Annotated in this window: 51 protein-coding genes, 1 tRNA gene and 2 pseudogenes; 40 read left to right on the top strand and 14 right to left on the bottom strand. The window is 38.4% G+C overall.

Annotation, left to right across the window (positions count from 1 at the left end):
• Positions 1-120: 120 nt before the first annotated feature.
• A complete protein-coding gene (locus HMPREF2988_RS06055) occupies positions 121-1,593 on the top strand; it encodes a nicotinate phosphoribosyltransferase (RefSeq protein WP_002291453.1) in 1,473 nt (490 codons plus the stop codon).
• Positions 1,594-1,604: 11 nt separating this feature from the next.
• The gene (nadE, locus tag HMPREF2988_RS06050) at positions 1,605-2,429 is read left to right on the top strand and encodes an ammonia-dependent NAD(+) synthetase (RefSeq protein WP_002291454.1); all 825 of its coding nucleotides are present in this window, start codon (positions 1,605-1,607) and stop codon (positions 2,427-2,429) included.
• A 74-nt stretch (positions 2,430-2,503) separates the two neighbouring features.
• Here the strand turns inward: nadE and HMPREF2988_RS06045 are convergent, their stop codons facing one another.
• Entirely contained in the window at positions 2,504-3,394 is an 891-nt protein-coding gene (locus HMPREF2988_RS06045; protein WP_002291455.1) for an ArsR/SmtB family transcription factor, read from the bottom strand.
• Positions 3,395-3,595: 201 nt separating this feature from the next.
• Between HMPREF2988_RS06045 and HMPREF2988_RS06040 the strand changes: the two genes are divergently transcribed.
• The 3 genes from HMPREF2988_RS06040 (at position 3,596) to HMPREF2988_RS06030 (ending at position 7,050) form a co-directional block, all read left to right on the top strand.
• Entirely contained in the window at positions 3,596-4,597 is a 1,002-nt protein-coding gene (locus tag HMPREF2988_RS06040; RefSeq protein ID WP_083314606.1) for a glycoside hydrolase family 43 protein, read from the top strand.
• 17 nt (positions 4,598-4,614) lie between these two features.
• Positions 4,615-5,853 (top strand): oligosaccharide MFS transporter, encoded by a 1,239-nt coding sequence (locus tag HMPREF2988_RS06035; protein WP_002328937.1) that lies wholly within the window; start codon positions 4,615-4,617, stop codon positions 5,851-5,853.
• Between the two features lie 117 nt (positions 5,854-5,970).
• A complete protein-coding gene (locus HMPREF2988_RS06030; protein ID WP_002291458.1) occupies positions 5,971-7,050 on the top strand; it encodes a GntR family transcriptional regulator in 1,080 nt (359 codons plus the stop codon).
• A gap of 156 nt (positions 7,051-7,206) precedes the next feature.
• Here the strand turns inward: HMPREF2988_RS06030 and HMPREF2988_RS06025 are convergent, their stop codons facing one another.
• On the bottom strand, positions 7,207-8,607 hold the full coding sequence (locus HMPREF2988_RS06025) for a sugar porter family MFS transporter (RefSeq protein ID WP_070770179.1): 1,401 nt from the start codon (positions 8,605-8,607) through the stop codon (positions 7,207-7,209).
• 218 nt (positions 8,608-8,825) lie between these two features.
• On the opposite strand from HMPREF2988_RS06025, the gene HMPREF2988_RS06020 reads away from it, so the two are divergent.
• The 4 genes from HMPREF2988_RS06020 (at position 8,826) to HMPREF2988_RS06005 (ending at position 14,050) form a co-directional block, all read left to right on the top strand.
• The gene (locus HMPREF2988_RS06020; protein WP_002291460.1) at positions 8,826-10,487 is read left to right on the top strand and encodes a xylulokinase; all 1,662 of its coding nucleotides are present in this window, start codon (positions 8,826-8,828) and stop codon (positions 10,485-10,487) included.
• Entirely contained in the window at positions 10,444-11,142 is a 699-nt protein-coding gene (locus HMPREF2988_RS06015; RefSeq protein WP_070770178.1) for an L-ribulose-5-phosphate 4-epimerase, read from the top strand. Before HMPREF2988_RS06020 ends, HMPREF2988_RS06015 begins: the two co-directional genes overlap by 44 nt.
• A gap of 15 nt (positions 11,143-11,157) precedes the next feature.
• Positions 11,158-12,582, top strand: coding sequence for an L-arabinose isomerase (araA, locus tag HMPREF2988_RS06010; protein ID WP_002291462.1), 1,425 nt, complete (start codon positions 11,158-11,160; stop codon positions 12,580-12,582).
• Positions 12,583-12,889: 307 nt separating this feature from the next.
• Complete coding sequence (locus HMPREF2988_RS06005) at positions 12,890-14,050, top strand: NAD(P)-dependent oxidoreductase (protein WP_024635099.1); 1,161 nt, start codon at positions 12,890-12,892, stop codon at positions 14,048-14,050.
• Here HMPREF2988_RS06005 and HMPREF2988_RS13865 read toward each other — a convergent pair.
• Entirely contained in the window at positions 14,045-14,167 is a 123-nt protein-coding gene (locus HMPREF2988_RS13865; protein ID WP_002291464.1) for a hypothetical protein, read from the bottom strand. The genes HMPREF2988_RS06005 and HMPREF2988_RS13865 overlap by 6 nt on opposite strands.
• On the opposite strand from HMPREF2988_RS13865, the gene HMPREF2988_RS06000 reads away from it, so the two are divergent.
• Complete coding sequence (locus tag HMPREF2988_RS06000; protein WP_070770177.1) at positions 14,168-16,027, top strand: LTA synthase family protein; 1,860 nt, start codon at positions 14,168-14,170, stop codon at positions 16,025-16,027. It begins immediately after the preceding gene.
• A gap of 109 nt (positions 16,028-16,136) precedes the next feature.
• Positions 16,137-16,571, top strand: coding sequence for a hypothetical protein (locus HMPREF2988_RS05995; RefSeq protein ID WP_070770176.1), 435 nt, complete (start codon positions 16,137-16,139; stop codon positions 16,569-16,571).
• Positions 16,572-16,827: 256 nt separating this feature from the next.
• Here HMPREF2988_RS05995 and HMPREF2988_RS13760 read toward each other — a convergent pair whose 3' ends face one another.
• Positions 16,828-16,989 carry a hypothetical protein gene (locus HMPREF2988_RS13760; protein ID WP_070770175.1) on the bottom strand — a complete coding sequence of 54 codons (162 nt, stop codon included), beginning with the start codon at positions 16,987-16,989 and terminating at the stop codon, positions 16,828-16,830.
• An 18-nt stretch (positions 16,990-17,007) separates the two neighbouring features.
• Positions 17,008-18,030, bottom strand: a complete 1,023-nt coding sequence (locus HMPREF2988_RS05985) for a lactonase family protein (protein WP_002335468.1) — start codon at positions 18,028-18,030, stop codon at positions 17,008-17,010.
• A 127-nt stretch (positions 18,031-18,157) separates the two neighbouring features.
• Between HMPREF2988_RS05985 and HMPREF2988_RS05980 the strand changes: the two genes are divergently transcribed.
• Positions 18,158-18,511 (top strand): PTS glucitol/sorbitol transporter subunit IIA, encoded by a 354-nt coding sequence (locus HMPREF2988_RS05980; RefSeq protein ID WP_002315725.1) that lies wholly within the window; start codon positions 18,158-18,160, stop codon positions 18,509-18,511.
• A gap of 11 nt (positions 18,512-18,522) precedes the next feature.
• Entirely contained in the window at positions 18,523-19,689 is a 1,167-nt protein-coding gene (locus tag HMPREF2988_RS05975) for an AI-2E family transporter (RefSeq protein WP_002291475.1), read from the top strand.
• An 88-nt stretch (positions 19,690-19,777) separates the two neighbouring features.
• Here the strand turns inward: HMPREF2988_RS05975 and HMPREF2988_RS05970 are convergent, their stop codons facing one another.
• Together HMPREF2988_RS05970 and HMPREF2988_RS05965 are read right to left on the bottom strand one after the other, a co-directional pair.
• The gene (locus HMPREF2988_RS05970) at positions 19,778-20,398 is read right to left on the bottom strand and encodes an NAD(P)H-dependent oxidoreductase (RefSeq protein ID WP_010732941.1); all 621 of its coding nucleotides are present in this window, start codon (positions 20,396-20,398) and stop codon (positions 19,778-19,780) included.
• A 190-nt stretch (positions 20,399-20,588) separates the two neighbouring features.
• A complete protein-coding gene (locus HMPREF2988_RS05965) occupies positions 20,589-20,885 on the bottom strand; it encodes a rhodanese-like domain-containing protein (protein ID WP_002291478.1) in 297 nt (98 codons plus the stop codon).
• A 203-nt stretch (positions 20,886-21,088) separates the two neighbouring features.
• On the opposite strand from HMPREF2988_RS05965, the gene HMPREF2988_RS05960 reads away from it, so the two are divergent.
• From HMPREF2988_RS05960 to HMPREF2988_RS05920, 9 genes are all read left to right on the top strand, one after another.
• Entirely contained in the window at positions 21,089-21,739 is a 651-nt protein-coding gene (locus HMPREF2988_RS05960; RefSeq protein WP_002287269.1) for a TetR/AcrR family transcriptional regulator, read from the top strand.
• 15 nt (positions 21,740-21,754) lie between these two features.
• Positions 21,755-23,482: an ABC transporter ATP-binding protein gene (locus HMPREF2988_RS05955; protein WP_002315729.1), complete on the top strand. Its 1,728-nt coding sequence runs from the start codon at positions 21,755-21,757 to the stop codon at positions 23,480-23,482.
• Positions 23,479-25,371 (top strand): ABC transporter ATP-binding protein, encoded by a 1,893-nt coding sequence (locus tag HMPREF2988_RS05950; RefSeq protein WP_002291484.1) that lies wholly within the window; start codon positions 23,479-23,481, stop codon positions 25,369-25,371. Before HMPREF2988_RS05955 ends, HMPREF2988_RS05950 begins: the two co-directional genes overlap by 4 nt.
• 204 nt (positions 25,372-25,575) lie before the next feature.
• The gene (locus tag HMPREF2988_RS05945) at positions 25,576-26,445 is read left to right on the top strand and encodes a VOC family protein (protein ID WP_002315730.1); all 870 of its coding nucleotides are present in this window, start codon (positions 25,576-25,578) and stop codon (positions 26,443-26,445) included.
• A gap of 208 nt (positions 26,446-26,653) precedes the next feature.
• Positions 26,654-27,679 (top strand): serine hydrolase domain-containing protein, encoded by a 1,026-nt coding sequence (locus HMPREF2988_RS05940; protein ID WP_002291488.1) that lies wholly within the window; start codon positions 26,654-26,656, stop codon positions 27,677-27,679.
• A gap of 38 nt (positions 27,680-27,717) precedes the next feature.
• A complete protein-coding gene (gene manA, locus HMPREF2988_RS05935; RefSeq protein ID WP_002291489.1) occupies positions 27,718-28,668 on the top strand; it encodes a mannose-6-phosphate isomerase, class I in 951 nt (316 codons plus the stop codon).
• A gap of 92 nt (positions 28,669-28,760) precedes the next feature.
• On the top strand, positions 28,761-30,464 hold the full coding sequence (locus tag HMPREF2988_RS05930) for a PTS transporter subunit EIIC (RefSeq protein WP_070770174.1): 1,704 nt from the start codon (positions 28,761-28,763) through the stop codon (positions 30,462-30,464).
• Position 30,465: 1 nt separating this feature from the next.
• Positions 30,466-32,499, top strand: coding sequence for a BglG family transcription antiterminator (locus HMPREF2988_RS05925; RefSeq protein ID WP_002315732.1), 2,034 nt, complete (start codon positions 30,466-30,468; stop codon positions 32,497-32,499).
• A 10-nt stretch (positions 32,500-32,509) separates the two neighbouring features.
• On the top strand, positions 32,510-32,950 hold the full coding sequence (locus HMPREF2988_RS05920; protein WP_002291492.1) for a PTS mannitol transporter subunit IIA: 441 nt from the start codon (positions 32,510-32,512) through the stop codon (positions 32,948-32,950).
• 109 nt (positions 32,951-33,059) lie between these two features.
• On the opposite strand, the pseudogene HMPREF2988_RS05915 reads toward HMPREF2988_RS05920, so the two are convergent.
• Together HMPREF2988_RS05915 and HMPREF2988_RS05910 are read right to left on the bottom strand one after the other, a co-directional pair.
• Positions 33,060-34,186 (bottom strand): annotated as a pseudogene (locus HMPREF2988_RS05915) (ABC transporter permease).
• A gap of 2 nt (positions 34,187-34,188) precedes the next feature.
• Positions 34,189-34,865, bottom strand: a pseudogene (locus HMPREF2988_RS05910) (ATP-binding cassette domain-containing protein).
• Between the two features lie 263 nt (positions 34,866-35,128).
• Between HMPREF2988_RS05910 and HMPREF2988_RS05905 the strand changes: the two are divergent.
• From HMPREF2988_RS05905 to HMPREF2988_RS05895, 3 genes are read left to right on the top strand one after another with little or no spacing between them, the layout of a single operon-like run.
• The gene (locus HMPREF2988_RS05905) at positions 35,129-36,895 is read left to right on the top strand and encodes a PTS mannitol transporter subunit IIBC (protein WP_002291496.1); all 1,767 of its coding nucleotides are present in this window, start codon (positions 35,129-35,131) and stop codon (positions 36,893-36,895) included.
• A 14-nt stretch (positions 36,896-36,909) separates the two neighbouring features.
• Positions 36,910-37,347 (top strand): PTS mannitol transporter subunit IIA, encoded by a 438-nt coding sequence (locus HMPREF2988_RS05900; protein WP_002291499.1) that lies wholly within the window; start codon positions 36,910-36,912, stop codon positions 37,345-37,347.
• Between the two features lie 12 nt (positions 37,348-37,359).
• A complete protein-coding gene (locus tag HMPREF2988_RS05895) occupies positions 37,360-38,511 on the top strand; it encodes a mannitol-1-phosphate 5-dehydrogenase (protein ID WP_070770172.1) in 1,152 nt (383 codons plus the stop codon).
• 61 nt (positions 38,512-38,572) lie between these two features.
• Here HMPREF2988_RS05895 and HMPREF2988_RS05890 read toward each other — a convergent pair whose 3' ends face one another.
• The 3 genes from HMPREF2988_RS05890 to HMPREF2988_RS05880 all read right to left on the bottom strand — a co-directional run bounded on the left by HMPREF2988_RS05890 (position 38,573) and on the right by HMPREF2988_RS05880 (position 42,237).
• Positions 38,573-39,271 carry a type 1 glutamine amidotransferase gene (locus tag HMPREF2988_RS05890; RefSeq protein WP_070770171.1) on the bottom strand — a complete coding sequence of 233 codons (699 nt, stop codon included), beginning with the start codon at positions 39,269-39,271 and terminating at the stop codon, positions 38,573-38,575.
• Positions 39,264-40,616: a Mur ligase family protein gene (locus tag HMPREF2988_RS05885; RefSeq protein WP_002310102.1), complete on the bottom strand. Its 1,353-nt coding sequence runs from the start codon at positions 40,614-40,616 to the stop codon at positions 39,264-39,266. The genes HMPREF2988_RS05890 and HMPREF2988_RS05885 overlap by 8 nt, the downstream gene beginning before the upstream one ends.
• A 220-nt stretch (positions 40,617-40,836) precedes the next feature.
• Complete coding sequence (locus HMPREF2988_RS05880) at positions 40,837-42,237, bottom strand: TrkH family potassium uptake protein (protein ID WP_070770170.1); 1,401 nt, start codon at positions 42,235-42,237, stop codon at positions 40,837-40,839.
• A 160-nt stretch (positions 42,238-42,397) separates the two neighbouring features.
• Between HMPREF2988_RS05880 and HMPREF2988_RS05875 the strand changes: the two genes are divergently transcribed.
• The 4 genes from HMPREF2988_RS05875 to lepB all read left to right on the top strand — a co-directional run bounded on the left by HMPREF2988_RS05875 (position 42,398) and on the right by lepB (position 45,246).
• Positions 42,398-43,135 (top strand): epoxyqueuosine reductase QueH, encoded by a 738-nt coding sequence (locus HMPREF2988_RS05875; RefSeq protein WP_070770169.1) that lies wholly within the window; start codon positions 42,398-42,400, stop codon positions 43,133-43,135.
• Positions 43,136-43,259: 124 nt separating this feature from the next.
• The gene (locus HMPREF2988_RS05870) at positions 43,260-43,739 is read left to right on the top strand and encodes an A-agglutinin attachment subunit precursor (protein WP_070770168.1); all 480 of its coding nucleotides are present in this window, start codon (positions 43,260-43,262) and stop codon (positions 43,737-43,739) included.
• The gene (locus tag HMPREF2988_RS05865; protein WP_070770167.1) at positions 43,736-44,503 is read left to right on the top strand and encodes a DUF6681 family protein; all 768 of its coding nucleotides are present in this window, start codon (positions 43,736-43,738) and stop codon (positions 44,501-44,503) included. Before HMPREF2988_RS05870 ends, HMPREF2988_RS05865 begins: the two co-directional genes overlap by 4 nt.
• 173 nt (positions 44,504-44,676) lie before the next feature.
• Positions 44,677-45,246, top strand: a complete 570-nt coding sequence (lepB, locus tag HMPREF2988_RS05860; RefSeq protein ID WP_002316795.1) for a signal peptidase I — start codon at positions 44,677-44,679, stop codon at positions 45,244-45,246.
• A 121-nt stretch (positions 45,247-45,367) separates the two neighbouring features.
• Here lepB and HMPREF2988_RS05855 read toward each other — a convergent pair whose 3' ends face one another.
• Entirely contained in the window at positions 45,368-45,970 is a 603-nt protein-coding gene (locus HMPREF2988_RS05855) for a class I SAM-dependent methyltransferase (protein ID WP_002341188.1), read from the bottom strand.
• 105 nt (positions 45,971-46,075) lie between these two features.
• Between HMPREF2988_RS05855 and HMPREF2988_RS05850 the strand changes: the two genes are divergently transcribed.
• From HMPREF2988_RS05850 to upp, 8 genes are all read left to right on the top strand, one after another.
• Complete coding sequence (locus tag HMPREF2988_RS05850; RefSeq protein ID WP_002307216.1) at positions 46,076-46,540, top strand: GNAT family N-acetyltransferase; 465 nt, start codon at positions 46,076-46,078, stop codon at positions 46,538-46,540.
• 106 nt (positions 46,541-46,646) lie between these two features.
• Entirely contained in the window at positions 46,647-47,231 is a 585-nt protein-coding gene (locus tag HMPREF2988_RS05845) for a thymidine kinase (RefSeq protein WP_002291517.1), read from the top strand.
• A 2-nt stretch (positions 47,232-47,233) separates the two neighbouring features.
• Entirely contained in the window at positions 47,234-48,307 is a 1,074-nt protein-coding gene (gene prfA / locus HMPREF2988_RS05840) for a peptide chain release factor 1 (RefSeq protein WP_002291519.1), read from the top strand.
• On the top strand, positions 48,300-49,139 hold the full coding sequence (gene prmC / locus HMPREF2988_RS05835) for a peptide chain release factor N(5)-glutamine methyltransferase (RefSeq protein ID WP_024635832.1): 840 nt from the start codon (positions 48,300-48,302) through the stop codon (positions 49,137-49,139). Before prfA ends, prmC begins: the two co-directional genes overlap by 8 nt.
• Before the next feature lie 193 nt (positions 49,140-49,332).
• Entirely contained in the window at positions 49,333-50,358 is a 1,026-nt protein-coding gene (locus HMPREF2988_RS05830; RefSeq protein WP_070770166.1) for an L-threonylcarbamoyladenylate synthase, read from the top strand.
• Positions 50,359-50,523: 165 nt separating this feature from the next.
• On the top strand, positions 50,524-51,768 hold the full coding sequence (glyA, locus tag HMPREF2988_RS05825) for a serine hydroxymethyltransferase (protein WP_070770165.1): 1,245 nt from the start codon (positions 50,524-50,526) through the stop codon (positions 51,766-51,768).
• A 153-nt stretch (positions 51,769-51,921) separates the two neighbouring features.
• Positions 51,922-52,869, top strand: coding sequence for an alpha/beta hydrolase (locus HMPREF2988_RS05820; protein ID WP_070770164.1), 948 nt, complete (start codon positions 51,922-51,924; stop codon positions 52,867-52,869).
• A gap of 133 nt (positions 52,870-53,002) precedes the next feature.
• Positions 53,003-53,632 carry a uracil phosphoribosyltransferase gene (upp, locus tag HMPREF2988_RS05815; protein ID WP_002291540.1) on the top strand — a complete coding sequence of 210 codons (630 nt, stop codon included), beginning with the start codon at positions 53,003-53,005 and terminating at the stop codon, positions 53,630-53,632.
• Between the two features lie 137 nt (positions 53,633-53,769).
• Here the strand turns inward: upp and HMPREF2988_RS05810 are convergent, their stop codons facing one another.
• Positions 53,770-54,012, bottom strand: a complete 243-nt coding sequence (locus HMPREF2988_RS05810; RefSeq protein WP_002291542.1) for a hypothetical protein — start codon at positions 54,010-54,012, stop codon at positions 53,770-53,772.
• Positions 54,013-54,132: 120 nt separating this feature from the next.
• Here HMPREF2988_RS05810 and HMPREF2988_RS05805 point away from each other — a divergent pair.
• The 3 genes from HMPREF2988_RS05805 (at position 54,133) to acm (ending at position 57,273) form a co-directional block, all read left to right on the top strand.
• Positions 54,133-54,205, top strand: a tRNA-Thr gene (locus HMPREF2988_RS05805).
• Positions 54,206-54,343: 138 nt separating this feature from the next.
• A complete protein-coding gene (locus tag HMPREF2988_RS05800) occupies positions 54,344-54,643 on the top strand; it encodes a bacteriocin immunity family protein (RefSeq protein WP_002291543.1) in 300 nt (99 codons plus the stop codon).
• Positions 54,644-55,107: 464 nt separating this feature from the next.
• Positions 55,108-57,273 carry a collagen-binding MSCRAMM adhesin Acm gene (gene acm, locus HMPREF2988_RS05795; RefSeq protein ID WP_179189337.1) on the top strand — a complete coding sequence of 722 codons (2,166 nt, stop codon included), beginning with the start codon at positions 55,108-55,110 and terminating at the stop codon, positions 57,271-57,273.
• Positions 57,274-57,386 lie beyond the last annotated feature (113 nt).

Below are 57,386 nucleotides of genomic sequence, written 5' to 3'. Positions count from 1 at the left end.
CGAAACTAAGCGGCTTTTTCACAACCTCTTTTTCAGAAAATAATGAAGATTTCTTTTCCTATCAATTTTTTTTGTTATAATGGGTAGGAAATGAAAACTTGCCAAGAGGAGTAATACAAGATGAATAATACTTACCCAGACGACAGTTTGACGCTGCATACGGATCTATATCAAATCAATATGATGCAGACATACTGGGAATTAGGTCGAGCTGATTTACATGCTGTTTTTGAATGTTATTTTCGAGAAATGCCTTTTAACCACGGGTACGCGGTTTTTGCAGGATTGGAACGGTTAGTCAATTATTTAGAGAATCTGACGTTTAGTGATTCCGATATTGCTTACTTACGTGGCTTAGAAGTCTATCCTGAAGGGTTTTTGGAGTATTTACAAAATTTTGAATTTAAAGCAACGGTTCGTTCTGCTCGTGAAGGTGAATTAGTTTTTGCAAATGAACCATTGATCCAAGTGGAAGGTCCTTTGGCACATTGTCAATTAGTAGAAACAGCACTGTTGAATATGGTCAATTTTCAAACGTTGATCGCGACAAAAGCAGCTCGCATCAAATCTGTGATCGGAGAAGATCCGCTCTTGGAATTTGGGACTAGACGAGCGCAAGAATTGGATGCGGCAGTCTGGGGAACTAGAGCGGCATATATCGGCGGAGCAGATGCAACAAGCAATGTACGTGCTGGAAAGATATTTGGGATACCAGCTAGCGGGACTCATGCGCATTCGTTAGTCCAATCTTATGGAAATGATTATGAAGCATTTATGGCGTACGCTAAAACCCATAAAGACTGTGTGTTCTTAGTCGATACTTATGATACGTTGAAATCAGGTGTGCCAAGTGCAATCCGTGTAGCAAAAGAATTAGGTGATAAAATCAACTTCCAAGGCGTACGTATCGACAGTGGAGATATGGCCTATATATCTAAGCGTGTTCGGGAACAATTAGATGCAGCTGGATTTACGGAAGCAAAAATCTATGCTTCAAATGACTTAGATGAAGCAACGATTTTGAATTTAAAGATGCAAAAAGCTAAAATTGATGTATGGGGTGTCGGAACAAAACTGATCACCGCTTATGATCAGCCAGCCCTTGGTGCAGTATTCAAACTAGTATCAATTGAAGATAGCGAAGGAAATATGGTGGATACAATCAAGTTATCAAGCAATGCGGAAAAAGTGACAACTCCAGGAAAAAAACAAGTATGGCGTATTACTCGAAACTCTGATGGGAAATCTGAAGGAGACTATGTCACATTATGGGATGAAGATCCTCGAGAAGAAGAAGCTATCTTTATGTTTCATCCAGTGCATACGTTTATCAATAAAACTGTTCGGGATTTTACCGCTCGTCCCGTTTTACAAGATATCTTTATCGAAGGAAAAAGAGTATACGAACTACCCGTGCTAAACGAAATCAAAGAATATACAAAAGAAAATCTAGATTCACTGTGGGAAGAGTACAAACGAGACTTGAATCCGCAAAAATATCCGGTCGATCTATCTACTGAATGCTGGAACCATAAAATGGCTACGATGGAACGAATGAAAAAAAGCGTAGCAGAACTTCATACAGAAGCATAGGAGGAGAATAAATGAGCCTGCAAACAGAAATCATCCATGAATTAGGTGTCAAACCAACAATTGATCCAACAGAAGAAATTCGTAAAAGTATTGATTTTATGAAAGCTTATTTGAAAAAATATCCGTTTCTTAAAACCTTCGTATTAGGTATTAGCGGTGGTCAAGATTCTACTTTAGCCGGACGTTTGGCGCAACTAACGATGGAAGAAATGCGTGAAGAAACGAAAGATGAAAGCTATCAATTTATCGCTGTTCGTCTTCCTTATGGTGAACAAGCAGATGAAGAAGATGCAAAAGCTGCCCTTGACTTTATCCAGCCTGATGTCAGTCTGCGAGTAAATATCAAACCTGCTGTTGATGCACAAGTACAAGTATTAAGTGAAGCAGGTGTGGTAATCAGCGATTTTAACAAAGGAAATATCAAAGCACGACAACGAATGATTACACAATATGCCGTAGCCGGAGAAAGAGCAGGAGCTGTATTAGGGACAGATCATGCTGCAGAAAACATCACTGGTTTTTTCACGAAATTTGGTGATGGAGGAGCCGATATCTTACCATTGTTCCGTTTGAACAAACGGCAAGGGAAACAATTGCTTCAAGCATTGAATGCACCGGAAAAGCTATACACAAAAATTCCGACTGCAGATCTTGAAGATGGAAAACCAATGATTGCGGATGAAGTCGCACTAGGTGTTACGTATAACGAAATCGATGATTATCTAGAAGGAAAAGAAGTTCCCGCTCAAGCACAAGAAAAAATCGAAGCGTGGTGGAACAAGACGCAGCATAAACGTCATTTGCCAATTTCTGTTTTGGATGATTTTTGGAAATAACAATAAAATAAAAAAACAGCCGTCCCTTCATAGGGATTGGCTGTTTTTTCTTTATAAAATAGAAAAGAAAACTATCAGCTGTAGTAAACTTTTAATTTGATATCCTGGTCGTAATTACCGAATCCTTTACCAAATAAAGTACAGCCACCTACATGTTCGGCATCTTCTTTTACTTCAATTCGCAAATGCCAAGTGTCTTGATCTTTAGGAATGTCGTTGATCGTGATGTTTGACAAAGGTTCCCCATTCATATTTGTCAAATGTTTGGTGATTCGGATCGTCTTCAGCAAGCCGTATTGATTAAGATTATCTGGATACCAATCAGGCGTATATTTCCCGCGGATATCAGCAAAATCTCCAGGGCTCGTCCATGTTCCTAGCTCTACGCCATTTAGGCTGAAAGTGATATCGGAAGGCCAATTGTCATTTGAAAAAGGAAATTCAGAAGAAATTTCCACAGAAACTTCCAACATTTCTAATGTATCCTCTGCATTCAAAAAATTAGGTGACTGATACTCGACAAACCCGCTGGTGAACCAGAGGATACGAGCATCCATCCTTCGAGGATCCACAAAATAGCGTGGTTCATCCACTTTTCCGATAAAGTCATGGATCGTCGCTAAACCACATGTCGGTTCAATTGCATAATTCGTATAGTGACCAATAGGTATCGATGTTTCTTTCGTGTCAAAAGCATTGAATATTTTTTCTGGGAAACTGATATCTATTTTATCGACACGAAGGCTCGAAATTTTTTGTTGTCCTATTTTCTCTGTTTTGATGATGTTCGCTTCTTCTAACTTTTTCACGTGCATCGTCGTGATCGCGCTGCTTACTCCAAGTTCTTTTGCCAAATCTTTGACATTCATCTTCTTTTTGGAAAGCAACTGAATGATCCTGATTCTTGTCTTGCTAGCTAATGCTTCATATACCGGTAAGGATTCCTCGTTTATTTGTAGTTGCATAATTTTCCTCGCTTATTTTTCTGTTAACTATATATTAACACTAGCATTAATATAGTCAATCGTTTTATAAATTACGGCTTTTATTATTAACTTTTATGTTAATTATATCTAATTTTTATTTTTTAATTAACAAAAATATTATTGACAACGCTTTCTTAAAGAGTTAACATTCATTTATAAATTAATTAAGGAGGAGACACAATGACAGTTGAAGTACAAGAAGAAGTAAAAATCAAAGAGATGAATGAGAATTATCAAAAGCCGTTGATTATTCAAAGGGCAGATCCATTTATCTATAAACATGAGGACGGATATTATTATTTCATTGCTTCTGTACCTTCATACGATCGTATTGAATTACGCCGTTCAAGAACGATTGCTGGTCTAGCTTATGCAACACCCCGTACAATCTGGCGAAAACATGAGACGGGCGAGATGAGCAAACTAATCTGGGCTCCAGAGATCCATTATATTGCTGGAAAATGGTATATCTATTTTGCTGCAACGCATACAGAAGAGATTATTGATGGATTGTTCACTCATCGAATGTATTGTTTAGAGTGTGAAGCGCAAGATCCGATGGTAGACGAAAATTGGCACGAAAAGGGTCAAGTGGTGTCGCACTTAGATACTTTTTGTTTAGATGCCACAGTGTTTGAACATAATAATCATTTATATTATGTTTGGGCACAAAAAGACAATGCTATTGAAGGAAATTCTAATTTATATATAGCAGAAATGACTAATCCGTGGACATTGAAAACAGAACCAGTTATGCTGACAAAACCAGAATTTGAGTGGGAATGTAAGGGCTTTAAAGTAAATGAGGGGCCTGCAGTATTGATGCGGAATGGAAAAATTTTCATCACTTATTCTGCAAGCGCTACCGACGAAAATTATTGTATGGGAATGATTTATGCTGATTTGGAATCTGACTTATTGAAAAGAGAAAATTGGACAAAGGTGACAGAACCTGTTTTCCAGAGCGACCTTTCTACACAACAATACGGACCTGGACATAATTCTTTTACTATTGCAGAAGATGGAGAAACAGATATTCTGGTTTATCACTGTCGGGACTATACGGAAATCAAAGGTGATCCGCTATACGACCCGAACAGACACACAAAAGTACAAGCTTTTGGTTGGGGTAACGATGGTTTCCCAATTTTTGGCAAGCCGCTTCCATATTTGAATGACTAAGAGAAAGAGGGAGAATCATGAAAAACGAATCGAATCATTTTTGGAGCTTTGCGGGAACCCATTTTACGTATTTCTTTATCTGGGCAACAGTTTTCGGATTTTTGTCGTTATGGCTGCAGCAAGTAGCAGATCTTGACGGAACGCAAGCAGGTATCATCTTTTCGTTCATGGCATTCGTTTCTTTGTTTTACCAGCCGATATTTGGGATATTGTCGGATAAATTAGCATTCAAAAAGAATCTATTGATAACTATCACGATAGCTGGAATGTTCATTGGCCCATTTTTCCAATGGCTCTTTATTCCTCTTTTATCAATCAATACTTTTTTTGGAGCGATCATCGGCAGTATTTATCTAGCTTTTGTTTTAAATGGTGGCGTAGGAGTAGTTGAGACTTACGTTGAACGGGCAAGTTTAGTGAATAAATTCGAATACGGACATTCGCGTTTAGGCGGTTCGATTGCTGGCGCTGTTGCGGCATTCGTAGGCGGAATTATCTTTACGCAAAATCCTAATTCTATTTTTTGGCTTTGCTCATTTATGGCGACAATCTTAACTGGATTAGTGATTTTTGGAGATAAAGTAAATCTTAAAAGCAGTGAAGTACCAGTAGAGGAAAAAAATGAAGTGACCAGAAAAGAGATTTTCACTTTGTTTAAAAATAAAAACTTTTGGCTCTTGTGTCTATTCTTTGTTGGGACAGCCGCTATCTATGATGTAGTAGATCAGCAATTTGCTATCTACTATCGGACTTTTTTCCATGAGGTATCTCAGGGAACAATCATCTACAGTCGATTGCTTTCAATCCAAGTAGCATTGGAGGCGATGATTATGATCCCAATGCCGAGTCTTATCAATAAAATCGGTGCGAAAAAAGGGATGATCCTGTTTGGCTGTTTGATTTTTATAAGAGTGATGCTTAGTGCATTGGCTCCCAACTGGATCGTATTGTCAGGTGCTCGATTGATTGCAGCCGTAGAAATGCCACTGCTTCTTGTTTCCGTTATGAAATATATTTCTGGCGCATTCGATTGGCGATTGTCAGCAACTGTTTATCTTCTAGGGTTTAATTTCTCCAAGCAAATCTCAGTTTTTGCATTCTCTACTATTGCTGGAAAAATGTATGACAGCATAGGATTTAAAGAAACATATATTTTTCTAGCAGTATTGGTGCTCGTAGTGACGGTTGTTGGTGCGATTGGACTAAAGAATCCAGATAAAAGAATAACACCAGTTGGTTTAGAAAAAGGAATATAGTTTCCTAAAAACAGGAGAAAGAAATAATTAGAAAGAGACAACTGGATATTTCCAAGTTGTCTCTTTCTTGTGTATAATGGATACATATGTACGTACAAATAAAAAGGGGCAAGGTAAATGGCAAAATATCAAGATATTGCAGAAGAGATAAAACAAAAGATCCTTCATGAGGAATACGAAGTAAATACAACCATTCCCTCAGAATTCAAGCTGCAAGAAATATATGACGTCAGCAGACATACGATTCGGCAAGCAATCGCTGTGTTGGTAAATGAGGGCTATCTGCGTAAAGAAAAAGGATCGGGCACATATGTAGATGACAGCTATAAGACAGAAAAAGCACCATTGAACAGAACAAAAACGATCGGTGTCATCACCACATATCTCTCTGATTATATTTTTCCGTCGATTATCCGAGGAATCGAAAATGAATTACGAAAATCTGGGTATTCATTGCTTTTAGCCAGTACGAATAACGATCACGAATTGGAGAAAGAGTGTTTGAAGAAAATGATTGCTTATGGGGTAGATGGTTTGATCGTTGAGCCTACGAAAAGTAATCAGTATAATCCAAACTTAGCACTTTATGTTGCTTTAAGAGAACAAGGTATTCCGATGGTGATGATCAATGCTGCTTATGAAGAGTTAAATGCCTCTTATATTTGTTTAGATGATGTGAAAGTCGGTTTTATGGCAGCAGAATATTTGATAAAAAAAGGACATCAACGTCTGTTGTTCATTACAAAAATCGACGATCTTCAAGGAAAATACAGGATGAAAGGTTTTATCAGCGCGTGTGAACAGTATAATGTGCGATTTTTGACAGAAGATATCATTACTTTCACCACGGAAACACGAGAAACGATTGCTGAAAAAACAGTACAACGGTTGAAAGAAGAACAAGCTTTAGATGGCATCATTTGCTATAACGATCAAATAGCTAGTTTATTGCTAGATAAGCTGACAGAAAATGGCTATCAAATTCCAGATGACCTATCGATCGTAGGAACAGACGATTCTTCTTTAAGCCATTTAGGAAATAAAAAATTGACAACATTGACGCATCCAAAAGAAAAGTTGGGACAAGATGCCGCACGGTGGATCGTCACAACGATTGAAAAAGGACAGGCACAGCCGAATATTCTTTATGAGCCTGTACTAGTTGAACGGGAAACAGTAAAAGAAAACGAAAAATAAGAGACGGGTTTTTACCGCCTCTTATTTTTATATCAATTTGAGACTGTGGCAAAAATCATCAAACATGAGAAACTGTGTTTTGAACTTGTCCCTTGTGACTCGGAACTAAGCGGCTCCTCTTGTTTCTTGAAGTTGCCTACTTCTGTCACAACCTCTTTAAGAATGATGGATAGAAATACGTTTAGGATAAGTTTTTTTAGATGCACTTTGTTCGATTTCCTCTAAAGATTTCCCACGAGTCTCTGGTACGATCTCTTGAATAAATAAAACCCCTAAAAAGCAGATGATCCCAAAAATACCGAAAACGATTTCTTGAGACATAGAAGCAGTCATCACAGGAAAAAGCAAGCCGACTAGGAAAGAACCAATCCAATTGAAAGAAGAGGCCAGGCCAGATGCTCGCCCGCGGACAGCTAGTGGGAATATTTCGCCTACGATTACCCATGTCAGTGGAGCCCATGTGCAAGAATAAAATGCGACATAAATACATAAAAACAAGAGAATCAACAACGAATTTGTATGAGCATCCAGTACAGTTCCTAAAACAGCTGGTAGGATGAAAGAAAGTCCCATCACGCTACCGCCTATTTTCAATAAAGTTCGCCGATTGAACTTGTCTGCAATAACCAAAAAGAGCAAAGAACCAGCAACTAAAATGATTCCTTGGATGATCGGCCACATCAATGCATCGCTCGCTGCATGCCCAGTCGCTTTTTCTACGATCAGTGGAATATAGTAAAAAATAGCATTAGCTCCTTGAAATTGCTGGAATACTGCTACACCAATACCGGCAATAACTAACGAACGATACTTTTCTAAAAATAAAGTATGCCAAGAAGTTACGGTTGTCTTTTCTTGTTTGACATTCAGTTGAATTTGTTCGAATTCCTGTTCAGCTTCGTTTGGTGTCCGAATATAGTTCAATACTCTTTTTGCCTCTTCCAAGCGACCAGATTGCACAAGAAAACGCGGTGACTCTGGTAGAGCTAAAACGCCGAAAAATAAAATCAGTGCAGGAACAGCAGCGAGTCCTAACATCACGCGCCAAGCCATCGTTTCAGGTAACCCTTTTAGCAAATAATCTGCAACATAGGAAAGGAGCATGCCAGAAGCAATCATCACTTGATTGATCCCTGACAATCTTCCCCTTAGTCTAGCAGGAGCCATTTCAGACATATAAGCAGGAACTAGGGCAGATGCAGCGCCAACAGCTAAACCTAGAAGAATCCTTGCTGCAATCAGAAAATAAGAACCATTGTGAGGGGCAGATGCAGAAAGGATAGAACCAGCCACAAAAATAAGTGCAGAAAGAAGAATCATTTTTCGTCGTCCAAGCTTATCAGAAAGAAGACCAGATAAAGAGCCACCAAGGATCGCACCTAACATGACCGAAGACGTGATCCATCCTATCAAAGAAGCCTTACCTGCCAAACCCCAATCATGTTGTAAAAAAGGTAAAGCGCCGGTCATAACACCAATATCATATCCAAATAGAATGCCGCCAAATGCGCCAAAAAAATAAATAAACGATGAGGAAACTTTTTTTTCTTTTTTCATAAGTATTCTCTCCTTCTAGAATTTCGAGAAGGCGGTTGATCAGATTTTGTAAGCAATTTCATTCTATAACTTATGTACGTACAAAACAAGCGTTTTTTATTATATTCTTGAAAATAACCACTTGACATGTACGTACAAAAGTATACAATAATCATTGTAAGCGCTACTAAAAAAGACGGTTTGATCAGGTTTGACGAGAAGGAGGGAGTTAGATCATTATGAAGGAAGTAAATGCGCAAAGTATGTTAGATGTCATAGATGGTCGTACATCTTTAGGAATTGAGTTTGGATCAACTAGGATCAAAGCTGTATTGATTGATTCATCTTTTACTCCTATTGCCGCTGGTAGTTATGAGTGGGAAAACAAACTAGAAAATGGTATCTGGACCTATTCATTAGAAGATATTTGGAAAGGACTGCGCGTCAGTTACCGAAAAATGGCAGCAGAAGTATTCGAAATCTATGGCGAGAATCTTACAACGATCGGGTCGATTGGGTTCAGTGCAATGATGCACGGTTATCTAGCATTTGATAGCAAGGAACAGTTACTAGTACCATTTCGTACTTGGCGAAATACAATCACTGAAGAAGCAGAACGAATATTAACGGAAAAATTTCAATACAATATTCCGCAGAGATGGAGTATCGCTCATTTGTATCAAGCTATCTTGAATAAAGAAGAACATGTGAGAGAAATTGATTTTTTGACAACGCTTGCAGGGTATGTTCATTGGCAGCTTACTGGTGAGAAAGTACTAGGCGTAGGAGATGCATCAGGCATGTTTCCTATCGATCCTTCAACGAAAACCTACCATCAAGAAATGAAAAATATTTTTGGTCAATTAATCGAAAAAGAGCGTATAGCGATTGATTTGGATCACATTTTGCCTAAAGTTCTAGTAGCAGGAGAAGAAGCTGGCAAGTTGAGCGAATCAGGGGCTTATCTGATCGACCCTACGGGAAACCTGAAGCCAGGAATCCCGATTTGTCCGCCAGAAGGAGATGCAGGAACCGGTATGGTCGCTACGAACAGTGTAGCCAAACGGACAGGGAACATTTCGGCTGGTACTTCCGCCTTCGCTATGATCGTATTAGAAAAAGAACTAGAAAATGTCCATCCGGAAATCGACATGGTCACTACACCTTCAGGAGAACTAGTAGGTATGGTTCATACGAATAACTGCTCTTCGGATATCAATGCTTGGGTCAATATTTTTGAAGAATTTACCAATTCTTTGGGTATGGAGATAAGCAGAGATAAATTATTTACGGTATTATTCAACAAAGCGCTAGAAGGCGATACGGATTGCGGGGGATTACTTTCTTATGGTTATTTTTCCGGTGAAAACATTACAGGAGTAAATGAAGGAAGGCCATTATTTGTACGTACACCAGGTAGCCGTTTTGATTTAGCGAATTTCATGCGGATCCATTTAGCCAGTGCTTTTGGCGCAATGAGAATCGGAATGGATATATTGAAATCTGAGGATGTCCAAATTGATCGTTTAGTGGGGCATGGGGGGATTTTTAAAACACCAGAAGTTGGACAGCGGATTCTAGCATCTGCTATGGAGGCGCCAGTTACAGTGATGGACACAGCCGGAGAAGGTGGAGCGTGGGGGATCGCGTTATTAGCAGCCTATATGATGGATCGACACGGGAAATCTTTAGAAAACTTCTTGGCAGAAGACGTGTTTGGACAAGACCAAGGAATCACCATCACACCTTCAGCAGAAGAAATAGCAGGCTATCAGATATTTATGAGTCGTTACCGTGAGGGGATCGACATTGAAAAAACAGCGATTCATCAATTGCAAGAAAAAGGAGTGATAGAAAATGCTGGAACAACTGAAAGAAGAAGTGTATCAAGCAAATCTTGACTTACCTAAACACGGACTTGTCAAATATACATGGGGAAATGTGAGCGCTTTTAATCCTGAAACACGATATTTCGTTATCAAACCTAGCGGGGTCAGCTATGAAGAGATGACAGCAGACGACATGGTCGTTGTGGACTTGGACAATCATATCATTGAAGGTAAACTCAATCCCTCTTCGGATACGCCTACTCATGCTGTTTTATATCGTTCATTTCCTCAAATCGGAGGAATCGTCCATACTCACTCGACATGGGCGACGATCTGGGCACAAGCAGGATTGGATGTTCCTGCGATGGGGACGACGCATGCAGATACTTTTTATGGATCGGTACCTTGTGCTCGATTTTTGACACAACAGGAAATCGACAGCGGATACGAATATGAAACAGGAAAAGTTATCATAGAAACATTCAAAGAACGCAAAATTGATCCCTTAGCAATTCCAGGGGTACTTTTACACGGACACGGTCCATTTACTTGGGGGAAAGATGCGCAAAGTGCGGTAATGAACGCAGTCGTACTAGATGAAGTATGCAAGATGAATTTATTTACCAGACAGCTCAATTCATTTTCAGAAGAGCTGCCTCAACGGATTTTAGATAAACATTATTTACGAAAACACGGAAAAAATGCGTATTACGGACAAAACAAATAAAAGGAGTGGCTAATTATGTTGAATATTGGAGAAAAAGAATTTTGGTTTGTTGTAGGATCACAGCATTTATATGGGGAAGAAGCACTGCGAGAAGTAAAGAAACATGCACAAGAAATGGTCGATGAACTGAATGAAAATGGCCAATTGCCTTATCCTATCCGCCTTCAAGAATTAGCAGTTACTGCTGATACGATCACAAAAATCATGAAAGAGGTCAATTATCGAGAAGAAGTAGCAGGTGTGATCACTTGGATGCATACTTTCTCACCAGCAAAAATGTGGATCCGTGGGACAAAGCTTCTACAAAAACCATTGCTTCATTTAGCTACGCAATATAACGAAAGCATTCCTTGGAAAACGATCGATATGGATTTCATGAATTTAAATCAATCCGCTCATGGCGACCGCGAATATGGGTTCATCAATGCTCGATTAAATAAACAAAATAAAATCGTCGTTGGCTACTGGAAACGACCTGAGATCCAAAAAGAGATTGCTGATTGGATGGATGTTGCAGTAGCCTATAATGAAAGTTTTGGAATAAAAGTGGCTCGTTTTGGTGACAACATGAGAAACGTGGGTGTCACAGAAGGAGACAAAGTGGAAGCACAGATTCAATTTGGATGGACTGTTGATTATTTTGGTATCGGAGATCTTGTACAAGTAATCGATCGCGTGTCAGACGAAGAAGTCGAACAATTATTTGAAGAGTATAAGGAATTGTATACCTTCGACTATGGTGATTATGAAGAAAAGACATGGGAAGAACATGTAAAAGTACAAGCTCAGCAGGAAATCGGTATTCGCCGTTTCTTAGAAGAAGGAGGCTATAACGCTTTTACGACTAATTTTGAAGACCTTTATGGAATGAAACAACTGCCCGGACTAGCTGTACAACGTTTGATGGCAGAAGGATACGGTTTTGCTGGGGAAGGCGACTGGAAAACTGCAGCGATTGATCGTTTGCTGAAAATCATGGCTCGAGGAAAAGATACAGGATTCATGGAAGATTATACTTACGAGCTAGCTAGTGGCCAAGAAGCAATCTTAGAATCCCATATGATGGAAGTAGATCCGACGCTTGCTGCGACGAAACCAAGAATCGTTGTTTCTCCTTTATCAATGGGAGATAGAGAAGATCCGGCGCGTCTTGTATTTGATGGGAAAGCAGGAGAAGGGGTAGTCGTATCGATGGCAGATTTCGGTACGCATTATAAACTGCTGATCAATGAAGTAGAAGCCTTTGAACCAACGACTGAAGCACCTAACTTACCTGTTGCACGTGTGTTATGGAAAACTAAACCGAATTTCCATGAAGGTGTCCATTCATGGATTCAGGCAGGTGGCGGTCATCATACCGTTGTCTCGCTAAATCTAACAACAGATCAAATTGAAACATGGGCAAAATTAGTTGAGTTGGAAACAGTTGTTATTAGATAAAAAGAGGTTGTGAAAAAGCCACTTAGTTTTAAGAAATAAGAAGAGATTGACGAAATTTGCTTTTCAACTATTTTTGAAATTTTGGCTTATTATCAATGTCAGCTAACTGAACACCATTTATCAAGAAATCTCACCCACAATATTTTGCTCTCAAAAATAAGGCTTATGGCAGTAACTTGTCATGGCCTTATTTTTATCACTAAGCCTACTCTGCTCTAACTGCTATTTTTGCTTCTAGGAAGTCAAATGGTAAACAGTTGTCTAATTGCAAAAATTTCGAGATACTTATTAGTAAGGAGGGGGTTTTATGTATCACGTTCATTTGATTGATGCTATTCCAGAACAAGAGATAGAAAAGTTACAAGGGGAATATTTCAAAATAATAGATGATTTGCCAGCCGAAGGAATAGTCATTCGTAGTACGAAAGTGAAAGACGAATGGCTTACACCAGATTTGCTAGCAATTTCAAGAGCTGGTGTTGGGGTGAACACGATCAACGTTGAAAAAGCTTCTGAAAACGGGACGATCGTTATGAATACACCAGGTGTAAATGCTAATGCAGTAAAAGAGCTTGTTTTGTGCTGTTTGCTCTTATCTTCCCGTCCGATAATCGAAGCAAGTCGTATGGTACAAACACTAACAGGTCCTAATATTTTAGAACAGGCAGAAAACAAAAGAAGTGCTTATGTGGGACGAGAGTTGCAAGGCAAAACCATTGGCCTTCTTGGCCTTGGCGCGATAGGTACAAAAGTAGCGCTAAGTTGCTATGGCTTAGGGATGGATGTCTTGGGTTATTCTATCCGCGATGCCCAGTTGGATTATGTTCGGCAAGCAGATTTAGAAACAGTTCTTTCTGCCTCGGATTACATCGTAGTCATGCTGCCATTGACAGAAGATACAAAAGGATTGATCGATCAGGTGAATATAGAAAAAATGAAAAAAGATGCTGTACTTATCAATGTAGGAAGAAGTGAAATCGTTGATAAATATGCTGTTATGCAAGCATTGGAAAAACAACATCTGGCCAAATACGTGACTGATTTCCCAGAAGAAGAGTTCTTAGAAAATGACCGTATACTTATGTTGCCTCATCTAGGGGGATCGACTCAGGAAGCTTTGGCAGACAGCGGACGTTTGGCAGTTGAAGCCTTAAAAGATTATCTTTTGTTCGGTACGGTTAGAGAAGCGGTCAATTATCCATCCGCACGAATGTTTTTCCAAGCGCCGTTTCGATTCACTATATTTTATCAAAAGAAAACCAATATATTAGCAGAGATATTTTCTCTGCTGAATGAGAACGAGCTAGCGATCGCAGATATATCGCGTAACCATAAGAATGAGCATGTCTACATATTGATTGACATAGACAGTACTGATTTTGAACAGCTCAATCAAGTGAAACAACAGCTAGAAAAAATTTCTGGAGTACGAAAAGTCCGCTTATTAAAGAAACCAGAAAGGTCATAAAGCAAGAGAATATTTGGATTTCATTAATTCTTCTTTCCGTTCTTTACTTTCGAATTTCGTACAACTAAAATAAGAGAAACAACATTCTTTTGTTGATAGAAATGAAGGAGCAAGCATTTGAAAAGATATATAAGCAGACTTTCAACCAAACAGAAAAAGATTTTAAAAGGAACAGCAACGATCATCAGTATCTTTTTTCTTGTTGTTTTTAGTAATTTGTTTTTGCAATGGTGTCAAAATGATCTATCCGTAGACCTTGCGTTGAAATTTGCTTTTTCTTGGCATACGGAAAAATTCTTCTTAGCCTGTCTCGTCTTGCTGATCATTCTTATTTTTCTGATTGCACTAGCAGGATCTGTCCCTTTAGGTTCCCTTACGTATGTCGTAACCATTGGTGTGTTAGGTTTTGCAAATTATATGAAAATGAGTTATCGGCAAGAACCGATTTATCCAGACGATTTGAAGATGATCACTGAAATCGGATTGCTGAAAGATATGACCGGCACTATGCTGTTTACAATGATCTTAGCTGCCGCAGGAACCGTGCTAGGATTGTTTTGCTGGTACATGTTTCGAAGCCTGAAAAAAGGAAGGCGATTCCAATTGATCCGATTAACGACACTGCTTGTGGCAATTGGACTGCTAGGGTATATCAGTAATTTCAACAATCCCGATAATTTGTTGCGAAAAGCATATAATAAAACGGCACTATGGATACCTTACAGTCAGAAAATGAACTACTATAACACTGGTTTTATCGGTGGTTTTTTGTACAATCTGAAGGTAGAACCAATGAATGAACCTGAAGGATATTCGAAAGAAAAGATCAAAGAAATCACTGAAAAATACCAGAAGCTAGCCGATGAAAAAAATAAAGCTGTAGAGGAAGAGTCGCCGAACATCGTGTTCGTGATGAGTGAAAGTTTCTCAGATCCTAGTCGATTAAACGGCGTAGAAGTATCTGGTGAGCCATTGGCAGATTATTATGAAGTAGCTGATCAAACATATAGTGGCAATATGCTTTCTCAAAACTATGGCGGTGGAACAGCAAATATCGAATTCGAAGCATTGACTGGTTTTTCTATGGCGTTATTTAATGCGCAACTCACCACCCCTTACACGATGCTTGTACCAAAAATGGATCAGCTTCCTTCTATCGTTTCAGCGTTAAACGCACAATCATACCAGACGACAGCGATCCATCCATACAATACTTCGATGTATAAAAGAGAGGATGTTTATCAGACATTAGGATTTGACCAGTTCATCAGCGAGCGTACGATGACCTATACGGATACGATAGAGAATAATCCATATATTTCTGATGAGTCAGCTTACAAAGAAGTAATGACACTTCTCAAGGAAGAAAAAGCACCTCAGTTCATTCATTTAGTCACGATGCAGACACATATGCCTTACAATGGAAAGTATGATAGACTGGGCTATTCTGCAGAAATTTCAGATGGAAGTGGGACGCTTGACTTAGAGAATTATCTGCAAGATATTTCCTATAGCAGCACGGCACTGAAGCAGTTCACGGAAGAATTGAAGAATCTTTCTAGAAGGACTCTAGTTGTTTTTTGGGGGGATCATCTGCCAGGAATCTATTCAGATACCATCCAAGCCAAAAATGATAAACAAACATTACATGAAACACAATTCTTGATGTTCGACAGTAAAGGGAAATTAGAAAAGCAAACGACTCAAGATGCAATCACCAGTCCTTTTTATTTTGCAGCGAATCTAATGGAACAGACGAATCAGACAACGAATGGTTTTTATCAGCTGCTTTTATCATTAGAACAAGAACTTCCGGCGTTTGAACGAGAACTGTACTATCAAAACGGACAGTGGTATAAAGAAGCGCAATTCAATCGCTCGCAACAAGAGATTTACGACGAATATCAATTGATCCAATATGACATTGTCGCAGGGAAACAATATAGTTTAGCAGATGGTTTCTTTGAGCACGAATAAGAATGGCGAGCTGTATAGAAACCATTAAATTTTTTCAAGTACTTGTCATTTGAGGATAAAAACAAGTAGAATAAATAATAACAATAATGGAGAAAGTAGGAAAACAAACATGTTACCGAATATTGGCTATTATGTGCAGTCCATCGATCAAATCGTCAAGGAAACCGAAGCAATCGGAGAAGGAATGCATCCGAAATATGAAGTGATCAGAAACGCAATCGATGAAGGAAAAACAAGTGAACTGGACAGATCGACCCTTGAAGAGACCGTCCAGTTATTTGAAGAAGGAACAAAAAAATATCGGGCAATGCTTAAGAAAGTCAGTACATTGCGCCCACCAGCAAAAGCAATGGGCATTCATAAAAATTTTGAAAAAGCTTATCTTTCATATGTAGCAGGCTGTGAAGAAATGATTCAAAGTATTGATCTTGAGTCAGGAGTAGATAAAGATTTATTCAATACATCTGAAGCAAAACAAGACCAAGCGACTGGCCAATTGACAGCTGCCATCCAAAAAATGACTAATTTGTTATTGAAAAAATAAAAGAAAACTTTGATGACAATGAAAACTAGAGTTATCTAATATAAATGTAATATTGTCTTTATGATAGAGTGAACAAAATCCTTTATGATAAGAACATACCTATAACCAACAACCTTGTACTTACTCAAAATTGAGTAAATACTCCTTTTCCGCAGAGTCTAACCAACTCGGCGGTTTTTTTATTTATAGAAAAGGACGTCAGAACAGACGAAAAAGTCTTGCGCTGATGTCCTTTTCAGATAGTATGGAAGGTTGATTAGTTTTCTACATTCCGTACATATTGTTCAAAGTAGTTCTGTAAATCGGCTTTGAGTTTCTGATATTCCTCTTCGTTATACTCTTTATCTTCGATTTTTCCATCAAAGAAAGGAATATTCAGTTCTTCCCGCAGCCTGTCTAATACGTCTTGCTGATTCATTTTATTCTCCTTTTCTTGCTAACGATCAAAATAAACACAGACACATTCTGGTGCATAGACATCTTTTTGCAATAATTCCAGTAATCCTGTTTCAGGATGACGGCGGTATAATGTCAGATTATCGGTATTCTGATTAGCACATACGACAAAATCATTGCTTGGATCTAGTGCGAAATCGCGAGGAAAATCGCCTTCTGTTGAGATGATTTGTTTATTTTGGATGTGAGAACCATCTTCGGAAACTGCGAATACGGCAATCGAGTTGTGTCCCCGATTAGAAGCGTAAAGGAACTTGCCATCATTGGAAATGCGAATAGCAGCCCCTCCATTTTCACCGTCGAATTCTTCTGGCAAGGTCGATATTTTCTGTAATTCTTCAAAATCACCTGTTTCTTTATCATAAGAAAGCACTCGGACTGTGCTGTCTAATTCACCAAATAAATAGGCGAATTGTCCATTCGGATGAAAGACGAGATGGCGAGGGCCTGTTCCTGGCTCTGCAGTGAAGGTAGTTACAAGATTCAATTTGCCGTTTTCGGACACATCATAAGTATACACACGATCTGTACCAAGATCACATACGACTAATCGTTGGTCAGGAGTCAGATCCGTATAATGGACATGCGCATGATCTTGGTTTTTATGAGGGCCTGTCGCTTCTTGATGGAATACTGAATCCGCTGCTTTCAGCTCGCCATCTCCTAATATGTGATAGACATTTACTTCGCCTTTATGGTAGTTGGCCCCATAGAGCAATTGCCGTGTTTCATCAACCGCTACATAACATAAAGGAGCCCCAGACTCTGTTACCGCATTCAAAAAATGAAAATCCTTATCGTACGCACCGGCACCACCTAATCCGTCTACACTGGTAACCGTGTAAAGATTGCCAGCTTTGCTTTTTGCTAGGTAGGTAGGGCTGTTCTCTTCAACAGCCAATGAAAGACTGGATAATTCTTCTTTTTCTGTATCAAGATCGATCGTATAGATTCCTTTGCTTTCGCGACGCGTATAGGTTCCTAAAATTATCTTTTCGATCATATGAGCTGATTCCTCCTAATGGTAATGAAATAGTTTTCGTTTTTATTCTATCACATAATTATTCCCCACGGCTAAAGAATGAGAATGTGTTATACTGTTTTTGAAAGCAAGTAAAGGAGAGAGTGCGATGATTCAGGCAACGATTACAGAAATTGGAACAGAAGCAATAAACAAGGAAGAACCGATGCTGATTTTGTTCGATAAAACAGCAACAGCTGCCTTGCGAAAATATTCGGTGATTCAAGAGGTGTCGAAAGATGAACCTTTTTCTTTGAAAGCAGGCGGAACGATTACTTTTGATGGTCAGTCGTATACGATCGATTATGTCGGTCCGATGGCCAATGGAAATTTAGAGACGGTAGCTCACGTATCATTGATTTTTGATACCTGTCCAGAAGAAGGACAAATTGCAAACGGAATCTATCTCCATCCGCATGAACTGCCTGCTATTGGTTTGGGAAGCCAAATTATTTATAACTAACAGGAGGACTTATGGAAGGGAAGAATAAGAAGAACAGACCGGTGTCTTGGTTTTGGCGCTGGTTTTTAAATAATCAAGTGGTCACAGCTTTACTTGTTGTATTGTTAATATTGCTGATCGTCTTTTTATTTACAAAAGTTTCTTATTTGTTTGCACCGATCTGGCAATTTTTAGCAATCGTAGGACTACCTATCATTCTAGCAGGCATCTTGTATTACTTGATGAATCCGGTAGTTGATTACTTTGAGAAGCGAAAAGTACCAAGGCTCTATAGTATCATTGGGCTGTTTGTTTTGGTCGTTGCATTAATCGTATGGGGAAGCGTAGTGATCATCCCTAAGATCCAGGAACAAACAGTCAGCTTTATCAGTAACTTTCCTCAATACGTTGATACGATCGATAATAAATTGACCGAGATCTTGAGAGACCCGCTGTTCAACCAATTTCGAGAACAGCTGGAAACAGCAGGTGATAAGTTCATGAATTCAGCAGGTGATATGATCCAAGACATATCTAAGAGTACAGTTCAGAGTCTTGGGAGTTTTGTTGGTGCGGTAGCGACTATTTTAGTAGCTTTGCTGACGATGCCGTTTATCTTATTTTATTTATTGAAAGATGGTAAGCGATTAGCCCCTTATTTCGTCAAGTTTTTACCAACACGCATGCAAAAACCGACGTTGAATGTGCTGAGTGAAATGAATAGTCAAGTTTCCTCATATATAAGAGGGCAATTAACTGTGGCTTTTGCTGTGGCAATCATGTTTATGATTGGTTTTGCAATCATTGGTTTAGAATATGCTGTCACGTTGGGAATCATTGCAGGGTTCTTGAATCTGATCCCATACTTAGGCTCATTTTTAGCAATGATTCCAGCCATCTTTTTAGCTATTGTGGCAGGTCCATTCATGATCATCAAGGTACTGATCGTTTTTGCAGTAGAACAGACAATAGAAGGACGCTTGATCTCTCCGTTAGTATTGGGAAATCAGTTAGCAATCCATCCAGTAACGATCTTATTAGTTTTGCTGACGTCAGGGAAATTGTTCGGGATCGTTGGTGTGATCTTGGGGATTCCTGTTTATGCAGCAGCTAAAGTAGTGATCACTCATGTTTTTGAATGGTACACAACGATTTCTTCTCTTTATGAAGAAAATCCGTTGAAAAAGCAGAAAGAATAACAAAAAGAGACAGAGGAAAATATCCAAAGCACAAATGTTGCTTTGAAGATTTTTCCCTCTGTCTCTTTTATATACATTTACCTCAATTTTAAAATGATTTACCTAAAGCAGCAGCTTTATCTAATGCATTTTGCATCAACTCATCTGCACGGTCAGGGTCATAATCGATTCCTTCGATGAATAGTTGATCTACTTGATCGATGCCTACAAAGTTCAAAATACCTTTTACATATTGAGAGGCAAAGTCTTGTCCGTTGTATACACCGCCATTAGATTGGATGTGCAGTGCTTTTTTACCTGTCACTAATCCTTCTGGCCCGTTTTCTGTATAGCGGAACGTTTTTCCAGCTACATTGACAGTATCGAACCAAGCTTTTAATTTTGTTGGGATATTTAGATTCCATAAGGCGTTTGCGATAACGATTTTATCAGCAGCAAGGAACTGCTCAGTCAATTCATTGAAACGAGCGATTTTTTGTTGTTGACTTTCTGATAAGGAAGTGAATTCTGCACCAGCACGTAATGCTTCCCAACCTGATAATAATTCTTCATCGATTTCTGGAATATCATCGCGATAAAGTTCCAAAACAGTCACTTCATCATCTGGATGATTTTCTTTATAACTTGTTAAAAAAGACGTCAATGCCTTAACTGTACGTGATTCTTCTGCAGTTAGGGGATGACCTTTGACTACTAAAACAGATGCCATATGCTTACCTTCTCCTTTTATTGCTATGATTGTTATAACTATGACTAACAAAATCAGTTTACTCGAAAAAGAAAAGGCTATCAAGTCATATTGATAAGGTTGAAGAATAAATAACTAAAAAAAGACAGGATATAAAAGAAGCTATGACACGATTTTTGTCACAGCCCCCTTTGAATCTAACAAGCAATGTTCAAGCAACGCTTGACTGAAGAGCTTCCATCCCACCAATGATATAAACAGCACGAAATCCGCTGGCAGTAAGTTGATCGGCTAATGCTTCTGATCGTCTGCCTGTGTAGCTTAGAATATAATAAAGTTTTTTTGGATCTAGATTTTTTAATTGTCTTGGCAAGATAGCAGCGGGGATAGAAAGCGAGTGGCTTAAGTGTTTTTTTGTGTAATCTAAAGTATTTCTTGTATCTAAAACGATGCTGTCAGCATCGAGAGGCAATTTATTGAAGTCTTGGACACTAATTGATTGGGCCATTTATCTCATCCTTTGTTTAGTATGTGGCTATTTTAATGGGCAGCTCTCATTAATTCAAATGGAAGGATTCCTCTTATCACTTTTTTAATGTATCGGATAATAATGAAAAAAACTATGCAAATGTCTTGCAAAACAGGTGGGAGGTGTTATAATGACATAGCGTCATATGACAATGTGTCATCTTAGAAGAAAGGAGGATCCATATGCCGACACAGACATTTTTCCATTTGCCGAAAGAAAAACAAAAAAGGTTAATTGAAGCGGCGAGAATCGAGTTTTCTAGAGTACCTTTAAAAGAAGCCTCGATTGCTAATATCGTCAAATTAGCGGATATCCCTAGAGGCAGTTTCTATCAGTATTTTGAAGATAAAGAGGATCTTTATTTTTATTACTTTGAGACAATGAGACGTGACAGCTCTAAAGATATGTTGCAACTAATGAAAGAATCCGATGGTGATCTATTCAAAGGATTCGAATCCTATTTTTCTAAAATGATTTATGAGATTTTGGAAGGTGAGAATGCTTCTTTTTATCGTAACTTATTTATGAACATGGATTACCGTGCCTCAAGAAAAGTCGCTCCTCATACGAGTCGCCAAAAAACGCCTCACGATCCACATAAAGAACACAAACAAGATGCAAAAGAGTTGCTTGAATTGATTGATCGGACGAAGTTGAAAGTAAAAAATGATCATGAATTGGAATTACTGATCCAATTAGTGATGAATACTGTATTTACAACAATTGCGCATTCGTATCGCTTATTTTCAACATCTGAAGATTACTCAGTAGAGCAAGCAATCAGTGAATTCAATTTGAAACTTTCTTGGCTGAAAAACGGAGTATATAAATAGAAAGAAGGGAACTAGATGCTAAAAATCGTAAAACGGATCTCCTTGACTTCAGCAATTGCAGCTGCAGTTTTCATGGTGATCCAAGTACTGGCAGATTTATATTTGCCGACACTTACCTCCAATATTATTGATAAAGGGGTAGCGCAAGGAGATGTCGATTATATTTGGCATACAGGTTTTGTGATGATCGGCTTTTCTTTGATCAGTATCTTAGCCGCTATTGCAAATACATTTTTTGCTACTCGAGAATCACAGAAACTGGGTAAGCAATTGCGTACGGATGTCTATAAAAAATCAGAGAGCCTGACAAAAGATGCGTTTGACAAATACGGAACGGCCTCTTTGATCACAAGAACGACCAATGATGTGACTCAAATCCAAATGGTCACACAAATGTTTTTACGTATGATGATCAATGCACCAATCACGTTGATTGGCGCAAGCATACTTGCTTATCAAAAAGATCATCAGTTGACAAAAATCTTCTTAGTCGTCATTCCAGTAATGATTATTTTGATTGGCGGAATCATGTATTTTGCTGTTCCATTATTCAAAAGCATGCAAAAGAAAACTGACCGTTTGAACCTGGTATTTCGAGAAGGGTTGACAGGTGTCAGAGTCATCCGCGCATTCGATAAGACGCGCTTTGAAGAAAATCGTTTTGATTTAGCGAATAAAGACTATACAAATACGGCAATCAAAGTGAATACGATCGTCGCATTGATGATGCCGATGATGACATTGATCATGAGCGGTACAAACGTAGCAATCACTTGGTTTGGTGGACACTACATAGCAGATATGACCTTAGAAGTCGGTAATCTGATTGCATTTATGACTTATGCGATGCAGATCTTGATCAGCTTTATGATGCTTTCCGCTATTTTCATCATGGTACCTCGTGCACAAGCTTCAGCTGACCGTATCAATGAGGTGTTGGATGAAAAAATCGGTATCCATGACCCTGAAAATCCTAAAACCGTTTCTTTTGCTGGAAAAGAAGCAACATTGGCCTTCAATCATGTCAATTATCGATATCATGGAGCAGAAAAACTTGCATTGGAAGATATTGATTTTCAAGCTAAGTCGGGCGAGATTGTCGCAATCATAGGAGGAACTGGTTCAGGTAAAACGACCTTAGTCAATTTGATCCCCCGATTATATGACATCGAATCTGGTTCGATCCAAATAAACGGAACGGACGTCAGTGAAATGACTCAATATAATTTGCGGGAGCTAATGGGCTTTGTTCCTCAAAAAGCAGTTCTTTTCTCTGGAACGATCCGAGACAATATGCAGTATGGTAAGCCGGATGCAACAGATGAAATGATTTGGAAAGCATTAGAAATCGCACAAGCTAAAGATTTTGTTTCAGAGATGGAAGATGGCTTAGACAGCCATGTGGAACAAGGAGGAGGAAACTTCTCCGGCGGACAAAGACAGCGTCTAGCAATTGCACGGGCATTAGTCAAAACAGCAGACATTTATGTGTTTGATGATTCCTTCTCAGCATTGGATTTCAAAACGGATGCCAATCTTCGCCAAGCATTGAAAACGAATATGAAAGAAAGTATCACGGTTTTAGTTGCTCAACGAGTAAGTACAGTAATGGATGCAGATATGATCCTTGTACTAGATGAAGGAAAACTAGTTGGCAAAGGAACACATGAAGAACTATTGGCAACAAATGAAACTTATCAAGAAATCGTTCATTCACAACTAAGAGAGGAGGACTTAGCATGAGTAAAACAAACACACGTCCCTCTCACGGACCAGCAGGCGGTCCAGGACACGGCGGACCTGGCAGGAATCTCGGTGTAAAAGGGGAAAAGCCTAAAAATTTCTGGGGAACAGTACGCCGATTGTTTGGCTATATGTCTAAACGTATGGTTGCAATCATCGCTGTATTTGTACTAGCAATAGCAGCCGTGATTTTCCAAATCCAAACACCAAAAGTTTTGGGGAAAGCAACTACAGAAATATTCAAAGGTGTAATGGCTGGCGCGCAACAGATGCAACAAGGGCAACAAGTAACAAAATTTCCGATAGATTTTGATAAAATTGCGCAAATCATTGCAACAGTAATCGTGATGTATTTGATCTCAGCTGTATTCAACTTTTTACAGCAGTTTATTATGACACGTGTTTCACAGCGGACAGTTTATGAGTTGCGTCATGACTTGGAAGCCAAAATGAATCGTGTACCGATTTCCTATTATGATACACATACAAATGGCGATATCATGTCTCGAGCAATCAATGATATGGATAACATCGCAAGCACGCTGCAACAAAATTTGACTCAATTTGTAACTAGTGCAGTCACATTGATCGGGGTCATCGTGATGATGCTTTCAATCAGCTGGCAATTAACGTTAGTCGCGTTATTGATGATTCCTTTAAGCTTGATCATCGTTATGGTCGTTGCGCCAAAATCACAAGTGTTTTTCGCAGATCAGCAAAAAAGTTTAGGTTTATTGAATAACCAAGTAGAAGAAACATATGGTGGTCATACGATCGTTAAAACATTCAATCATACTGAAAAAGATCAGGAAGTATTTGAAAAAGAAAATCAGAATCTGTATGCCGCTGGTTGGAAAGCTCAATTTATTTCGGCAATCATCATGCCGTTGATGAATTTCGTTAAAAATCTAGGCTATGTGTTCGTCGCTGTACTAGGCGGAGTAAAAGTTGCAAATGGGAACATGACATTAGGGGATGTTCAAGCATTCTTACAATATACGACACAGTTCTCTCAACCAATCACTCAACTTGCAAGTTTGATGAACACTATCCAATCAACAGTTGCTTCAGCCGAACGGGTATTTGAAGTGTTGGATGAAGAAGAGATGTCCAATGAAAAATCTGGCCTTCCAGAAGAAAAAGATACACCATACAAAGTTCGTTTTGAAAATGTTCAATTCGGCTACACACCAGATAACTTGCTAATGACTGATTTCAACTTGGATGTCAAACCTGGTGAGATGGTCGCTATTGTAGGGCCAACCGGTGCAGGAAAGACGACACTGATCAACCTTCTTGAACGGTTTTACGATGTTTCTGGAGGCAGTATTCGTTACGATGGTGTAGATACCCGTGACCTTTCACGTGATGAATTGCGCGCACAGTTTTCAATGGTACTGCAAGATACTTGGCTGTTTACAGGAAGTATCTATGACAATATCAAATATGGGAACGACGATGCAACAGATGAACAAGTCATTGAAGCTGCTAAAGCCGCTCACGTAGATGATTTTGTTCGTAAATTGCCAGAAGGATATAACACTGTATTAAACGAGGATGCAAGCAATATTTCGCAAGGGCAGCGTCAGCTGATCACTATTGCGCGAGCATTCTTAGCAAATCCGGATGTCCTGATCCTTGATGAAGCAACATCTAGTGTAGATACACGAACAGAAATACTGATTCAAAAAGCGATGAATCGCCTATTGGAAAACCGAACAAGTTTTGTTGTCGCTCACCGCTTGTCTACAATACGCGATGCAGACAACATTATTGTGATGAATCATGGTTCGATCGTAGAAACTGGAAACCACGATACATTGATGGAAAAAGACGGATTCTATGCAGATCTTTATAACAGTCAGTTTTCTGAAGAAGAAGCTTCATAGAAACGTACAAATTTATTATTTTTCTTTACCGCATGAAGCACATTTCAAGAAAATGAGTTTCATGTGGTTTTTTACTCATTTATTTATAAAAAACAAGTAAAATGCGAAGTTTCACACACTTTTTTTAACAAAATCAAAGTTATTGCTTGAAAGAAGAAGAATCCATCGTTAAAATAAAGCTTGACGTAGAGGGGAGCAAGAAATATGAGAGATTTTCAATTGGGGGCTGCCACCTATTTAAAAAGTGTAGCCATTCGGGTGAAAGACCGAGATAAAATGATTGATTTTTACAAGAACGTTGTTGGCTTTGATTTGAAAAGAGAAGAAAACGAATTAGCCATTTTAGGAACAGAAGAAGCTGGAAGTGAAATGTTGCTGCTGGAAGAAAGTCCTAGAGCGAATGATCACATGGGGGAGATCAAAAAGCTGAACCGTTTCTCATTGATTATCCCTAGCACAGAAGAAATGGCAGATATTCTTTGCCGTATTCGTAAAATGAATTATCCAATCAAAGAAGCTTTAGAAGATCATGGACGTATGGGGATCTTACTCGTAGACCCAGAAGAGAATGAATTAGAAATTTACCATGAAGAGAATAAGAATCACCAAAGAGAAGTTCCAGAGACGATGGATCAAGAAGCGTTGTTAAGAAAATCTGAAGAAAAATTCAGTAAACTAACAGCAGGATCTTATTTTGAAAAAATCCATTTAAATGTTACTGATTTAGCAAAAGAACGCCAATTTCTTAATCGTGTCCTTGGTTTGAAGGTACATAATGAAGAAGAGGGCATCCATGTATTGAATGAAGGAGATTTCCATGTTGGATTGACAGAAGCAAGTGGTGGTGCCATCGATTTGCCTACAGATGAAGTGATTGGCCTTGATTTTCTGAAATTCATGATTGATACTGAAAGCATGGAAGGACTGATTGCTCACTTGCAGCAATTATCAGTCGATTTCTTCTTGGACAAAAAGCATACAGTACTCACAATCTATGATGCCATAGGAATCGAATGGTGGTTCGTCAGTGAGCCAAAAGAAAAGAATAAAACTGACATTCGATGCGACGCTTAACTTTTTCTTTCTTAACGATTGTCGCATGTCTCGTCATTTTATAAACGGTCATACTATTACTTGTTCTAGAGATAGAAAGAGCAAACGGTATACCGAATGAAACTGCGTGGTTTTCCGCGCAGTTTTTTTTGTGTAAAAAGGTTGATTCCTCATAGATTAAGCTTTAAGCTTGGACTGTAAGAATTTGATAGAAAAGCAGGAGAAAAAGATGTACCCACAAACGAAACAGCTTATTTTGAAAAAAATGGAAGAAGGATTTTATCCAGGTGTAGCAGCCGCCTTCATCAAAGAAAATCAAGTAGAATCATTTACAGCTGGCTTTGCCCAAGTCGTTCCTGAAAAACAGCCGATGACAGAAGATCTGTTGTTTGATGCAGCATCACTGACGAAAGTCGTTGCAACCACTTCATTAGTTTTGCGTCTATTAGAAGATGGAAAAATAGAACTCGATCAACCACTGCATAAATATCTTTCTGAATTTGAAAATCAGACAATCACTTTGCGTCATTTACTGACACATACTTCTGATATCAAAACATGGATACCAAACAGAGATGAGCTATCTCAGGAAGAATTGATTGCCGCTTATTTGAAGCTAGAACCAGGTGAGCAACTAGGAAAAGAAGTGAAATATACAGATGCCGGAACGATTCTTCTTGGATTGATGCTGGAAAAAATTTACCAAGAAACTGCAGTGGAAATCTTTCAAGAACAAGTATTGGAACCATTAGGAATGATGAACAGCTTATTTCTTCCTTTTCCTTCCAAAAAAATCGTTCCCACAGAACAACTGCCTTCGGGTGAGGTTTTGTGTGGACAAACTCATGATCCGAAAGCAAGAGTTTTAGCTGAACATGCAGGAAATGCTGGGCTCTTTATCGATTTGAACGACAGCATTACTTTTGTCCAAATGTATTTGAACAAGGGAAAAATCAGTAATGGTCGGTTTTTAGAAGAAGAAACGATTGATTCTTTGCTACAAGATCAAACTCCAGAAAGAAATGGCTATCGTTCTCTAGGGTGGGATCTAAAAAAAGATGTAGGAGACGGTCATGCGATTCTTTTTCATACTGGTTATACAGGTACGTTTTTCTTGATTGATATAAAAACACAAGAAGCGTTGATATTTCTGTCCAATCGCGTACATCCTGTCGATCATCGTGCGGAGTATCTCATATGTCGAGATGAAATTGTTGAAAACTTTTTGAAAGAGAAAGCGGTATTACAGAAATAATGCTATAATAGCTATGAAAAATGAGAGGAGTTTGAATTATGCAGGAACCTATGTTTTTAAAACCAGTTTTTCAAGAAAAAATTTGGGGAGGAAGCCGTTTACGTTCAGTCTTCGGTTTTGATATCCCTAACGATAAAATCGGAGAAGATTGGGCGATCAGCGCGCATCCTCATGGTGTCAGTGTAGTAGAAAATGGCGAATTCAAAGGGAAAAGATTAGATGAACTATGGTCAGAACACAAGGAATTGTTTGGCCATCCTTCAGAACCAGTGTTTCCATTGTTGATCAAGATCTTAGATGCAGAAGATGATCTATCTGTACAAGTACATCCAGATGATGCCTATGGGATGAAACATGAAGGTGAATTAGGAAAAACTGAATGCTGGTATATCATCGATGCTGAACCTGGTGCAGAAATTATCTACGGTCATCATGCAAAGACAAGAGAAGAACTAGCTGAGATGATCAAAGAGGGGCGCTGGGATGACCTTTTGAAGAAAGTACCAGTTAAAAAAGGTGATTTCTTTTATGTACCAAGCGGAACGATCCATGCTATTGGTAAAGGGATCATGATTTTAGAAACACAACAAAGCTCCGATACGACTTATCGCGTGTATGACTATGACAGAAAAGATGCGCAAGGACAAACAAGAGAGCTGCATATCCAACAATCGATCGATGTAACAACTGTCCCTGCCAAAACACCAGAATTACAAATCAAAGAAGTCCGAAAAGGGAATTCATCGATCGTCACTTATTTAGAAACTGAGTTTTTCAATGTATATGAGTGGGATATTAAAGGAATCACATCTTTCAAAAAACAAGCCCCTTATACGTTGATGACAGTGATTGAAGGAGCAGGAGACCTTGTTGTTGACGGAAAAACATATCCATTAGAAAAAGGAACAAGCTGTATCATTCCAAGTGGCGTTTCTGAGTGGACGGTCCAAGGTGAACTAGCAATCATTGCGTCTGAACCAGGCAAATAGTTCCCAGATAGCTGAAAGCGGCAGACGGTTTTCGTTTGCTGCTTTTTCTACATAAAATCCGTCTATCAATAAATAGAAGTATGGTGAAAAAGATGGAATACAAATGGAAAGCAAACGACAGCAGTCGAGTGTTTACGAAACAACTGAGAAAAGCCGGACACCACTTGAATGAAATGATCATGCCAAACCTAAGTCTGTTTATTGCTTGGGGAATCTTGTCATTAGTAATGAAAGGTGTGTCTGGCGATTTGCACGCCACGTTGGAAGAGGTATGCCACTGGATGATTCAACTGCTTTTACCAATCTTGATCAGCTATTCAGGCGGAAAATCGGTAGGGGGACAAAAAGGGGCAGTCGCGGGCGCAATCGCTTCTTTAGGGTTGATTGCTCGTTCCGATGCCCCGCAAATCGTAGGAGCGATGATTATAGGACCGCTTGCCGGCTTCTTGTATGAACAATTTGTTTCTAGATTTCATGCGAAATTCAAAGCTGGGTATGAAATGCTTGTCAGCAACTTACTAGTAGGGCTGATTGGTAGTATTATTTGTATAATTGGAATCGTTTTTATTGAGCCAGCTTTAAATAGTTTCCACCTGTTGCTTGTCTCCGTCGTGTCTTGGCTAGTCAAAATGAATCTGTTGCCGCTTGTCAGTTTGATCCTAGAACCTCTAAAAGTATTATTTTTTAATAATGCAATCAACCATGGTGTGTTGACACCTTTAGGAATCGAATTCTCACAAGCAGTCGGACACTCTTACCTGTTTTTGATGGAGGCAAATCCGGGACCTGGTTTAGGGATCTTACTTGCTATCCTTTGTTTTGCAAAAAAACAGGAAAAAGTAAACGCAAGTGGAGCGTTGATGATCCATGCGATTGGTGGGATTCACGAAATTTATTTTCCGTTTGTCTTGTTGCGTCCATATCTGTTTTTAGCTGTAATGGTTGGTGGAGCAAGCGGCACGCTGATATTCCAATGGTTAGATGCGGGATTAGCTACTCCTGTATCGCCCGGGTCACTACTCGTGATTTTTGCCAATACGCCTTATCCGCAACTAGCTGGGGTAAGTATAGGGATAGCAATCAGTACATTTGTAACCTTCATTTGTGCAACGCTGCTATTGAAATTACCGAAAAAAGAAAAAGGAGACAACACGGTCAAAGAAAGGGGAGAAATCTTGGAACTATCTACCATTCATTCTGTCGTTTTTGCGTGTGACTCAGGCATGGGATCAAGCGCTATGGGAGCCGCCTTGCTGAAGAAAAAATTAGCAGCGGAAAAAATTGATCTCGCTGTTGGATACAGCTCTGTCTATGAATTGAACAATCAAGTAAATCAGCTTGTTATCGTCCAACATGAATTAGCGGATCTTGCAAGAGAAAAAGTACCTCAAAGTCAAATTTTCGTACTGGATCACTTTTTGGAAACAGATATCTTGCTGTCACGAATAAAAGAAGCGATCCACGAACCAAATTGGAAAGAAAAAAAAGAGAGAGTAGAAGTAGTAGAACAGAAAAAGTCGCCCGTTAACGTTGTGTTTTTGTATAAAAATAATAGACGTGGTTCACAAACCATGGGCATGGCGATTTTAAGTCAATTAGCAAAAAAAGAGAAAAAACAGTTTGTTATCTTAAAGGAACCAATCGAACAGCTCAAAATCCAAGAAGAAACGATTTATATCGCCCAAAGAGAACTAGCTGTAAATGAACAGCTAAAAGAAACGATCCCTCAGCTAGTCCTAGTGGAACATTGGGTAGCTACGAATGAATACGAAAAACTCGTGAAGGGAGAAAAATAAGATGTACTTATCGCCCAGAGAAAAACAATTATTAGCAGAATTTCTCAGCAGTCCCTCACCTGTGACTATCCAAAAAATGATGAATTTATTGAAAGTCAGCAAGCGGACCGTTTACCGCGAATTAGATAATCTTGAAGTCTCATTGAAATCGGTAAATGCTTCTTTGAAAAAAGTAGCAAGAGGTTCGTTTGTCATTGAGGCATCGGAAGAAGTAATGGAGCAATTAAAAGAAAATACAGATGGGAAAAGCGATGATTTGCCTACTGCTAAACGACAGCACGCAATTTTAGCCGAGCTGTTACTAACGACAGAACCGTTGAGTCTTGCCCATTTTATGGAATTATACCGCATCAGTAATACTACTTTTTATGCAGATATCAAACAGTTGGAAGAAAGTACCCGCCAACTGCCTTTGGAAATCATTCGGAACCAAGGATATGAGATCGTAGGACCGGAAAAATACCGTCGGCTTCTAACAGCGAATGTATTAGAATTAGAAATCAATGAATATGAACTTTTTCATAGTATTTCTTTTGATTCATCGCTGAATTACTTTTTTCGATTCGTTGATCCGCAACATCTGTCTCTTGCACGCCAAGTAGTCGGGGAAGAATTGATCCAAAAAAAGACCAATCTAAGTGATAGAAAACTTGAACATTTGGTTTTGATGCTGACATTGACGATGGATCGTGTAACGAAAAATCATTTACTGACAAATGAGACGTATAATGGTCTGGCAAACAAAGAATTGCTTCAGACTGCTAAACGATTATTCTCACGGATTGCTTCTGAGACAAAACAACTTTACCCAGTAAATGAGATCGTCTTTTTTGCAGGATTATTAAATGACTTCACGAACTCATTTGACCAGAATTTCTTTGAAGAAACGTTCGATACACAGCTTGCTTATTTAGTAAAACAACTGATTCAAGAAGTAAGTGAAGAGACGAATGTCCATTTTTATGAAGATGAAACCTTGTACAAAATGCTTTTGACCCATTTGTCTGGTGTGTTTTCAAGAGCCGTTTTACAAGAAGAGACACTGACTAATCCGATTTTAGAAAAAATCATGGTTCAATATGAGGAAATTGCCAATGCAATCCGCCAAGCAGTAGAGCGGATTTTTCAAGAAAAGAAATTATCAGAAGAAGAGATCGCATATATGGTCCTTCATTTTGCAAATTCATTGGAAAAAAGTCCGAAAGAAAGCAATATCAGTATTGCAGGATTTTCACCAAGCGGCTTAGCTTCTACTAGCATGTTGGAACTGCGTTTGAAACGGTATTTTCCTTTCATTCAACAGATTCATTTCTATCGGATCGCTGATTTGAAAAAAATTGATTTACAAGAAGAATATGATATTGTTATTTCTACATCTATTCTACCAGGATATGATGGAACATATATTTTAGTCTCCCCGCTACTGCTGGAAGAGGAAGTCAAGCAGCTAAAAGAAGCTTTTTCGCATATTGAGAAGAAAAAAAGGCAAAAAAATACGTATAACAGCAATAACGAGTGGATGCTAGAAGATACTTATGAGGAAACGATGCATTTCATGGAGCAAATCAATCAATTACTTGATCGTTTCTTTATTCAAGAACTAGATAACCCTGATACGGTCTCCGAAACGATTCGCAGTTTATTTCCTTATTTTCCTGAAGGACTAGTAACGGATGAAGAGGTGGTTCATCGCCGACTGCTTAAGCGATATGAACAAGCACCTATCGGAATTCCTCATACAAATATGGGGTTATTCCATACATCCAGCTCATTGGTTTCTAAACCGATCTTTTGTATTTTCAATTTGAAACAACCGTTGACAATTGACGGGATGGATAGACAGCCAATCGAATTGTCCCGTATGTTAGTTATGCTGGCGCCTTCGCCAATCCAAGAAAAAGACGGGATTCTTTTAGGAAAAATCAGTGGAGCAATCATCATGAACGATTTGAACACCGAGATCTTCCGTTCAGGAAATAGAGAAATCGTTTATCAATTGTTAGCGAAAATCCTGATTGAAGAAATAAAGAAATGAGGGTGAAAAGATGATCCAGCTACCAGCAGAAAAAATATTGCTCGATCAATCCTATCAAAATTGGAAAGAAGCGTTGACCGAGATCGGCCAGTGGATGACCCAACAAGGGGGAATCAAAGCGGCATATATCCAATCAATGATCGAAAGACAAGAAAAATCGAGTGTCTATATCGGGAATTTCGTAGCCTTGCCACATGGGACTGACAAAGATGAAGAAGTAATAGAAGAAGGGATCTATTTAGTCCAAGTGCCTGATGGTGTGGACTTTGGAACAAAAGAGGAACCAAAAATCGCGACACTCTTATTTGTAGTGGCTTTAAAAAGAGAACATCAGTTAGCTGTGCTCCAAGATTTAGCCTTTTTCTGTTCAGACATCGACCAAGTAATGGCACTCAGTGATGCGGAAACCATTGAAGAAGTACAAATGATTTTTGAACATGGAGATATATAACCAATGTTCTCAGTAAAAAAGCTGCCTTGCATCAAGTAATAACTTCAACCAAGTGAAAAATAGGAGATGGTGACAAGATTTTTGTCACCGCTCCTATTATTTTTGTGTTTTAATAGCTCTTTTTTATATAGATAGCGCCCATACCTATGAATAATAGAACGATACTCCATGTACCAAGTGTCAAGATACCATTCATGAAAGTAACCTGTTCTGAAGCTAGTGGCGAGAACATATCTCCTCCTACGATCACATTTTGAAAATCAACATAAGAAGTTGGCAAGTAATGACTGATTGCTTCTATCCATTCAATCGAAGAAAACAAGCGATACTCTGCTAAGAAAAGACAAAGAAGTGTACCTAAAAGATTGACTAGAGAATGTTCAAATAAAGCAGATAGAAGGAAACTGATTGTACTTAAAAAGAGTACCCACAACAACAGGAACAGAAAACTCTGGAAAAGATACGCATACATCGGAAGGATTCGTATCTCCTGACCAATGATCGTTCCTACAGGATAACGGAAGTCGCCCAAACCATTTTTGATTACTACTAGTATAGAGACGAACAAAAATGGAATCACGAGACTTAGCATAGCTGCACCATAATAAACGGTAAAACGGATGCTATGTTTCTTTACCATACTATCCGGTAATAGATTGACTAGAGAGATTACCTGCTTTCTTTTTTCATAAGAGATGATCGAGGAAAGAAACAAGGCGGTTATACATAAAATCAAAAAACTAGAAATTATTCCTGAAAAAATATTTTCGTAGTAATTCGCTAAAGGGAGATGCGCTGGCAAGTCAAAAATTGAATATCTTTGGATCTGATGTTCTTTCATATAATGGAGCAACTCGACACGTTTTTGTTGTTCAATGATTGGAATTCCTTGTCTTTGACCAGAAATCAGTCGATCCAGTATATCTTTTTCATAATGATAAGTTGCTTCGACCGTTTCCTGGACGTTCCCTGTGTTTTTTGCATGTAAGATTGCTTCGATCAGTTTGTTGCTTTTCTCTAAACTTTCCACAAATTCTTTCTCATTCTCATCTTCTTTCAACGTTTCAATCAAACGTTGCGTCTCTTCATAGTTATGATTCAGTTCATCGAATTCTGTATAAGCAAGTTCATAATCAAAAAAAGTGGGAATGCAAAGAGCACGATCAACAATAGAGGAAATAAAAAGTTTACTTTGTTTTTTAGTAAGAGATTGCGTTCAAATGTAAATAAAGTCATAGTTACACCTCATACAATTGACGATAAATAGCTAAAATCTCTTCCATATTTGAGGATTCTGTGACGATTTCTCCATTTTTTAGAAAACATGCTTTAGAACAAATCGATTGGATATTCGCGATAGCGTGGGAAGAAAGAAGAATCATTTTCCCCTCTTCCTGCCATTGTCTGATCAGCCTATTCAAGATATCAATACTTCCTGGGTCTAACCCGTTCAACGGTTCATCGAATAACATGACAGATGAATCACTGGTCAAGTAAGCAGCAAGCAAGACATGTTGTTTCATTCCTAGAGACATTTTTCCAATCGGCAAAGTAAGGTACTCAGTCATCTTCAATCGTTGGAAAACAGTTTGGCATTCTACTTTGCTCTGCCAATAGTATTTGATCAAAGTCAAATAATCAACAGCCGTTAGATAGTCGGATAACTGATTCGTTGATTCTAGAAAAAAGAAAGACCGGCGATAATCTGTATAAGCAGTAGGAGAGATGTTGTGAAGGGACAATTGATCATAAGTTGTTGGCAGCAGTTGGGCAATGCCGTTCAGCAAAGTGTTTTGCCAAATCCGTTCGGGGCAATCAAAGCAGCTACTTCTCCTGATTCTACTAAAAGATCCAATTGTCGAATCACACGCTTTTTACCACGTTTCATGTTCATGTTTTTGATCAGTAATGTCATAGATAGGCCTCCAATATAAATTTTAATATCATAATAAAACAAAAAATATCCAAATAAAATGCTGACAAAAGTTATTATTTACATATTATAAAAAAGTTAAAATAACATATTTATTTAAAAGTAAAGTTTGCTGATCCCGAAATTTTTTTATTTTGCTGATATCCTCAAACCTTTGGCACAAAGTTTCGTGCCAAAGTACGACTATTTCTCTTTTTAGTAAGCGGATACAATTAGAGTATCAAAAGGAGAGAGGAAGAGACAAAATGGAACGGACGATTCCCAAAAACAACATTTCGCTAAAAGCGAGGGTACAAAAATTAGGCAGTACCTTATCAAGCATGGTCATGCCAAACATTGGAGCACTGATTGCTTGGGGTGTGTTAACGGCTTTATTTATCCCAGATGGTTATTTGCCAAATGAAGCTTTTGCTACCATGGTAAGCCCGATGCTAACTTATCTGATTCCTTTATTGATCGGCTATACTGGCGGAAAAGTAATTGCTGGTGACCGCGGATCAGTTGTGGGAGCAATTGCAACGATGGGCGTGATTGTCGGAACAGATATTCCAATGATGCTAGGTGCGATGATTATGGGACCTCTTGGTGGATATGCCATCAAGAAATTTGATCAGCTGTTCCAAAAACGGATCAAATCCGGTTTTGAAATGTTGGTCAATAATTTTTCAGCAGGTCTTATCGGTTTTGGATTAGCGTTATTAGGTTTTTCTGCGATTGGTCCAGTTGTCGATGCATTGACTCAAGCAATGGCAAAAGGTGTAGAGATCATTTTATCTGCCCATTTGATTCCATTGACAAGTATTTTTATTGAACCAGCAAAAATCTTATTTTTGAATAATGCAATCAATCATGGGATTTTGACACCATTAGGAACTGAACAAGTAGCAGATGCAGGAAAATCTATTCTATTCTTGCTTGAAGCAAATCCTGGTCCAGGACTTGGCGTATTACTTGCTTTTACTTTGTTTGGCAAAGGAGCAGCAAAATCTTCAGCACCAGGTGCTATGATCATTCACTTTTTAGGTGGTATCCATGAAATCTATTTTCCTTACGTCATGATGAAACCGTTATTATTCTTATCAGTTATAGGCGGAGGAATGTCAGGAAGTTTCATTTTCCAATTGATGGATGCTGGACTAAGAGCACCAGCTTCTCCAGGATCAATCATTGCGATTCTAGCGATGACACCGTTCAATTCTTACCTTCCTGTTATTTTGGGCGTGATTGTTGCCGCAGCTGTTTCATTCGGTATTTCTGCAGTAATTTTGAAAGCGGATGCGAAAGATACAAATGAAGACTTTGAAAAGTCTGTGCAAGAGACAAAAGCAGCTAAACAAGCATCTAAAGGTGCCCAAGGTATTCCTCAAGGAACTGCGCTATCTGGCGTACAAAAAATCATTTTTGCTTGTGATGCAGGGATGGGATCAAGTGCGATGGGCGCTTCGATCTTGAGAAAAAAAGTACAGGAAGCAGACTTGCCTCAAACGGTGACTAACCAAGCAATCAGCCAACTGACAGATGACTCGAATACATTGATCGTTACTCAGGTCGAACTACAAGAAAGAGCAAAACAAAAAGCACCGAACGCGCGTTTTGTCTCAGTAGAAAACTTTTTGAATTCACCTCGATATGATGAAATCATTCAAGAATTGAGCAGCAAACAGGAACCATCAGCTTCTGAAACTAAGAACGAGCCAACAGAAGAGTTTCTTTCAGCAAACATCAAACAAATCAAAGAGATCCTACTTGTCCACGATGATCGTTCGGGATCAGCAACAATGGGGATGACCGTGCTCAAAGATATATTAGACAAGAACCATTTAACTATCCCGTTACGAAAAGTCAACATCCAGGAGTTAAAAGGGGAACCTGATTCACTGATCGTAGCCAAAGAGAGTTTAGCAGAAAAAGCACGGATGGCTGCACCGCAATCCATTCATTTATCGGTTAATAGCATGGTCAACCCACAAAAATTTGAATCAATTGCACAATATTTGAAACAGACAGCTTAAGGGAGGAAAACAGCATGCAAAGTTTGCCATTCGACATGATCGAACTCAATCGATCATTTAAAACCAAAGAAGAAGCGATCCGCTATTGCGGTCAAAAGCTTGTAGAAGCAGGATGCGTTGATGAGGAATATATCGATGCCATGGTAGAAAGAGACAACATGTTATCTGTTTACATGGGGAATTTTATCGCGATTCCTCATGGAACAGATGAAGCAAAAAAATATGTGAAAAAATCCGGCATTTGTGTCGTACAGGTGCCAGACGGTGTCAATTTTGGTACGGAAGAAGAAGAAAAGATTGCGACTGTTTTGTTCGGTATAGCAGGAGTCGGCGATGAGCATCTGCAGCTTGTACAGCAAATCGCACTTTATTGCAGTGATATGGACAATGTTGTCCAACTAGCAGATGCGCTCAGCAAAGAAGAAGTAACGGAAAATCTAGCAATTGCTTAAGGAGAGAGAAAAATGAAAGCAGTACATTTTGGTGCAGGAAATATCGGTCGAGGATTTATTGGAGAAGTTTTGGCAGCTAATGGATTTGAGATTACTTTCGTAGATGTGAATCACACGATCATTGATGCTTTAAATGAAAGAAAGGAATACGAAATCGAATTAGCAGATGAATCAAAAGAAAGAATCACTGTAAAAAATGTCAAAGGAATCAACAATCAAACAAATCCAGAAAAAGTAATCCAAAAAATCGCTGAAGCAGATTTAGTTACTACCGCCATTGGCCCGAATATCTTACCTTTTATTGCCGAGTTGATTGCAAAAGGGATCCAAGAAAGAGAAATGGAAGGAAACACAACACCTTTAGATATCATTGCCTGTGAAAACATGATTGGCGGTTCAGCATTTCTAGAAAAAGAAGTGTATAAATATCTTCCAGAAACATCATTTACTGACAAATATATCGGCTTTCCAAATGCAGCAGTCGATCGAATCGTCCCATTACAACACCATGAAGATCCTTTATTCGTCCAAGTAGAACCTTTCAAGGAATGGGTCATTGACGATAGCCAAAGAAAAAATAAAGAAATCCAATTAAAAGGGGTTTTATATGTAGATGATCTAGAACCATATATCGAACGCAAATTATTTAGTGTCAATACTGGTCATGCGACTGTCGCTTATACAGGTGCCTTGTTAGGTTACCAGACCATTGATGAAGCAATGCAAGATGCATTAGTTGTGGCACAATTAAAATCAGTTCTGCAGGAAACAGGAAGTTTGCTGATTGCCAAATGGGGGTTTGATGCAGAGCAGCATCATGCGTATATTGAAAAAATCATCCATCGCTTCCAAAACAAATATATCTCTGATGCGATCACACGTGTCGCTCGGACACCATTACGTAAGCTAGGTTATCAAGAACGGTTTACACGGCCAGTGAGAGAACTGCAAGAACATAACTTGACTTGTCCACATTTGACGGCAACAATGGGTATTATTTTTAATTACTATGATCCTGAAGATGAACAAAGCCGTCAACTGCATGAAATGAAGATCCATGAAAACTTGGAACAATTGATCCAAGAAGTCACAGGAATCAATGATCCGAAAACAATTGGGAATATCAAGCAAAACGTGAACCGTTATGCCAAGCAAGTCGCTTAAAATAGGATACGAAAAAGGGGAATATGACGCAATTTTTGTCACATTCCCCTTTTTCGAATAACTAGGCTGTTTGTCCTTCAAGATAGAGCAGGTCCAACTCTTTACCGTAACGTTGTTCTAAAGCTAGGCGGATCAAGCGAGCTGCTAATTTCTCATTTCTTGCAAGGATAGGTCCATGGAAATAAGAACCGAAGACATTTCGGTAAATGACACCTTCGGATTGATCTTCCCCATTGTTCCCTTGACCTTGTACCACTTTCCCCAAAGGCCGTTCACCTTCACCTAAGAAAGTCCGACCATTGTGGTTTTCAAATCCATAATAAGTTTCATTGAATTCTTCATTATGGATGACAATGTCACCGATAAACCGGTTATTTTCCTGACTTAATGTGTAGTGATCCAGGGCACTGATACCTTGGATCTTTTCTCCGTTGGCTCCCATGTAGTAGTGACCTAGCAACTGATAACCACCGCAAATGGCTAACATGACACCATCATTTTCGATATAGTTGATCAAAGAATCTTTCTTTTTCTGGATGTCTTTTGAAATGATCAGTTGCTCAAAGTCTTGACCACCACCAAAGAAAACCAAGTCATATTTATCAGCATCAAAAGGTTCATGTATACTAACGATCTCCGTATGGCAAGAAACCCCCATTTTTTCTGCTACATATTTCAACATCAAAAGGTTTCCGTTATCACCATATGTGTTCATCAAATTTCCATAAAGGTGGGCGATATTGAGTTCATAATTAGCCATGATTCATTCCTCCTTTGATAAATCCTTGAGCCGCTAGTTCTTTACGTAGCTGCAATACAGCAGTGTAAGTAGCTAAGATATAGACATGTTCAGTTGGCAATTCTTTGATTTTTTCGATTACTTCTGGTAATTCTTTTGTTTCGGTCAATTTATTTTCTGGAATCCCGGCAACTTTCAGACGTAAAGTCATATCTGTATGACGGTCTCCTCCAGAAATAACGGCTGGGATATCCATATCGGCAAAGTTTTCAAAATTACCATCCCAAATCCAGCTGACATCGATTCCGTCTGCGTAATTGGCATTCAATAAAGCCACTAAAGAAAATGGATAAGGAGCTAGACCAATCATATCGATTACTTGATTGATGCCTACAGGATTTTTGACAAGTACTAATGTACATTTCTTTCCATTGATATTGATGACTTCTTGTCGGCCGAACACTTTCTCGTCATATCCTAAACCTTGTTTGATTTTATCAGGATCGACATTGAAGTACTCCGCCACTGCAGTAGCTGCTAAAGCGTTGTAGACGTTATACATACCACCAACTTCGATTCCATATTCATGACCATCGATCACAAAATCTGCTGAAACATTGTCCATCCGTACCATATCAGTCAAACGGTAATCCAGTTCAGGACGTTTGAAGTCACAATTTGGACAGTAATATTTTCCTAAGTTTGCATAAGTGATCATTTTATAATGCAGGATGTGATGACAATTTGGACACAAGACACCGTCTGTATTGTAATGCGCCATTTGTTCACGATCTTCTTCATGATCAAAGCCATAATATTTTCTAGGATTAACTGTTTCGATCGAATTGAAGATCGGTGAATCACCGTTACTGATAATCGTTGCATTTGGTGACTTTGCGGCACCGTCTACAATCATTTTATAGGTCGTATAAATTTCTCCATACCGATCCATTTGATCACGGAAAATATTTGTAAATAAAAATAGTTCTGGTTTCATGTATTCTGTGACTTTGCTCAAACTTGCTTCATCTATTTCTAGGACAGCAAATTTTTTCTGTCCTTTTTTTGGTTTTGCCTGCAAGAAAGTCGATACAATTCCTTGTACCATATTCGCACCAGTAGGATTGGTTAGAACTTCATCGAATTGCTGGCGCAAAATATTGACTGTTAAAGCGGTAGTCAATGTTTTACCATTTGTTCCGGTAACAACGACGACTTGGTAGTCTTTTGCCAAGCTATCCAATATATGTGGATCGACTTTCAGCGCTAGTTTACCTGGTAAACTTGATCCGCCTTTAAAAAAAGTTTTTAATGCCCATTGCGACGTTTTCCCAACTGCAATCGCAAAATGACTGCGTATTCCCATTATGTAACCTCCAAAAACGATTTGCTGACGAATAAATTCAACTAATCATACCATATGTTGAAAAAAAGGTTAAATTGCTTTTCTTATTCTTAAGAAAAGGTTACGGCTGAAAGTGCATGAAATCGGACAAAACCGCATGATTTAACAAAAAAACAGCTTGAAACAAAATGATTGTTTCAAGCTGCTGTGATTTTATTACTCCTCATCGGTCTTTTCATTATTAACCAATAATGATTTTCTCACTTGGATATTCATAGCCCAGATCTCGGGTTTCTTTTGGTACGAACAGCATCAATGTATACAGCATTCCAATCCGCCCAATAAACATCAGGGCAGCAATCGTGATTTTCCCTACAACAGACAAGTCGCCGGTAATCCCTAAGGACAAACCAGTTGTTCCAAAAGCGGAAGTTACTTCGACGATGATCGAGATCAGTGTTTGTTCCTCTGTAGCAGATAAAAAAACGATACAAAAGAAACACATACCAAGAGAAAGCATAAAGACAACGACTGACTTTCGCACATCATCTTGTTCGATTCTTCGTCCAAAAATATTGATATTATCCTCACTCTTGAGGAAGGAGTATAGATACAAACCGATGATCGCTACAGTAGTTGTTCGAATCCCGCCTCCTACAGAACTAGGACTGCATCCGATAAACATCAGTAAAGAAAAAATAATCAGTGTCGTAATCTGAAAATCACTCAAATCGTGAATCTGGAGACCGGCATTACGAGTCGTGATCGAATAAAACATCGAATTGATCCATTTGACACTCATACTGGAATCTTGGAATAAATGGTCCTTTTCCAATAGATAAATTAAGATAGTTCCCGAAACAAACAAGATGACAAAAGCCAACACAGCTAATTTGGTAAACAAGGAAAAACGAAATGGAAGCTTTGCACTGGAACGTTTATATAATAGCCACTCCCGGCACTCCATCAATACAGGAAAACCAATTCCGCCGACAAAAATCAAAAACATGATCAGAATCAAGAAAAAATAGTCATGTGCAAAGGGCTTGATGGAATCCCCAGTGACGTCAAATCCAGAGTTCGTGACAGCCGATATCGCCTGATAAAAACCATAAAAAACGGCATCACGCCAACGATCAAAATAGCCTCTATAATAAAAATAAATAGAAAAGAATGTCCCAAAAAGTAATTGAAACCAGATTAAAATAGCAAAAGTGATCCGAATCAGTCGGACGATACCAGACAAACGCGGTTGATTCATATCCGTCATGATCAGCTGCCGCTGTTTCAATGTGATTCGTCGTTTAGAAAAAATGACAAAAGCAGTAGAAATCATCATGATCCCCAAACCACCAACTTGAAATAATATTTCCAGCAGTATAATGCCGTTATCATTGAACACAGAATTGATATCAAAAGTCGATAGTCCAGTCACACTCACTGTACTGATTGCCATGAACAGCATGTCCACAAAAGAAACATGGCTATCTGGTTCGCGAAAAATCGGCAGATAAAATAGAACGAGTGATAAGACCGTCATCAATATATAATAAAAAACGATGATTTGGATCGATGAGAAATGATTGGCAGCAAACTTTTGTCCTCGCCGCTGCAGCCTTTGAAAGAATAAATCAACATGCACAGTACTATCCTCCTGACAATAGTCGTTTCTACCAGTATACAAGGGGAATCAGGAATACTCAAAGAAATTATTGAACAGATAACAATACAGCTTTCGATTAAAATAGAAATGGCTTATAATAAAGCAAATCCTAGAAAAAAGAAGGAGGAGGAATAACAAATTGATCAATGCCCAACAAATCGTAGAAAAAATGAAAAATCAAAAAATAAATTATGATACAGTTCTGAAAAAAATGATCATGCAATGGGAGAAAGAAGAAGTAAAGCCTAAGATATTAATACATACATGCTGTGCTCCTTGCAGTACGCACACGTTGGAATTCATGTCTCAATATGCAGATATCACGTTATTTTTTTCAAATTCGAATATCCATCCTAAAAGTGAGTATTTGCGGAGATTACATGAACAAAAACGATTTGTAGACCAATTTAATGAGAAAACTGACCATCATGTAGCGCTGATTGTTGATGAATACCGTCCAAGTGAATTCACCAAAATGGTTTTAACAAACCATCTTGAAGACGAAAAAGAAGGTGGTGCTCGCTGCAGTGCATGCTTCAATATGCGATTAGATCTTGTTGCGCAAAAAGCGCAAGAACTAGGATACGATTACTTTGGAAGTGCCCTGACGATCTCACCAAAGAAAAATGCAGCCTTGATCAATCAAATCGGAATGGATATCCAAAAGATTTACGGGACACAATATTTGCCAAGTGATTTCAAGAAAAACAAAGGCTATGAACGCTCTTTGCAAATGTGCAAAGAGTATGATATCTATCGCCAATGTTATTGTGGTTGCGTGTTCGCTGCCAAGCAACAAGGATGTGATCTGAAAAAAATCAATCGGGAAGCAAAAGCTTACTTAAAAACATCGACCGTAGTTTTTGATGAAAATTAAAGAAATCTTTCGGAAAAACGTAAGAAAAAAATAAAGAATTTATGGTAGAAATAAGGTAGACTGTATAATTTGTCCGTAGTAAAGTAAGGAAACAAGAATAAATTTCAATGAAGGAAGAGATAAGATGCGAAAAGTAGCACCTATTTTGAAGCCAATCGCTGTATTAACAATCTCGACGATTGTCGCGACTACTACAGGTATTGTGAATAGTTCCAGCTACCGTGCACCAAGTTCAAGTTCTAGTACTGTAGAAGAAACAACACCAACTACTTCAGTCTCGACATCTGAACCAACAACAACGGAAAGTTTGAATGAAACCACTACGACAAGTACATGGGACGATACAACAACTAGTTCGTCGTATGATGAGACATATACAACTGACAGCTCAAGCGAAACAAGTAATACGGTACAAGATGGCACTCCATCGGATTCAACCAATCCAAGTACAAGTCCGGATACAAGTGCTAGCTCCGAAACGATACCAAGCAGTACGACTGTAGATGATAACACGCAAAATGATGATGCAGCACGTACAGCACAGCAAAACCAAGATTCAGGAAATACCCAAACGTATAACCAGCAAGCAGGTGATTCTCAATGACATTTTTACTAGACCTTATCAACGGGGTGCATAAATTCCTTGGCTATTTAGACATCAGTCCTAAATATCTTAACCGTGGATATACGATTTTAAGTGTGATTCCCACGCTTTATTTATTGAGAATTGTTTATGGACTTTGGCAAAACCAAAACTATCTTCAATTTTTCTTATATGGACTTGCATTTCTAGTGCTTGTTTATTTTACTGTTTTAAATGTATTTTATTACTTTTTAGATAAAAACACGAAAGCCGATGTCACGCAGCTTTTTGTGAAGTATTTGCCTGATGAAGCGTTCAACATCCAGACAGAAGAAACGATCAATAATGGAAATTCGATCGATAAAGTGAATACACAAGAGGTCATGGTTTCGTATGACGAAGATTACCAATTGAAATTAGCCGAGAATATGCGGTATTTGATTGGAAATGGTGAGATCAAAACAAATGAACTCGGTCGCATGGATGGATTTTTGGTCGACAGAAATACATTGTATCCTTATTACTATGTCAAGAAAACAGGTGAGAAAGAGTATGTTCTAAATATTGGACGAAGCTACTCGGACATGGAAAAAGTAGGGACCATTCGACTGAGCTCAACAGAAGACACATTGGAACCTGTCGGATTGTTCATCGTTGGCGGTGATTTTGTCAAAGACGGGTTGCGTTATCATGAGCCTTATCGCCTGAAATTAATTGCAAAAAAAGCACAAACACAAGAAGAACAAGTTGTTTATAGTCGGAGCCAAAGAAGAAGACATTCATAAGGGGATGTGACATGACTTTTGTCATGCCCCTTTTTTATATAACGAGAAAAATAGAACGAACACGTCACTTATTCTTTCCTTTCATTTATAAACATTGTAGAATAAAGAGAGTACAACGAAATATCGTAAAAAAATGTAATAAATAACGAGGAAATATAAGTAGGAGGTAAGCTGTGAAAGAATTTTTGAAAAATTGGGGGATTCTGATCCTTGTATTAGCGGCTATTTTATTAGCTAGAGTGTACGTGTTTACACCAGTCACTGTAAACGGACATTCGATGGACCCTACATTAAGTGATGGACAACGACTGATTTCATCTAAAATCTCGAACTATGAACGAATGGACATTATTACTACGAAGGAACCAGGGGATGAAGAACGAATGATCGTTAAACGAATCATTGGTATGCCTGGGGACACAGTCAAGATGGAAAATGACCAGTTGACCATTAATGGCAAAAAGTATGATGAGCCTTATCTAGATAAGTTCAAAAAAGAATTTTCAGAAGATAAGTTACAAGGAGAGTATGCTTATAGTTCAGGGTTCCAAGCACAAGCAGAAAGTGCCTCTACCTTTACGAGCGATTTTGAATATACTGTGCCGAAAGGAAAGTATCTTGTTCTGGGGGATAACCGTTTGATTTCAAAAGACAGCCGAATGTTTGGGTTAGTCGACAAAGATATGATCCAAGGCAAAGTTGTTTTCCGCTACTGGCCTCTTTCAGAAATCAAAATCATTTGATGAAAAAATAAAAAGAAGAGGTTGTGACAGAAGTGGTCAGCTTCAAGAAATAAGAAGCTGCTTTTGGAACACCGTTTAAACGAAAAAAGAAGCTGTGACATATTTTTGTCACAGCTTCTTTTTAATCTTTTTGGCTGATGGATAAGAAAAGCGACGCATGTTTATTCATGAATAGCTTTTCTCCACGATGAAAAGTATGACTAGCAGTAGAGACAAAGCCAGTTTTTTTCAATCGATCGTTCAATTCTTCTTGGGTAAAACCATTATGGACTTTCGGATGACTGATTTGTTCATTCTTGTCAAAATCTACAATAATCAGTTGACCGCCAGGAGCTAAAAGTTCGTAAAGTTTCATGAGAATAGTCTCTGTATCGGGAATGTGCAAAAGTACGAGTGATAGAAGGATTACATCTGCTTGGACAGCAGGAAATTCGACAGAGGCATCAGCGTGGATCGTGCGGACATTTTTCAGATCTGCTGCTTGGATCTTTTCTTCTGCCATTTTCAACATAGTTTCTGAAGCATCGGCAATGATCAGTTCTTTGAATCTTTCCGCAAGCGGTAAACTCACAAGCCCAGTTCCGCCTCCATAATCCAGCAGGACTTTTTGGTGGCTGTCGCGCGGTAGATAAGTAGTTAGTTCTTCGCGAATAATTTTGGCTAATGCTTGACGGTCAGGGGAATCATAATGGTTAGCGATGGAATCAAAAATATTTTTTGTCATCAAATAGCTCCTTACATAAAACTTTGGAATTTTAACTTATTATAGCACGTGAAAAGAAAGAAAACATGCTATACTCAATTCAAAAAGGGAGAATCTAGAAAGAATATGCCGATATCGTTTGTAAAAGATAGAGAGGAAAAAGGAAAGTGTGTCCGAGAAATATTACTAGACTTGCCTGAGTGGTTTGGGCTTCCTGAATCAACGGAAAAATATATCGAGGAATCAAGTAAACTACCTTTATGGTGTGAAAAAAGAAAAGAAGAATATTTAGGCTTTATCACTCTTTCACAGACAAGTGAAGATACTGCCGAAATCTATTGTATGGGAATAAAAAAAGACTATCATCACCAAGGATTAGGAACAAAACTTTTTAAAGAAGCAGAAGGTTACGCAGCAAAACATTACAAATATTTGCAAGTGAAGACTGTAGACGAGGGGCACTACTCTATATATGATCAAACTATTTGTTTCTACGAATCATTAGGATTTTCAAGGTTGGAAGTTTTTCCAAATTTATGGGATGAATGGAACCCATGTTTAGTTCTTGTCAAAAAGTTGGAACAAAAGTAAGCAAGGGATTTGAACGATAATCTGTGCTTGATGAAAATTCTCACTGTAAAAAATGTTGAAAATCAAGTATAATACCATAGGAACAAACTGGAAGGTGAAAAAGAGCATGGCACAACTATTTTTTAAGTATGGCGCAATGAATAGCGGCAAGACGATCGAGATCCTAAAAGTCGCACATAATTATGAAGAACAAAATAAACCAGTTGTCTTGATGACAAGCGGTATTGATACGAGAGATGGTTTAGGCGTTGTTTCAAGCCGAATCGGACTGAAACGTGAAGCAATGCCGATATTTGAAGAAACAGACGTATTTGACGTGATTCAGAACATGGAAAGCAAACCCTATTGTGTGCTGATCGATGAAGCGCAGTTCTTAAAAAAGAAACATGTCATTGCTTTTACGAGAATCGTGGATGAATTGGATATTCCGGTTATGGCGTTTGGTTTGAAAAATGATTTTCGAAACGAGTTATTTGAAGGATCAAAATATTTATTGCTTTACGCAGACAAGATTGAAGAAATGAAAACGATCTGTTGGTTCTGCCACAAAAAAGCAATCATGAATTTACATTATATTGATGGAAAACCTGTCTATGAAGGCGATCAAGTGCAAATTGGCGGAAATGAAGCTTATTACCCCGTTTGTCGAAAACATTATTTTCATCCATCAATGATTACAGAAGGAGAATAAGCATGTACGATCAATTACAATCAATTGAAGACCGTTATGAAGAGCTTGGAGAACTTTTAAGCGACCCAGAAGTGATTTCTGATACAAAGCGCTTTATGCAGCTTTCAAAAGAAGAAGCAAACACGCGCGAAACAGTCGAAGTTTATCGTCGTTATAAAGAAGTAGTACAAGGAATCACCGATACAGAAGAACTGCTTGGTGAAAAACTGGATGATGAAATGGCTGAATTAGCAAAAGAAGAATTATCTGAATTAAAAAAAGAAAAAGAAGTCTTAGAAGAAAAAATCAAGATCCTGCTTTTACCAAAAGATCCAAATGACGATAAAAATATCATCATGGAAATCCGTGGAGCAGCAGGTGGAGACGAAGCAGCCTTATTCGCGGGTGATCTTTTCAATATGTACCAAAAGTATGCTGAAGCGCAAGGTTGGAAAACAGAAGTGATGGAAGCGAACGTTACCGGAATCGGTGGATACAAAGAAGTGATCATGATGATTACCGGAGAGAATGTTTATTCGAAATTAAAATATGAAAGTGGTGCACACCGTGTCCAACGTGTTCCTTCAACTGAATCGCAAGGGCGTATCCATACTTCCACAGCAACAGTTGTCGTGATGCCAGAAGCTGAAGAAGTAGAGATCGATATTGAAGACAAAGATATCCGTACAGATATCTATCATGCTTCAGGTGCTGGCGGACAGCACGTCAATAAAACAGCATCTGCTGTACGTTTGACTCACTTACCAACAGGGATCGTCGTTGCTATGCAGGATGAACGTTCTCAGATCAAGAACCGTGAAAAAGCAATGAAAATCTTGCGTGCTCGTGTGTATGATAAGATCCAACAAGAAGCACAAAGTGAATATGATGCCAATCGAAAATCAGCAGTCGGAACTGGGGATCGTTCAGAACGGATTCGGACATATAATTTCCCGCAAAATCGCGTGACTGATCACCGGATCGGATTAACTATCCAAAAATTAGATCAGATTTTAGCAGGGAAATTAGATGAAATCGTTGATGCATTGATCATGTATGATCAAACATCAAAACTGGAAGCTATGCAAAATGGGTAAAATGACCTATCGAGAAGTCCTGTCACGGGCTTCTTCTTTTTTAGAGGATCATGGAAAAGAAGCATACAGTATCCAATTTTTATTTTTGGAACGGAAACAATGGAAAAAACTTGATTGGCTCCTTCATATGAACGAAGAGATTTCAGAAGAAGAACAACAGTTGATCGAAACAGATTTGCGACTTCTGCTTGCAGATCATCCGCCTCAGTATTTGCTAGGATATGCAGATTTTTATGATCATCGGTTGAAGGTAACCGAAGCAACACTGATTCCTCGACCAGAAACAGAAGAGTTAGTGGCGTGGTGTTTAGACGAGACGCCTGATGTACCATTGGAAGTGATAGATATTGGGACAGGTACTGGGGCGATTGCTATTAGTTTGAAAGCAGCAAGAAAAAATTGGCATGTATCTGCCGTAGATCTTTCTGAAGAAGCGTTAGAAGTCGCGAAAGAAAATGCTCAGCACGAAGGAACGAAAATCAGTTTTTACCATGGGAATACATTGGAACCAGTACAGGATCGGCGATTTGATGTGATTATTTCTAATCCGCCGTACATCAGTCGGAATGAATGGGAACTGATGGATGAAAGTGTCCGGTCATTCGAACCTAAGATGGCCCTTTTTGCGGAGAACGATGGATTAGCTGTTTATGAAAAAATAGCAGTTGAAGCACCAAGCGTACTAAAACCAAATGGAACGATTTTTTTAGAAATCGGATTTCGCCAAGGTGAAGCAGTAAAAAAAATATTTCAGCAAGCATTTCCAGATAAAAAAGTAGCGATAAAAAAGGATCTTTTTGGTAATGAACGAATGATCCAAGTCTACAGTTGAAGTTGTGGATGAAAAAATTTTTATTTGTTTTTTTATTATAAAAAAACACTAATTTGACAAGGATGTAAACGACTTTTTGGCTTATCAACAAGTTTATCCACTATTGACAAATGGATTATCCACAGTCAGTGGAAAACTTGAGGATAAAGTTGGATAAAACAAGAATGTATGAAAAAGGGGTTGTGGATAAACTGTGGAAACGAAACGTTATGATGAAACTGAATTAAAAGAGGCAGCCAAAGCACTGAAAGCAGGAGAACTTGTTGCTTTTCCTACTGAAACAGTGTATGGATTGGGCGCCAATGCTCTATTGCCCAATACTGTCAAGAAAGTGTTTTCTGTAAAAGGAAGACCTCAAGACAATCCATTGATCGTCCATGTCGCCTCTTTTGAACAAGTAAAAGAGTATGTGGACAACTTTCATCCAGAAACAGAGAAGATTGTGAAGAACTTCTGGCCTGGACCACTAACTTTGATATTTAAAATCAAAAAAGACACCTTGCCCTCAGTTGTAACAGGAGGATTATCCACAGCTGCATTTCGTATGCCGGATAACAAAAAAACACTAGAAGTAATCGAACTTTCAGGGGTTCCGCTTGTCGGTCCAAGTGCAAATACGTCGGGAAAACCAAGTCCGACAACTGCAGATCATGTATTCCATGATCTACAAGGAAAAATTACCGGGATCATTGAGGATGGAGCTACGCGAATTGGTGTAGAATCCACTGTTCTTGATTTAAGTAATCCAACAGCCATGCCTATGATCTTACGACCAGGTGCAGTAACGAAAGAACAAATCGAAGCAGTCATCGGATCTCCTGTTGCTGTTGATCAGCATCTTGTAAAAGAAAATGAAACACCAAAAGCGCCTGGGATGAAATACAAACACTACTCACCCGATACACGTGTTCTGATGGTCAGAGATGGCGATTGGTCAATTGCAGTTCAATGGGCAAAAAATAAGAAGATCCGTGCAGGTGTCATAGCAAGCCCCGAAATTGCGGATCAAGTGCGGACAGATACTGCAGCTGTTTATATGTATAACGACAACTCAGTAGAAGCGGCGGCTAAAGGATTGTTTGCAGGTCTAAGAGGATTAGATGAACCAACACTTGGATTAGATTTGATTTTTGTACAAGTATACCCAGAAACTGGATTGGGGAATGCTTATATGAATCGCTTGAAAAAAGCAGCTGGGCAAAATTATTTTGAAAAATGATCAATTGGTTATTGCCGCATTCTTTTAGTATGATACAATGCTATCAAGTAAATCTTCTATCAGTGAACGAAAAACGAAGTGTAAATAGAAGAGATACGAATATTTGGCAATTTGTTTTTGATGGGAAAAATAAAATTGTAGGAAAATAAAAAGGAGCTGTTGTTTGTGGTAGATTACAAAACGTTTGACCCTGATCTTTGGGCTGCGATCGCCAAAGAAGAAGAAAGACAAGAACATAATTTGGAGCTGATTGCCTCTGAAAACTTTGTCTCCGAAGCAGTGATGGCTGCGCAAGGAAGTATTTTGACAAATAAATACGCAGAAGGCTATCCAGGGCATCGCTATTATGGTGGATGTGAATTTGTCGACATCGTTGAAAATTTAGCGATTGACCGTGCAAAAGAATTATTCGGAGCAAAATTTGCGAACGTCCAACCTCACTCCGGCTCTCAAGCCAACACGGCTGCTTATCTCGCTTTGGTAGAACCAGGGGACACGATCTTAGGAATGGATCTTTCCGCAGGCGGACATCTAACACATGGATCACCAGTCAACTTCAGTGGCAAAACCTATCACTTTGTTGCTTACGGTGTTGATCCGACAACAGAAGTTATTGATTATAATGTGGTACGTATTTTAGCTAGAAAACATCAACCAAAATTGATTGTAGCAGGTGCCAGTGCTTACGGACGAACGATCGAGTTTGCGAAATTCAGAGAAATTGCAGATGAAGTAGGCGCAAAACTGATGGTAGATATGGCACATATCGCAGGATTAGTAGCAGCAGGACTTCATCCTAATCCAGTTCCTTATGCAGATATCACAACGACTACCACTCACAAAACATTGCGCGGACCTCGAGGCGGCATGATTTTGACAAACGATGAAGCATTAGCGAAAAAAATCAATAGTGCGGTCTTCCCTGGTATTCAAGGCGGACCTCTAGAGCATGTGATTGCTGGGAAGGCAGCGGCATTCAAAGAAGCACTAGATCCTGCATTTAAAGAATATAGTGAACAAATCATTGCCAATGCAAAAGCAATGGTCAAAGTATTCAATCAAGCAATCGGAACAAGAGTCATTTCAGGAGCGACAGATAATCATCTGATGCTGATCGATGTTCGTGAGTTAGGTATAAATGGAAAAGAAGCAGAGAGTATTTTGGACAGTGTGAATATCACGGTAAATAAAAACTCGATTCCTTTTGAAACACTAAGTCCATTCAAAACAAGCGGCATCCGAATTGGTACACCAGCAATCACTACTCGCGGATTCAAAGAAGAAGATGCTGTAAAAGTGGCTGAATTAGTTGTCAAAGCATTACAAGCAAAAGGCGACAATGCTCAACTAGACGAAGTCAAAACAGGTGTACGCGAATTAACTGAAAAATTTCCATTGCACAAAAAATAAAAATTTAAATTCCATATAAAACAGAAAAGTTCAATGCTGGACTTTTCTGTTTATTTTTTTGGAGAAAACGGATTCTTTGACAATATCGATGATGCTCTCTAGTATATGAGATGTAATTTTAGTCTTCACATTAAATCTCAGGGAGGAAAAGTCATGACTGATCGTATCTCGTTAGAAAAGGAAGCCATAGCATTCAGTGATGCAAATGCACCTCATCCGCGAATCTATGAACTAGCACCGGAAGAAGGAAGAGCATTACTGGAAGAAGTACAAGAATCACCTGTGAACAAATATTCCGTTGATATTGAAGACTTGATGGTAGATACTGGCGAATGGGGAAAAATCAATATTCGTTTTGTACGACCAGAAGGAAATATAGATAAATTACCAGTTATTTTTTATATCCATGGAGCTGGTTGGGTCTTTGGCAGTGCTCAAACCCATGATAAATTGATCAAAGAACTTTCGGTCCGCACGAATTCTGTCGTTGTCTTTCCAGAATATAGTCGATCACCTGAAGCGAAATATCCAACAGCAATTGAACAAAATTATGCTGTGTTGCAACAGCTGAATAAATTAGCCAAGTCAAAAAATCTGGATCTCGAGAATCTAATTGTTGCAGGAGATTCAGTAGGTGGTAACATGGCTACAGTCATGACGATCTTAACAAAAGAACGAAAAGGGCTCCCAATATCTAAACAATTGCTGTATTATCCAGTTACCAACGCTGATTTTGATACAGATACCTATCATGAATTCGGAGAAAACTATTTTTTGACGAGAGATGGAATGAGATGGTTTTGGGATCAATATACGACGAATGAAGAAGAACGTGCTGAAATCACAGCTTCGCCTTTGAGAGCAGACCTGAATGAACTAAAAGATCTACCTCCAGCAATGATTTTGACAGGAGAAGCGGATGTATTAAGAGAGGAAGGCGAGGCTTATGCACGCAAACTTCGTGATGCAGGGGTTCCTGTTACACAAGTACGCTTCCAAGGAATCATCCATGATTTCGTCATGGTAAATGCTATGGATCAGACAAAGGCAGCGCGTGCAGCAATGGCATTATCTACTTCTTGGATCATGGAAAAAGAATAAGCTTTGCTTGTCAGCAGGAAAACTTCTTTTCAAAAAAGGATTTTCTTAGGAAAAATGGCGAGTTTGACTAGTCAATCACTTGATTTTGTTTTACAATTAAAAAGAAACGACAGAACAAAGGAGAGCTTAAAAAATGGGCAAATTTCAAGTGATCGATCATCCATTGATTCAACACAAACTAACTATTATTCGGGACAAAAACTGCGGAACAAAGGTTTTTCGTGAAGTAGTCGATGAAATCGCTATGTTGATGGCATATGAAGTATCACGGGATATGCCGTTGGAAGACATCGTGATCGAAACACCGATCACTGAAACAACACAAAAAACGTTGTCCGGTAAAAAAGTAGCGATTATTCCAATCTTGCGTGCAGGTATCGGAATGGTTGATGGTATCTTGGAATTGATTCCAGCTGCTAAAGTGGGCCATATCGGTCTTTATCGAGATGAAGAAACATTTGAGCCACATGAATATTTCGTCAAACTTCCAGAAGACATTGATGCACGTCAGTTGTTTGTAGTAGATCCAATGTTGGCAACAGGCGGATCAGCAATCATGGCAATCGATGCATTGAAAGAACGTGGCGCGTCGAACATCAAATTCGTTTGTTTGGTAGCAGCACCTGAGGGAGTAAAAGCTTTGCAAGAAGCGCATCCTGATATTGATATCTATACAGCTTCTCTAGATGAAAAATTGAATGAACATGGTTATATCGTTCCTGGACTAGGGGATGCGGGTGACCGTTTGTTTGGTACAAAATAAGTGAAAATGAAAAAGGATGTGACACAACTTTTGTCACATCCTTTTTGGTCATTTTTAATGTTTGAGGCAGAGCAGCTTTTTCACAGCTTTCGTTTGTATATAAAAAAACCATCCCAAAAATGCAGAGATGGTCAAATTCAAATCTTTTTAAGTTCTTTGTAGTTAACGATTACTACACCCTTGCTTTGCGTCATCAAGTTCGCATTTTCTGCAGTTTCATCAATCTCAACAACAGCGGAATTTTTCAATTGTTTTGAAATCGTTCCAGTTTGCGGCTTGCCGTGAATCGTGAACATTACGTGAGTATTGATCTTGAATTTTTCACCAATTTCCGATGGTACGATAGTTGTATCAAATTTTCCAAAAGTTGCCATTTTCATAAAACCTGCCTTTCACATCAATTATACCACGTTTTATGAAAAATATCATGAAATTAAACTAATTTTCCATCGAACTCTTTACAATCAGCCAAATAGAGTATATAATTTCTTTTGGATAAGGCCAGCTTAGCTCAGTTGGTAGAGCAACGCACTCGTAACGCGTAGGTCGTAGGTTCGATCCCTATAGCTGGCATAAAGCAAAAGACAGATACCCTGATCGGGTATCTGTCTTTTTTATTTATGTCTGTGTGATTTAAAAACCATTAAAAATAGCGTATACTTTGTTTATAGAATGTAGTGGGGAGAAATATATTTCTGGGAGGAAATCGTGATGTCTAAAAGTGAAGAAATAGAAAACATGGTACTAAAATTATATGATCTCGTTTTAAATCCAGAGATCAATGAAAAGGAACGTATACTTCTGATAGAAGCAAAAACAGGCTTAGAAAAAGGTCAGTATTATCCTAAAGTCATGAATAATTTGGAACGTAGTTTACGTCCGTTAGCAATCAAGGGAGAATTGTCTAAACCAGTCTCACCGTTTTATATGGAGATATCAACAATAGGAAAATTTGAAAAAGAATTAGGTCGAGGAATGGCTTCGGCACCGATTACTTTTGGGCATTTATAAAAATGGATTATTCATCTCAATGAATTAAAAAGTAGCGTCAATCACAGAATACAGGCTAAGTTCGTTTATTTGAACAAAGTCTGTATTTTTTATATTGTGTTTTATTCTTTATTTAACATAAAAACAGCTGTTATAAAATAATAATGCTAATTAAAAGAATATTTTATGCAACTATAGTTATTTATGCACGTTGCATTTTTGTAAGTTAAAAATTGGAAATATAGATTGAAAAAATGAAAGCAATAAGTAAAATAAAATGAATATATGCGAAAAAATAATTTACATTAGGAAAAACCTTGTAAAAACAGTTTTTTGGCATATTTATTTTTTATAAATATTTGTAAAATAACTATCAATTTTTTAGTTAAAAGATTGGAAATGAGTGGGGGAGGAATTGAAGAAAAGATTTTTGAGAGATGATATGGTAGGTTTTATTTTTAGTTAAAATAGGGGAGATAGAAAAAATGAAAAAGTGTAGAAATATTATTTTATCAATGTTATTTATTATTACTAATATAACATCACTGATTCCTGTTCATGTCTATGCGGATGCAGGCAGAGATATCAGCAGTAATGTCACTTCGTTGACCGTGGATCCAACGAATATTACAGATGGAGGAAACATAAAAGTAAAATTCTCGTTTGACGAAAAAAAACAAGACATCCAGCCAGGTGATTATCTTTGGATCAATTGGCCAAGTGAAGGAAATATTCGCGGTGAAGGATTTCAAAAAGAAATCCCATTAATGATTGAAAATAAAAATGTTGGAACTTTAACGGTCAGAAAAGATTCTGCACAGGTTGTATTTAATGAAAATATTAAAAACATAGACTCAGTAGAAGGTTGGGGGCAATTTGAGATACAGGCCAGAAACGTAACCGATACCGGTGAAGAAAATACGGGACCATTCACCGTGACGAGCGGTGACAAAACGGCTACTGTAAATGTGACAAAGCCAGCTTCTGGTTCTTCTTCTAGCGTTTTTTATTATAAAACAGGAGACATGCTTCCTGAAGATACTGAGCACATTCGATGGTTTTTGAATATTAACAATGACGGCACTTACGTTGAACAACCAGTTAAAATCAGTGATGAAATCCAAAGTGGACAAAGATTAGATCCAAGTACGTTTGAAATTAATCAAATACACTTAGGTGAACAGAAAGTTTACAGAGGAGAAGAGGGAATCCAACAATTTTTACAAGATTTTCCCGGCGCTACATTTGATTTTTCAGTAAATGATAATTATATTGAAATAACTATACCAAAAAACTTTGTCAATCTTAGGAAAATAATGGTGAGTTATAAGACGATTATAGAAAACCCAGAACAAACAAGTTTTGAGAATCATTCGAAAGCTTGGTATAAAGAAGTTAATAAACCTGCTGTTGATGGAGAAAGTTTCAATCATACAGTTAAAAATATTTCAGCTTCTGGTGGAGTCAATGGTACAGTTAGAGGCGAATTGAAGATTTTCAAATATATCAATGGCACAGAGATTGGTATCCCAAATGTGACTTTCGAATTAAGACGAGCAGATGAACAGCCTATTCAAGGACAGTCTAGTATCCTATTGACTTCGAATGAACAGGGAGAAGTTAGTATCAAAGGTCTGCAAGTAGGAGATTATGTTGTAAAAGAAAAAGAAGCACCCAATTGGATTGATTTTGATCCACTAAGTTCAAATGAACTCAAATTCTCCATAAACGAAAATGATACAGAGGGAGTCAGTTTACCTATTTATAACAAGAAAAAGGTTACGAACATCACAGCAACTAAAATTTGGAACGGTGGAACCACTCCCAGACCAAGTATTTATTTCAAATTATTCAGAGCAAGTACAAACAATTGGGAACCAGTTCCTGATGCAGAAACAAAACGATTAGACAATGGAATAACTTCAGTGACTTGGGAAGATATCCAACAGTATGATGATAGCGGAAACGAATATACGTTTAAAGTGCAAGAAGTAGACCAAAACGGAAATGATTACGTCCCTTCAGGTTATCAAAAAATTGAAAACGGGCTAGTCGTTACCAATGAGAATAAAGAAGTCATTTCAGTCTCAGGACAAAAAACATGGGAAGACAATGAGAATCAAGACGGCAAACGACCGACAACAATCACAGTGAATCTATTAGCCGACGGTCAACCGATCCAACACAAAGAAGTCAGTGAAAAAGATGATTGGCGCTATCGTTTCACGAATCTGCCAAAATACAAAGACGGGCAAGAAATCATCTATACTGTAACGGAAGACAACGTGCCAGAATACAGTACGACGATTGAAGGGTATAACATCAAAAACAGTTATATACCGGGCAAAACAAATATAGCTATACCAGGTAACCACATAAAACCGTGGAAAAATTTTCCAGAGAAGACAGAGAGAGAAAAAATTAGAAATCTATTCTCTCAAAAATTGCAAATATTTGCTCATACAGGGGAATCTAGCGAACAAAGAACCAATTATATTAGTAAGAGAGCTGTACCTAAACAGATAACAAATAAATCAAAAAGCATTCTTCCTAAAACAAGTAGTAAAAAATCTAGTTTCGCTGTAATCATTGGTTTATTGATAGTAACTATCTGTACTGGGATATTCTTACAAAAATATAAAAAAGTTTAGATAGAATAATTTTTGTTATTCAGGATATAATATTTCTTGTTAAATATGACTGAAAGCAAAAGAATAAAATTCCGCTTTATAATTGAAAAGAGCGTGGGACAAAAGTAAAGAAC

Source organism: Enterococcus sp. HMSC061C05, from assembly GCF_001814765.1.
In the GTDB taxonomy this organism is placed as follows: domain Bacteria; phylum Bacillota; class Bacilli; order Lactobacillales; family Enterococcaceae; genus Enterococcus_B; species Enterococcus_B lactis.
This window is presented reverse-complemented; position numbering and strand designations above follow the sequence as displayed.

Bases quoted from the DNA above. Each gene is read 5' to 3' on its own strand.
- HMPREF2988_RS13760 (WP_070770175.1), bottom strand. From the start codon at position 16,989: ATGAATCAGCAAGACGTATTAGACAGGCTGCGGGAAGAACTGAATATT.
- HMPREF2988_RS06005 (WP_024635099.1), top strand. From the start codon at position 12,890: ATGTATCACGTTCATTTGATTGATGCTATTCCAGAACAAGAGATAGAA.
- prfA (WP_002291519.1), top strand. From the start codon at position 47,234: ATGTACGATCAATTACAATCAATTGAAGACCGTTATGAAGAGCTTGGA.
- HMPREF2988_RS05995 (WP_070770176.1), top strand. From the start codon at position 16,137: ATGTTACCGAATATTGGCTATTATGTGCAGTCCATCGATCAAATCGTC.
- prmC (WP_024635832.1), top strand. From the start codon at position 48,300: ATGGGTAAAATGACCTATCGAGAAGTCCTGTCACGGGCTTCTTCTTTT.
- HMPREF2988_RS05955 (WP_002315729.1), top strand. From the start codon at position 21,755: ATGCTAAAAATCGTAAAACGGATCTCCTTGACTTCAGCAATTGCAGCT.
- HMPREF2988_RS05855 (WP_002341188.1), bottom strand. From the start codon at position 45,970: ATGACAAAAAATATTTTTGATTCCATCGCTAACCATTATGATTCCCCT.
- HMPREF2988_RS05980 (WP_002315725.1), top strand. From the start codon at position 18,158: ATGATTCAGGCAACGATTACAGAAATTGGAACAGAAGCAATAAACAAG.
- HMPREF2988_RS06020 (WP_002291460.1), top strand. From the start codon at position 8,826: ATGAAGGAAGTAAATGCGCAAAGTATGTTAGATGTCATAGATGGTCGT.
- HMPREF2988_RS05850 (WP_002307216.1), top strand. From the start codon at position 46,076: ATGCCGATATCGTTTGTAAAAGATAGAGAGGAAAAAGGAAAGTGTGTC.
- HMPREF2988_RS05940 (WP_002291488.1), top strand. From the start codon at position 26,654: ATGTACCCACAAACGAAACAGCTTATTTTGAAAAAAATGGAAGAAGGA.
- acm (WP_179189337.1), top strand. From the start codon at position 55,108: ATGAAAAAGTGTAGAAATATTATTTTATCAATGTTATTTATTATTACT.
- HMPREF2988_RS05970 (WP_010732941.1), bottom strand. From the start codon at position 20,398: ATGGCATCTGTTTTAGTAGTCAAAGGTCATCCCCTAACTGCAGAAGAA.
- HMPREF2988_RS05985 (WP_002335468.1), bottom strand. From the start codon at position 18,030: ATGATCGAAAAGATAATTTTAGGAACCTATACGCGTCGCGAAAGCAAA.
- HMPREF2988_RS05965 (WP_002291478.1), bottom strand. From the start codon at position 20,885: ATGGCCCAATCAATTAGTGTCCAAGACTTCAATAAATTGCCTCTCGAT.
- HMPREF2988_RS13865 (WP_002291464.1), bottom strand. From the start codon at position 14,167: ATGCTTGCTCCTTCATTTCTATCAACAAAAGAATGTTGTTTCTCTTAT.
- HMPREF2988_RS05975 (WP_002291475.1), top strand. From the start codon at position 18,523: ATGGAAGGGAAGAATAAGAAGAACAGACCGGTGTCTTGGTTTTGGCGC.
- upp (WP_002291540.1), top strand. From the start codon at position 53,003: ATGGGCAAATTTCAAGTGATCGATCATCCATTGATTCAACACAAACTA.
- HMPREF2988_RS05865 (WP_070770167.1), top strand. From the start codon at position 43,736: ATGACATTTTTACTAGACCTTATCAACGGGGTGCATAAATTCCTTGGC.
- HMPREF2988_RS06055 (WP_002291453.1), top strand. From the start codon at position 121: ATGAATAATACTTACCCAGACGACAGTTTGACGCTGCATACGGATCTA.
- HMPREF2988_RS05810 (WP_002291542.1), bottom strand. From the start codon at position 54,012: ATGAAAATGGCAACTTTTGGAAAATTTGATACAACTATCGTACCATCG.
- HMPREF2988_RS05820 (WP_070770164.1), top strand. From the start codon at position 51,922: ATGACTGATCGTATCTCGTTAGAAAAGGAAGCCATAGCATTCAGTGAT.
- araA (WP_002291462.1), top strand. From the start codon at position 11,158: ATGTTGAATATTGGAGAAAAAGAATTTTGGTTTGTTGTAGGATCACAG.
- HMPREF2988_RS05950 (WP_002291484.1), top strand. From the start codon at position 23,479: ATGAGTAAAACAAACACACGTCCCTCTCACGGACCAGCAGGCGGTCCA.
- manA (WP_002291489.1), top strand. From the start codon at position 27,718: ATGCAGGAACCTATGTTTTTAAAACCAGTTTTTCAAGAAAAAATTTGG.
- HMPREF2988_RS06040 (WP_083314606.1), top strand. From the start codon at position 3,596: ATGACAGTTGAAGTACAAGAAGAAGTAAAAATCAAAGAGATGAATGAG.
- HMPREF2988_RS05930 (WP_070770174.1), top strand. From the start codon at position 28,761: ATGGAATACAAATGGAAAGCAAACGACAGCAGTCGAGTGTTTACGAAA.
- HMPREF2988_RS06045 (WP_002291455.1), bottom strand. From the start codon at position 3,394: ATGCAACTACAAATAAACGAGGAATCCTTACCGGTATATGAAGCATTA.
- HMPREF2988_RS05895 (WP_070770172.1), top strand. From the start codon at position 37,360: ATGAAAGCAGTACATTTTGGTGCAGGAAATATCGGTCGAGGATTTATT.
- HMPREF2988_RS05800 (WP_002291543.1), top strand. From the start codon at position 54,344: ATGTCTAAAAGTGAAGAAATAGAAAACATGGTACTAAAATTATATGAT.
- HMPREF2988_RS05905 (WP_002291496.1), top strand. From the start codon at position 35,129: ATGGAACGGACGATTCCCAAAAACAACATTTCGCTAAAAGCGAGGGTA.
- HMPREF2988_RS06035 (WP_002328937.1), top strand. From the start codon at position 4,615: ATGAAAAACGAATCGAATCATTTTTGGAGCTTTGCGGGAACCCATTTT.
- HMPREF2988_RS05870 (WP_070770168.1), top strand. From the start codon at position 43,260: ATGCGAAAAGTAGCACCTATTTTGAAGCCAATCGCTGTATTAACAATC.
- nadE (WP_002291454.1), top strand. From the start codon at position 1,605: ATGAGCCTGCAAACAGAAATCATCCATGAATTAGGTGTCAAACCAACA.
- HMPREF2988_RS05960 (WP_002287269.1), top strand. From the start codon at position 21,089: ATGCCGACACAGACATTTTTCCATTTGCCGAAAGAAAAACAAAAAAGG.
- HMPREF2988_RS06015 (WP_070770178.1), top strand. From the start codon at position 10,444: ATGCTGGAACAACTGAAAGAAGAAGTGTATCAAGCAAATCTTGACTTA.
- HMPREF2988_RS05945 (WP_002315730.1), top strand. From the start codon at position 25,576: ATGAGAGATTTTCAATTGGGGGCTGCCACCTATTTAAAAAGTGTAGCC.
- HMPREF2988_RS05845 (WP_002291517.1), top strand. From the start codon at position 46,647: ATGGCACAACTATTTTTTAAGTATGGCGCAATGAATAGCGGCAAGACG.
- HMPREF2988_RS06025 (WP_070770179.1), bottom strand. From the start codon at position 8,607: ATGAAAAAAGAAAAAAAAGTTTCCTCATCGTTTATTTATTTTTTTGGC.
- HMPREF2988_RS05900 (WP_002291499.1), top strand. From the start codon at position 36,910: ATGCAAAGTTTGCCATTCGACATGATCGAACTCAATCGATCATTTAAA.
- HMPREF2988_RS05920 (WP_002291492.1), top strand. From the start codon at position 32,510: ATGATCCAGCTACCAGCAGAAAAAATATTGCTCGATCAATCCTATCAA.
- HMPREF2988_RS06030 (WP_002291458.1), top strand. From the start codon at position 5,971: ATGGCAAAATATCAAGATATTGCAGAAGAGATAAAACAAAAGATCCTT.
- HMPREF2988_RS05925 (WP_002315732.1), top strand. From the start codon at position 30,466: ATGTACTTATCGCCCAGAGAAAAACAATTATTAGCAGAATTTCTCAGC.
- HMPREF2988_RS05885 (WP_002310102.1), bottom strand. From the start codon at position 40,616: ATGGGAATACGCAGTCATTTTGCGATTGCAGTTGGGAAAACGTCGCAA.
- HMPREF2988_RS05890 (WP_070770171.1), bottom strand. From the start codon at position 39,271: ATGGCTAATTATGAACTCAATATCGCCCACCTTTATGGAAATTTGATG.